We start from the raw sequence: 54367 nt of genomic DNA on the forward strand, positions 1-54367 counted from the left end.
GACGGTTGAGCCGGACTGGCAGCATCGCGGGGTCGGAGATGCCCTGCTATCGCGACTGATTACTGCCGCGCGCAACCGCGGCATCCGGGAACTGCATATGCTCTGTCTGGCCAGCAATCAGAGAATGCAGAGCCTAGCGCGCAAACACGAAGCGGAGCTCAGGACCATGCCGGGGCAGGTCGAGGCCACCCTCACCACACCCTGGCCGTCACCGCTTTCGCTGACCGAGGAGATTGCCGGAGAATGTGATGCCCTTGTCCGAGCGATCCTGCACTGGCCTGCGCAAAGTAAGGATTTTACTTCCAAACCAAAGGCTTGAATTCAAAACTTGAACGCGACCGCCACGTAGGGGCCGGTCAGGGTCAGGTCCACGACGTCGCTGCCGCGCTCGAAATCCACCTTCAGGTGGCGGTATCCGCCAGCCAGATCGACGCGGTCGGTCCAGGCCCAGTTCAGTTCGGCCAGTGCTTCCCACTGGAAATGCGAGCCGACATCGAAGCCGCCGATATTGGCCATCCCGGTCACGCGCAGCCGGTCGTTGATCCGCTGGCTGTAGCGCGCGCCGATCAGCGGGTCGGTCCAGTTGACATCGGCGGATGCGGTGCGGCCCGCCACCGTTGTCTCGATATCCAGATCCCAGTTCCGGACCGCCGCCAGCGCCTCGATGCGGGTGTTTCCGTAATCGTAAAATGCATAGGCTGCGCCCAGCGTCGCCATGGTGCCTTTCAAATCCCAACTGGCGAAATTGTCAAAGCCCGCCACCGCAACATCGTCTCCGAGATTGAGATAATTGAACTCACCGCCGATCGACCACCGCCCCTTGCGCGCCTCACCCGCGATCAGAAAGGCGCCGTCGAGGATATCAAAAATCGAGGTGCTGCCATTCACCGGCGGGTTCGGGCCGATATTCAGCGAGGTCTCTAAGTCCGGCCCCCAGATATAGGGCGTGACGCGATAATCCCAACGCTCGGCATGGGCGGCACTCCCCAGAGAAACCGCCGCCAGCACACCCGCAACGATCAGACTGCCTGGTTTCATCCTTTGGCCCCGCCACTTTCTCAACGCGCGTGACACGCGGTGTTTGTGTTGAGAGCAGGCTGGCACAGACATCACCCCCGGGCAATCGGGGCTTTTACTTATTCCTGCTGTCGGGGTCTTCCTGCCCCACCCCGCGAAAGATGAACTTGAAGGGCAGCGCCCAAAGCAGGCCGAGCCCGACATAGATCACCAACTCCAGCCAGAGCGGCGGGCGGTCCAGAAGGTTCAGAACCGTCACCACCGCAACGATATAGATCGGCAGACCCAGCAGCAGGATCACCAGCGCCCAGCGCCGCCTTGCCTTGTAGCTCAGCGCCATCAGTCGGCAAACGGGTCGGTCACCAGAATGGTGTCGTCCCGCTCCGGGCTGGTGGACAGAAGCGCCACCGGGCAGTCGATCAACTCCTCGACCCGGCGCACATATTTGATGGCGTTGGCGGGCAGATCGGCCCAGCTGCGCGCGCCCTCGGTGGATTCGCTCCAGCCCGGCATCTCTTCGTATATCGGGGTGCAGCGGGCCTGGGCGTCGGCGGCTGTAGGCAGGTAATCCACACGCTCGCCATCCAGCTCATAGCCAGTGCAGATCTTCAGAGTTTCGAACCCGTCCAGAACATCCAGCTTCGTCAGCGAAATGCCGTTGACGCCGCTGGTCGCGCAGGTCTGGCGCACCAGACAGGCATCAAACCAACCGCAGCGGCGTTTGCGCCCGGTGGTGGTGCCGAACTCATGGCCGCGCTCGCCCAGCCGTTGACCATCGCCATCATGCAACTCGCTTGGGAACGGGCCCTCACCTACCCGGGTGGTATAGGCCTTGACGATGCCGAGCACGAAATCGATCGAGCCGGGGCCGATGCCCACACCGGTCGCCGCCTGCCCCGCGATCACGTTGGAAGAGGTCACAAAAGGATAGGTGCCGAAATCGATATCCAACAGCGCGCCCTGCGCCCCTTCAAACAGGATTCGCTTACCGGCCTTGCGCTTTTCGTTCAGCACCTTCCAGACCGGTGCAGAGAAGGGCAGGATTTCGGCTGCGATCTCTTTGAGTTGAGCAATCAGCGAGTCGCGATCGACCGGATCGATCCCGAGGCCTTTGCGCAACGGATCATGGTGCTGGAGCGCCCGGTCAACCCGCGCCTCAAGCGTTGCAGCATCGGCCAGATCGGCCACCCGGACCGAACGGCGCCCCACCTTGTCCTCGTAGGCCGGGCCGATACCGCGACCGGTGGTGCCGATCTTGGTGCCCTTGCTGGCGGCTTCCTCGCGGGCGCGATCAAGCTCGCCGTGAATGGGCAGGATCAGCGGCGTGTTCTCGGCGATCATGAGGGTATCGGGCGTGATGTCGACACCCTGGGCGCGGATCGTGGCGATCTCTTTCATCAGATGCCAGGGGTCCAGCACCACGCCATTGCCGATCACACTCAGCTTGCCGCCGCGCACCACACCCGAGGGCAGCGCGTGCAGCTTGTAGACCGCACCGTCGATGACCAGCGTATGACCGGCATTGTGCCCGCCCTGAAACCGCGCGATCACGTCAGCGCGCTCGCTGAGCCAATCCACGATCTTGCCTTTACCTTCGTCACCCCATTGGGCGCCGACAACCACGACATTGGCCATTGCAGGTCCTTTACTGCGAAGAATGAAAACCCGCGCCGGTATAGCGTCGGGATCGTCCGGGCGAAACATCAAATTCGCCGCAGGGGGCGCGGCAGTATGCCGGGACAGGGTTTTCTGGCAATATGGGCCGTGGCGGAGGATCAAAGATGAAGAAATCAGAAACCGATTTCCAGAAATTCTATTTCGAAAAAGTAGCGACGGGCGAAGGCTGCTGCTGCGCCGAACGCATTATCGATGTGCATGAGTTCGATCGGCTGGCGGGTAGAACCAAACGCAAGCGGCCCGCTTTCCGCCTGCCCCGGCGCTCTGATTTTCGGCGGTTCCTGCAGAAGGCCGGGCTGACCTCGCGCCCCAAAACAGCCTGTGCGCCAAGCCCCCAATCGAGCGAGTCTCAATCCAGGCGCTAGGGTGAGCGTTTCAAATGGCTAAGACACCACGCCGCGATCAATCCGAAGGCCGGAAAAAGCACGGTGCGCCCGATATCCGAGAGACTGGCCTGCCACCGCCAAGTGCCAAGGGACCGCAGATCGTCGAACCGGTCCAAGACCTCCATCGCTATCGCTAGTAACAGGGCCCCGAGAAAGGCCCGCGCAAACTGTTGCAGACGCAAGCCATGTCTGGATGCAAAGACTGCGGTCAGCAAGAACATCAGACCTATCAACACGTGCAAAATGTCCCGATCCACAGGCAGGTATTCTGCAAGCCAAAGCTTGAAGGACTGGTAGGCGGATGACTCCGTTGACATCTGGCCCTCCTGCGCCTCTGTCCTAAGACAGGTCGAGTTTCAGGATAGACTGTTATTCGGACAGGTGCACCGGTTCGCCATGCGGCGTTTCCAGATAGGCGTTTTCCCACGCCCTGCGCATTTGTTCCTGCTCCAAATGCTCCGCTTCACCGCTTTCGGCCAACAAGGCTTCCAGCGTTTCGAGCCAGGCACTGAAGTAATCGGCACCGCCGTTCAATTCCCGCTCAAGCCCGTGTCGTTTCAGCGTCGCCGAGAATCGCGCCGCCCAGTCCGGCCAGTCGAAGCGGCCCGTTTCGTTCAGATGCACGGTCAGCGCAAAAAGCTGGGCATGCCAGGCTTCTTCGAAGACCGGTTCGGGCGCTGCGCTGGTCATACCGGCTCCAGATAGCTTTGCCACAGATCCAGAACCACCTCATCTCCGGGATGTTCCGGCGCGGCCCAGAGCTGATCGGCGTGGAACATGACCGCATAAAGCGGCTCCGGCGCTTCACCCAGACCATGCGCATTGCTGTCCGGCAACACGTGGCTACCGTGCAGGCGCAGGATGTAGCCCTGTGCGCCCTGCGCATAGGCGGGCAATCGTGTATGTCCGCCCTCGACCAGACGGTTTGCGGCAGGGTGCAGGGTGCGCACGGCCTGACCGGCTGCAAAGCGCGGTTCGATCGGGCTGGGCCGGTCCGCCGGACCGCCACTGGCCAGGACACCGGCAACCGCATCGGCGCGCAGGGCCTCGGCGGCCAGCGCATGCAGCTCTGACGCCTCAGCACCGCTGAGATCCGCCTCGCTCAACACCCCGGTTTTTACCAGCAGGTCAGCCAGCGCTGCCAGCCACTTCTCATAATAGGTGAACCGGGCGTAGTCCTTGGGCGAGAGGCATTCGCGCGCGTGACGCGAGACATCAATGTTCCATTTGCCCAGCGATCCGCAGGCCAATGTCACGGCCAGCGCCCGCGCATGCCAGTCTTCGGCAAAAATCGGAGCGCCCTCGGGGTCGGGCATCACCGGGCCGTCGCCAAAACGCCCGCCCATGTCATGCACGCGGGTCATGTCGATCCCTCTGGCGAGCGGGGCAGCCCGGTGCCGATCATGCTGTCGCGGGTGACCAGCGTGGCCAGTGCCTTTTCGGACAGACCCTCGCTGCCCTCGGGCCGCATGGGCAGCACCAGATAGCGAATTTCGGCGGTTGAATCCCAGACCCGCACCGATGTTTCTGGCGGCAATGTCACGCCAAACTCCCCCAGCACCTTGCGCGGTTCGCGCACGGCCCGGGCACGGTAGGCGTCGGATTTATACCAACCCGGCGGAATGCCGAGCAATGGCCACGGGTAACAACTGCACAAGGTGCAAACGACCATGTTGTGCTGGGACGGTGTGTTTTCGACCACCACAATATGTTCGCCTTGACGGCCATAAAACCCCAGGTCGGACACAACGCTGGTGGCATCCTCATGCAGCGCGGCCTTGAAATCTGGATCGCTCCAGGCGCGAGCAACCACCCGCGCGCCGTTCTTGGGACCGATGCGATTCTGGTAGGTGTCGATGATCTCGTCCAGCGCCGCCGGATCGATCAACCCCTTGCGGGTCAGGATCGTCTCAAGCGCCTTGACGCGCAGTGCGGGATCGGGCGGCAGAAGGGCGTGCGGGTGGTCGGAATGGTCATGCGGCATGGAAGGCAGAGTGCGACCCCCGACCCGCCCCTGTCCAGTGCCTTTCTAGTGATGGCGCCTATCAGCGTTTCTGATGGCATTCCTCCCTTGCCCCTGCCCGCAAACTTGCATACATACCGCGCGATACACGGCCCAAGCTGCTCAGGATTTCCGATGGAAAACGTCGTCCTCATCATTCACCTTCTTCTGGCCCTCGGGCTGATTGCCGTTGTGCTGATGCAACGGTCCGAAGGGGGTGGTCTGGGCATGGGCAGCGGCGGTGGCGGCGGCGCGATGACCGGCCGCGCCGCGGCAACGGCTCTGGGCAAGGTGACCTGGGTTCTGGCGATTGCCTTCATCATCACCTCGATCACTCTGACGATCATCGCGGCAAAGAACGCCTCGGGCAGTTCGGTCGTTGACCGGCTGGGCGTGACGGCCCCTGCCTCAAGCGACGAGGGCAGCAGTGATCTGCCCGCAGGCCAGGACCTGCTGCCGCCGGGCATCGGTGATAGTGGCCCGCTGACGCCAACTGCCGACTAATCCACAACACCTTGCCATCGAGGAAAGAACCGCAACAGCATCTTGCGGTTCCCTTGCGCAATGCGCGCGAATCCTTTATTAGTGAAGTCCCGTGATGCAGCGGTTTTTCAGCGGACCGCCGGGCATGCGAATCTTGAATTCTCACGGGGTAGACCAACACTCATGGCGCGTTTCATCTTCATCACGGGCGGGGTCGTTTCCTCGTTGGGCAAGGGTCTTGCATCGGCGGCCTTGGGCGCGCTGCTGCAGGCACGCGGCTTTTCGGTCCGGCTGCGCAAGCTTGACCCCTACCTGAATGTCGATCCCGGCACGATGTCGCCCTTTGAGCATGGGGAGGTCTTCGTGACCGATGACGGGGCCGAGACCGATCTGGACCTAGGCCATTATGAGCGTTTCACCGGGGTCGCTGCGCGCAAGACGGACTCGGTCAGTTCCGGCCGCATCTATTCAAACGTGTTGGAGAAAGAGCGGCGCGGCGATTATCTGGGCAAAACCATTCAGGTCATTCCCCACGTCACAAACGAGATCAAGGACTTCATCGCCATTGGTGAGGATGAGGTCGATTTCATGCTGTGCGAGATCGGCGGCACCGTGGGTGATATCGAAGGGCTGCCGTTTTTTGAGGCCATCCGCCAGTTCAGCCAGGACAAGCCACGCGGCCAGTGCATCTTCATGCATCTGACGCTGCTGCCCTATATCAAGGCCAGCGGCGAGTTGAAAACCAAACCCACCCAGCACTCGGTCAAGGAGTTGCGCTCCATCGGATTGGCGCCCGATATTCTGGTCTGCCGATCCGAAGGGCCGATCCCGGTCAAGGAACGCGAGAAGCTGGCGCTGTTCTGTAACGTGCGGCCCGACAGCGTGATCGCGGCGCAGGACCTCAGCACCATCTATGACGCACCACTCGCCTATCATGCCGAGGGGCTGGATCAGGCGGTTCTGGATGCGTTCCAGATCAGCCCGGCCCCGAAACCCGATCTGGCCAAGTGGGAGGATGTCAGCGACCGCATTCACCATGCCGAAGGTGAGGTGAAGGTGGCCATTGTCGGCAAATACACCCAGTTGGAGGATGCCTATAAGTCGATCGCTGAGGCGCTGACCCATGGCGGTATGGCCAACCGGGTCAAGGTGAAGGTCGAATGGGTCGATGCCGAGGTGTTCGATGGAGAGGACGCTGCCCCGCATCTGGAAGGCTTCCACGCCATCCTCGTGCCCGGCGGTTTTGGCGAGCGCGGTACCGAGGGCAAGATCAAAGCGGCGCAATATGCGCGCGAGAACAACGTGCCCTATCTGGGCATCTGCCTGGGCATGCAGATGGCGGTGATTGAGGCCGCGCGCAACGTTGCCGGAATCGCCAAGGCCGGGTCCGAAGAGTTCGACCACGAGGCGGGTCAAAAACGGTTCGAACCGGTGGTCTATCACCTCAAGGAATGGGTGCAGGGCAATCACAAGGTCGAGCGCAAGGTGGGCGACGACAAGGGCGGCACCATGCGTCTGGGGGCCTATGATGCGGCACTGACCGACGGGTCACTGGTGGCGTCGGTCTATGGCTCAACCGCCATCGAGGAGCGCCATCGCCACCGCTATGAGGTCGACATCAAGTATCGCGACAAGCTGGAAAAGGCGGGGCTGAAGTTTTCCGGCATGTCCCCCGATGGCCGCCTGCCCGAGATCGTCGAATGGTCAGAGCACCCGTGGTTTATCGGCGTGCAGTTCCACCCGGAGCTGAAATCGAAGCCTTTTGAGCCGCACCCGCTTTTTGCCGATTTCGTGCGCGCCGCCAAAGAAAGCTCGCGGCTGGTCTGAGGCGTCCGGGCCGCTCAGCCGCCCCAGGTGTCGCGCAGCACGCGCATCCAGTTCGACCAGCAAATCCGCTCGATCCGGTCGGCAGTGTAGCCATGGCGCTCCATGGCCGCGATCAACGTGGGCAGGTTTTCGGCCCCGTTCAGCCAGAGCGGCGGGGTGCAGCCGTCGAAATCGGACCCCAGCGCCACGCCCTCTTCGCCCAGCGCACCCAGCAGATGGTCAAGATGCGCCATCACCGCCGCCTCGGGGATATCCGGTTTGGGCTGTCCGTCGGAGCGCAGAAAGGTGCTTTCGAAGTTTAGACCGACCACGCCGCCACTCTGCGCGATCAACGCCAATTGCGTGTCAGTCAGGTTGCGGGCATGCGGGCTGACCGCGTGGGCATTGGAATGGGTCGCAACAAGCGGAGCGTTGCTGATCGCCGCCACGTCCCGCACACCCGCCATATTGAGGTGGCTGAGGTCGATCATCACCCGCATCTCGTTACATTTCTCAACCAGCGCATGACCCGCTGCACTCAGGCCCGGCCCGGTATCACCATCGGAGGGGTAGCGGAATGGCACGCCGTGACCGAATCGATTCGGCCTGCTCCAGACCGGACCCAGCGAGCGCAGGCCCAGATCATAGAGTACATCCAGCTCGCGCAAGCTGTCGCTGATCGGTTCAGCCCCTTCTAGATGCAGGATCGCGGCAATCTTGCCCTGCCGTCGCGCGGCCTCGATCTCGGTCACTGAACCACATACATTGAGCGCCCCAAAGCGCTGCAATTCAAGAAAAATATCTGCCTGCATACGAGCCACGCGCCAAGCTGCGTCCTGCGCGATCTCATCGGGGGGGGGCAGGTCATAATCCCCGTCAATGCTGGAGAAATCCATCGCGCCGGGTGAGGCGACCCACATGGCGAAGAACCCGCCTCCGAAGCCGCCCGCAGCGGCGCGTGCGGCATCCAGATGCCCGGACATGCCGGACAGGAAAGTCGCCGCCGCAGGAACGCCCCCTGCATCGAACAGGTCGGTCAGAACGTCATTATGGCCATCAAATATCAACATGATCGCACCCTGTTCGAATTCGCGCGCGGGAACAAGCGGCAGCCCGCGCAATAGGCAACATGTCGATGAATTCGCCCGAGGCGTAGTTCGCGCTTGGCGGCTCGCGTTTTCCGCGATAATTTTCGCCCATGTTGAAAAAGTTCTTCCAGGCGTTTCGCCCGAGCGCGCCCGCGCCCCTGCCTGATCCGGATGCAGAACTGGCACTGGGGGCGCTGCTGGTGCGGGTGGCGCAATCCGACCGGGATTATCAGGTTGAAGAGATCAGCCTGATCGATCGTATTCTGGCCCGGCTCTATCAGCATAACGCGATCGAGGCGGCCAAAGTGCGTGCCACCTGCGAAAAACTGCACGCCGCAGCGCCGGACACCGACACGTTCGGTAAGCTGATCCGCGAAACCACCGGTCTGCAGGAACGGCTCAACGCCATCGAGGCGCTGTGGGAGGTCGTGCTGGCCGATGGCGAGCAGAAGGAAGGCGAGCTCAAGATCGTGGAAGAGGCCCGCATCGCCATGGGGCTGAGCTATAATGACAGCCAGGCCGCGCGCCGCCGCGTGATGGATCGCGTTGCACAGGCCCTTGGCTGATCCGTCTGGCGCTTCTATATCTGTCTCATGTTCAAGGATTTCCTCTCCCGCCTGACCCAGGAGGCGCCCGATCCGCTGGCCGAACCTGACGCCCGTCTGGCCCTGACCGCACTGCTGGTCCGGATCGCCCGTTCCGACAATGACTATGCCGATGCCGAGATTCGCCGTATCGACAAGATCATCGAGGCGCGCTACGGGCTCAGCCCGTTCGAGGCAGCCCATCTGCGCGGTCAGGCGGAAACGCTGGAAGCCGAAGCGCCCGATACGGTGCGCTTTACTCGCGCCATCAAGGAGGCCGTCCCATACGATCACCGCAAAGCCGTGCTGGAAGCGGCCTGGTCGGTGGTCCTGGCCGACGGAGAACGCAGCGAGGAGGAAGATTCGCTGCTGCGGTTGATCGCCAGCCTTTTGGGCGTAAACGATGTCGACTCTGCGGTTGCCCGCCACAAAGCCGCGCGCAGCTAACGCACAAACCCCGCATCTTGGCCGCCTGTTGCTGCGCCCCAGGGCGGTGTAAAAAGCGGCAAATCCGTCTTTCCTCATGCCCAAATCGGCGCTTGTCGGCCCCGATTTTGCGTTTTGCACATTGCATTGCGTCAATTTTTCCGACCTATTACCGGACTAACACTTCACAACATCCGGACCAATCGTGTCAGACAGTACGCCCGTCATCCAGATCAGGAACCTGCATAAGAGTTTTGGACAGCTCGAAGTGCTCAAAGGGGTGGATGTCACAGCGCATCGTGGCGACGTTGTCTCGCTGATCGGATCGTCAGGATCGGGAAAATCCACGCTGCTGCGCTGCTGCAACCTGCTGGAACACAGCCAGGAAGGCGAAATCCTGTTCAAGGATGAGCCGGTGCGCTGGCAGGGGCAAGGGCATCATCGCCACCCTGCCGATCCCAAACAGGTGCTGCGCATTCGCACCAACCTGAGCATGGTGTTCCAGCAGTTCAACCTGTGGGCGCATATGACCATCCTGCAAAACGTGATGGAGGCTCCGGTGACCGTGCTGGGCCGCGACCGGCATGAGGTCGAGGAGAGCGCGCGCAAATACCTGCATAAGGTCGGCATCGGTGACAAATGTGATGTCTACCCAGCACAGCTATCGGGCGGTCAGCAGCAGCGCGCCGCCATCGCGCGCGGTCTGTGCATGGAGCCAGAAGCGCTGTTGTTTGACGAGCCGACCTCGGCGCTTGACCCCGAGCTTGAGCAGGAAGTGATCAAGGTCATCAAGGATCTGGCCACTGAAGGTCGCACGATGATCATCGTCACCCATGACATGAAAATGGCCGCTGATATTTCCAGTCACGTGGTGTTTCTGCATCAGGGGCGGATCGAAGAAGAGGGCAGCCCGGAAAAACTGTTCGGCGCGCCCAAATCCGAACGCTTGCGGGGCTTCCTTTCCGCCACGCAGGCTGCATAAATCAAAACACGACCTAATAAGGGGAGACAATTCATGAAGAAACTGATTCTGACCACGGCCGCACTGGCGCTGAGCGCTGGTATGGCGATGGCCGACACTGTGCGGATGGGCACCGAGGGCGCTTATCCTCCGTATAACTTCATCAACGACGCGGGCGAGGTTGACGGGTTCGAGCGTGAAGTGGGCGACGAGCTGTGCAAGCGCGCCGGGCTGACCTGCGAATGGGTCAAGAACGATTGGGATTCGATCATCCCGAACCTGGTCTCGGGCAACTACGACACCATCATCGCGGGCATGTCGATCACGCCCGAGCGGGATGAGGTCATCGACTTTACCCAAGACTACTTCCCGCCAGCGGCCTCGGCCTATGTTGCTGCAAGCTCGGATGCGGACATCATGGATGTGGTCTCTGCCCAGACCGCGACCCTGCAGGCCGGTTTTGTCGCCGATAGCGGCGCAACCCTGGTTGAATTCGCAACGCCGGAAGAAACCATCGCCGCTGTACGTAACGGCGAAGCCTCGGCGGTGTTTGCCGACAAGGACTTCCTGGTGCCGATCGTAGAGGAATCCAACGGCGAGTTGATGTTCGTCGGTGAAGATGTGGCTCTTGGCGCCGGGATCGGCGTCGGTGTGCGGGAATCAGATGCTGAACTGAAAGGCAAGCTCGACAACGCGATCACCTCGATGAAGGCGGATGGCTCGCTGACCGCGCTGATCAAGAAATGGTTCGGCGACGATGCCATTCATTATGGCGAGGACGGCTCTGTCGTCACCAACTAAGACATTGGTCCCCGGGTTCGGCGCCTTGCGTGCCGGACCCGTCCCGGAGTTTTCCGACAGGTCCACTCCGGTCTTTGAAAGCTGACACATGTTTTCCTACTGCGCCGATCCTGACGCTCTTGGCACGTTTCGCTGGTTTTCCTGCTATCTGACCAATGGCGTGCATATGTCCTTCTACCTGTCCTTCGTGAAGGTGCTGGCGCTGCTGGCGATCACGGCCCCGGTCGCGCTGAGCTTCGGCTTTGCCGGCGCGATGGCGGCGCGGTCACATGTCCCACCGGTCAGTTGGCTGGGCAAAGGCTATATCGCCATCGTGCGCGGCGTGCCCGATATCGCCTTTTTCCTGTTTTTTGTGATTGCGCTGGATCAGGGGTTTGAATGGATGCGCCATCAGATCCTGTGCCCCGACTGGACCGATCCGGTGCGCCAAGGCAATGACTTCCTTGTCTGCTCGAACGCGAAACTGCCCCTGGGCTCTGCCCCGGAATGGGTGCATCAGACTTATAGTTTCTTCCTGGCGGTTATTACGTTCTCGATCGTCTTCGGTGCCTTTGCCGCAAATGTGCTGTATGGTGGCATGCGCGCAGTGCCCCATGCCCAGCTTGAAACCGCCGAGGCGTATGGCATGTCGCGCCGCCAGACCTTCTGGCGGGTGCTGGTGCCGCAGATGTGGGTCTATGCCCTGCCCGGCCTCAGCAATCTGTGGCTGGTGCTGATCAAGGCCACGCCGCTGCTGTTCCTTCTGGGGATCGAAGACATCGTCTATTGGGCCCGCGAGTTGGGCGGCACCAAGACCTCGCGCTTCACCGACTATCCCCATCCTGACTGGCGCATGTGGTATTTCCTGTTCCTGCTGATCTTCTATCTGGGCTTCACCCGGGTGTCCGAGATCGTTCTGGAGAAACTGATGGTGCGGTTATCCCACGGCCAGGCGACCACCGGCGGTGAAGCGCTGCGCAAACAGGTGACGGCATGAAAAGCTGCATCCAGACCATTCAGGATTACGGGCTGCGCTCGATCGGCATTGGCGAGCGACGACTGCCGACCTCGGATTTCACCCTGTGCGAGCAGTTCACGCTGATCGGCTCGGGCATGATGTGGAACATCTATTTCGGGATCTTGGCGCTGATCACCGGTTTCATGCTGGCCACCGCGCTGGCAGTGGGAAAATCCTCGAAGAACCGCCTTATCCGCAAGCCTGCGGAATGGTTCATCTTCCTGTTCCGTGGCTCACCGCTCTTCATCCAGTTCTTCTTTGCCTATTTCCTGTTCCTGTCGCTGAAGAAGTCCTACCCGATGTTTGACGCCTTCACCTCGGCCTGGCTGGGGGCGCTGATCGTCTTGTTCCTGAACACCGCCGCCTATTCGGGAGAGATTTTTTACGGTGCGCTGCGCTCGATTCCCAAGGGCGATGTCGAGGCCGCCGATGCCTATGGCCTAACCGGCTGGGCGCGGTTCCGCCGGGTGATCTGGCCCACCATGCTGCGGCTGGCCTGGCCCGCCTATACGAATGAGGCGATCTTTCTGTTCCAGGCCACCACGCTGGTCTTCTTCTCGGCCTTCCCGGCCTGGCGGCAGGAGGGCGATGCGCTCTATTATGCCAGCTATTTCGCGGATAAGACCTTCAACCCGTTTATCCCCTACCCGATCCTGGCCTTCTACTTCATCCTGTTCACGCTGTTCATCGTCTGGGGGTTCGGGCGGATCAATGCGCGGCTGAACCGGCACCTGCCCCAGGCCCAGAAGAAAAAGCTGCGGCTGCGGATGAATCTGGCGCGCTGAAGGGCCTTCCATGGATTTGACAAACCTGCGCAATTTCCGCGTCGCGACCTGCGATCTTAACGGTCAGATGCGAGGCAAATGGGTGCCCGGCGCCTATGGAACCAAGTTGGAGAGTGGCGCGCTGCGGATGCCGCTCTCGGCGGCGAATGTCGATCTCTGGGGGGCAGATATTGCCGACAGTCCGCTGGTGTTCGAAACCGGTGATGCTGATGGCATCCTGCGCCCCACCGAGCGCGGCGCGGTGCCTGCGCCCTGGGCGCGTGGCGAGACCGGGCTGGTCCCGATGGTGTTGCATAATGAAGATGGCACTCCGTTTGACGGCGACCCGCGCCATGCGCTGGCGCGTGTGCTGGGCGGCTTTGAAGCACGCGGCTGGACGGTCATGGCCGCAACCGAGTTGGAATTCACCCTGGTTGACACCAGCGGTGACAGCTTGCGCCCACCGCTCAACCCGCTGACCGGCCAGCGGCTGGAAAGCCCTGCGGTATTATCTCTGGCCGAGATGGACGGGTTCGAGGGGTTCTTCAACGATCTCTACGACGCCTGCGTAGCGATGGATATTCCGGCGCAGGCGGGAATCTCGGAAAGCGGCATCGGCCAGTTCGAGGTCAACCTGACCCATCAGGACGCGATGCGCTGCGCCGACGATACCTGGCTGTTCAAGACGTTGGCGCGCGGGCTGGCACGCAAACATGGCTTTGCCGCCAGCTTTATGGCCAAACCTTATGCCGAGGATGCGGGCAACGGGATGCATGTGCATTTCTCGGTTCTGGATCGCGATGGGCGCAATATCTTTGATGATGGCAGCGCGGAGGGCACCGACACGCTGCGCCACGCGGTGGCGGGTTGTCTGGCCGCCGCTCCGGCCTCAAGCCTGATCTTCGCACCCCATGGCAATTCCTATGACCGGCTGGTGCCCGGCGCGCATGCGCCCACGGGTCTGTGCTGGGCGTATGAGAACCGCACCGCCGCCATCCGCATTCCCGGCGGTCCCCCTGCCGCGCGCCGGATCGAGCACCGCGTGGCCGGGGCTGATATCAACCCCTACCTGTTGCTCTCGGCCCTGCTGGGTGCGGCGCTGGCCGGGATCGAGGATCAGGCCCCGCCCCCTGTCCCCATCTCCGGCAACGCCTATGAGATTGACGGGTTGCCACAGCTTTGCACCTCGCTTGACGAGGCCGTGACCCGGTTTGAAAGCGACCCGCTTATCGCAGGGATCTTTGCGCCGGATCTGATCCGCAACCTGTGCCTGACCAAACGGCAGGAACTGGCGGGTTTTGCCACGTGCCCGCCCGAAACCCACTGGCGCAGCTACGTGGAATGCGTCTGATCCCTTGCCAGCAAATTGACGCTCCACTACCGTCGGGCCAATCTCAATCGGTGACTTATGAAAATCGGACTACTGCAGGCAGGGCATCTGGCGGATAGCATTGTCAAAACCCATGGCGACTATGACCGGCTCTACCCCGCTCTTCTGAAAAATCAGGGCTTTGACTTTGTCTCTTACCCCGTCGTTGACGGTGTCTTTCCCGATGGGCCCGGCGACGCGGATGGCTGGCTGATCTCCGGCTCGCGGCACGGCGCCTATGAGGATCACGACTGGATAGAGCCACTGGAAGCGCTGATCCGCGACATCCATGATAGTGGCGTGCCGCTTGTCGGCATCTGTTTCGGCCATCAGATCATCGCGCAGGCTATGGGCGGCACGGTCGAGAAATTCGACGGCGGCTGGGCGGTTGGCCCGACGGATTATACAGAGGGTGAGGACACGCTCACCCTGAACGCCTGGCATCAGGATCAGGTCACCAGACGCCCCGATACCGCCCACCTGACCGCCAGCAATGCCTTTTGCGAAAATGCCATGCTGACCTATGGCGACCACATCTGGACCATTCAGGCCCATCCCGAGTTCGAAAACGCGTTCATCCACGATCTGATGGCGGCGCGCGGGCGCGGCATCGTGCCCGACCCGATACTGGATGCCGCCGAGGCGCGGCTGAGCGACCCCATCGACAGTGACGCAATTGCGCAGCGCATCGGCGCCTTTTTCCGAGCGGCGAGGACTTCATGAGCGACTGGATCAACACCCTGCCCGACGCCGCGCGCGCCTATCTGGACGGGCGCAGGCTGGATGAGGTGGAATGCATCATCTCGGACCTGCCCGGCATTGCGCGCGGCAAAGCTGTGCCCGCCTCGAAATTCGTGCGCCAGGACTATTTCCACCTGCCCGACAGCATCTTCTACCAGACCATCACCGGTGACTGGGGTGAAGCGGCAGACGAGGACGGCTTCATCGAAAAAGACATGATCCTGAAGCCGGACATGTCCACCGCCACTGCCGCGCCCTGGACCGGCGACTGGACGTTGCAGGTGATCCACGATGCCTATGACCGTGACGGCAACGCGATCCCGTTCAGCCCGCGCAATGTACTGAAACGCGTGGTCGAATTGTACCACAAGAAGGGCTGGAAACCGGTCGTCGCGCCCGAGATGGAGTTCTTTCTGGTCGCGCGCAATCTCGACCCCGCGCATGAGATTAAGCCGATGATGGGCCGCTCGGGCCGCCCGGCCGCCGCCCGTCAGGCCTATTCGATGACGGCAGTGGACGAGTTCGGGCCGGTGATCGACGACATCTATGATTTCGCCGAGGCGCAGGGCTTTGAAATCGACGGCATCACCCAGGAAGGCGGCGCTGGTCAGCTAGAGATCAACCTGCGCCATGGCAATCCCGTCAAGTTGGCCGATGAGGTGTTCTATTTCAAACGGCTGATCCGCGAGGCTGCGCTGCGCCACGATTGCTTTGCGACCTTCATGGCCAAACCGATTGCGGACGAGCCCGGCTCGGCCATGCATATTCACCACTCGCTGATCGACATGGAGACCGGCAAGAACATCTTTTCCGGGCCTCAGGGCGGCGAGACGGATGCTTTCTATCACTTCATCGCGGGTCTACAGACGCACATGCCCGCCGCCTTGGCGGTTATGGCGCCGTATGTGAATTCCTACCGCCGATATGTCAGGGATCAGGCCGCGCCGATCAATCTGGAATGGGCGCGCGACAACCGCACCACCGGCATTCGCGTGCCACTGTCGGGGCCGGAAAGCCGCCGGGTGGAAAACCGCATAGCGGGGATGGATTGCAACCCTTATCTGGGCATCGCGGCTTCCTTGGCCTGTGGCTATCTGGGCCTGACCCAGCAAGATCGCCCCAGACGCCAGTTTTATGGTGATGCCTATGAGGGTGACGGTGATATCCCGCAGGTCATGGGGCAGGCCCTGGACCTGTTTGATCAGGCCGAGGCGCTGCACAAAGTGCTGGGCCCGGATTTCGCCCGGGTCTATGGCATCATAAAACGCTCGGAATACGAAGAGTTCCTGCAGGTTATTTCGCCCTGGGAGCGCGAGCATCTGCTGCTGAATGTCTGAACCTCCAGACCCTGTGTGACGGATTGGTGAAATTTTGCCACCCTAACGCGAAGCCTCTTGGCAGGTCTGCGCATTAGTTTTATGTTTTCGAAAAGTTAGATTAAGTAAGGCCAAATCTGATGCAGGCTCCCAACGTCCACGAAGCTGAACCCATCCCCGCAGCCGCCCGTGATGCGATCGACGCGCTTTTGCAATCGGGCGACCTGTTTCGCTATACCGCGCCGCAAGACGCGCCGGTCTCTCTGCTTGAGGCGGAATTTGCCCAATTGCTGGGATCGAAATATGCGCTGGCGGTCTCCTCATGTTCCGCCGCATTGTTCCTGTCGCTCAAGGCGCTGGACTTGCCCCGTGATGCATGCGTCCTGATCCCCGGCTTCACCTTTGCTGCCGTCCCCTCTTCCATCGTGCATGCCGATTGCATTCCGATGCTCTGCGAAGTTGGCGAGAACTATCGCATCGACATGGGTGATTTCGAGGCCAAGCTGGACAGCGCGCAGGCGGTCATCATCAGCCATATGCGGGGCCATACCTCGGACATGGATGCGATCATGGCGCTGTGTGAGGCGCGCGACATTCCGGTGATCGAGGACGCAGCCCATTCGCTGGGCACCACATGGCATCGCCGCAATATCGGCACCATCGGCAAGGTCGGCTGTTTCTCGTTCCAATCCTACAAGATGATCAATGCGGGCGAAGGAGGCATCCTGATCACCGATGATGCCGATCTGGTCGCCCGCGCCGTCATCATGTCAGGCGCCTATGAGCATAACTGGCAAAAGCACAAAGGCCCGCATGGCGAAAACACGCCCGATCTGGAACAGGCCTTTGCCCGCTGGCAGAACAAGCTGCCGCTTTATAACCTGCGCATGAGCAACCTCAGCGCCGTGGTGATCCGCCCGCAACTGCCCGAACTGGCGCGGCGGGTGCGCGACGGTCTGGCCAATCACGACTATGTTGCAGCGCAGCTCAACGCCTCGCCCCATATCGACGTGCCTGCACCGCTGGCACCCGAGCAACGCGCGCCGGATTCGATCCAGTTCAATCTGGTGGGGCTGGATGACGGCGAAACCCGCGCCTTTGCCGATGCTGCCGCCGCGCGCGGGGTCAAGGTGCAGGTATTCGGGTTGAGCGAGGACAATGCCCGCGCCTTCTGGAACTGGCAGTTCCTGCCTGAGCAAGTCGAGTTGCCGCAAACCCGCGCCATGCTGATGCGTGCCTGTGATGTGCGACTGCCGGTTAGGCTGACCCGCGACGAGCTTGACCTGATCGCAGGTATCCTGCTGGCCGCGATGGAGGATGCGACCGGCCCGGTGCGCGCCTACGGCACCTGATCGCGGGCACGTTGTAAGCCACGCTCGAACAGTCGACTGTTCAGAAACACACCGCGCGCGCCATCCGGCGTCGCGCTGCCTTGTGACAGGATGCCCACCACTTCCGGCCCATCCGCGCCCTCCACCAGCAAGGGCGCGCCGGAATCGCCCTGCATGATCGGGCAGTCCAGGATCGCAACCTCGCGCAACTGGCGCGGGGCCTGCGGTTCGCAGGGTCCGGCGCGGCTCAGCACATGGGGGCGCAGTCCAGAATATCCGGCCACGTTGAGCGCGGCAACAGCCCGCGCGGGATCAGCGATCGGCAGGCTGCCGAGCTGCTGCCCGATCGGGTCCTCAAGGATCAACACCGCCCAGTCTGCGATTGTCATCGGTGTAAAATCACGGCTCTGCACATCCTGGGCCGGGTCGGTCACATAATCCAGAACCTGCGACACCGCTTGAGCCTCGCCCCGCTGATACCCGGCGACAAAGCGGATGCTGTTGGGCGGTATCCAACGTTTGCGGGCGCCGTTGTATAGGCAATGCGCCGCTGTCAGCACCAGCCGGTCAGCGACCAGAACCCCGGTGCAATGCTGCCGGATATCGGTGCTGGCAAAATTCACCCGGCCGATGGCGCGCCATGGCGCGCTGGCCGCATCCAGCACGGGCCGTTCGCGGATCGGTGCGCAATCCCCTGCCAGATCCGGCCCCAACAGACACAGGTTCTGCGCACCGGCAAATCCGGTCGTGACGGCAAGCGCGCATGCCCCTGCAAGCAGGCGCATCACAGGCATGATCAACTCAGTTTCGAAAGCTTGTCCTGAAGCTCGGCCAGTTGCTTCTTGATCTCGTCCAGATCCTCGCCCGAGGCATCCTCGGGCTCTTCAGCATCATGGGCCGGTCCCGACCAATTGCCCGACAAGCCGCCGGTCATCGCCTTGAGGAACGCCTGCTGCTGCGCCTTGAGCGCGTCAAAGCCGGGAATCTGCGCCATCGGATTCATGGCGTTCATGTTCTGCATCACCTTGGACTGGCTTTCGCGCAGCATGTCAAAGGAGCTTTGCAGGAATTGCGGCATCATCCCGCCACCGGGCAACATGTAGCTGCGCACCAAGTCATTGAGCACATTCACCGGCAGCACATTCTCGCCCCTGCTTTCATGCTCGGCGATGATCTGAAGGAGGTATTGCCGGGTCAAGTCGTCGCCGGACTTGAGATCGACAATCTGAACTTCACGTCCATCGCGGATGAAGCCTGCGATGTCTTCCAGCGTGACATAGTCGCTGGTTTCAGTGTTGTAGAGTCTGCGGCTGGCATACCGCTTGATCAGCAACGGCTTTTCCTGTTCGGCCACCCATATCCCTCCCCGGTATTGATGCGATGCAGCAAAAGACTATGCGAGCGCAGCAGAAAAGGGAAGTGCCCGTCTGAATACAAAAAGGGCAGGCCTTGCGACCTGCCCAGAGAAATTGCACCTAAATGGGAGGAAAGGGCGCAATTTTTCGTTAGCGATTACTTCGCGCCTGCTTTCTTGGCAGCGGCGGTCACGTCGTTGGTCGCTTTTTTGACGGCGGCGGTTGCATCTTCGGTGATGTCTTTGCCAGCAGCCATCAGCAGCTCGACGGTGTCCATCTGTACTTTTTTTGCAACTTCAGCGAAGGCAGCCAGGTTTTCAGCAGCAACTTCGGCCGAGGAGGAGGCGAAGTCGGTTGCGGCTTTGGCGTAGTCGGCCGGCTCTGCCTTGGCTTTGGAATAGTCGCCCAGTTTGGCCAGGGTGTCTTTGGTCCACTTGCTGGAGATCTCTGCCGATTTTTCAGCAGCTTCCAGAGCAACGCCCGACAGCTTTTCGTTCAGGCTTGTGGTGGTTTTGAAGGCATCTTCGAACGCTGCGGTGTCGATCGGGAATGCGCCCATGGTGTCTTTGATGATGGTGGTGAAGTCTTGCGTCTTAGCCATTGTCTCAATCCTAATTGCCGAGTCCGGGCCCACCCCGTTTTCTTCGGCTTGAGACGAATATGGATGCCGCAGCGCAGCATTGCAAGAAATTTCTCGCTGCGCCGCAGAATATTTTTGATTTCCTATGTAAGTCAGACCTTTGCGGAGGCCCTCACATAAGTCCCGGGGGCCGGCGCCAAGGGCTTATGTGTCGAATCACCCGGAGTTCTGGCCGGAACCTGCTTGCCTGATCGCTTCTTCAGCCACGCCTCCCACAAAGGCCACCACGAGCCCTTGTTGTATGTCGCGCCTTTCATCCAGCCCTCATGATCGGGTTTCAGATCGGCATTGGTATGATGGCCGTATTTGTCCTTGCTGGGCGGGTTGACGATACCGGCGATATGACCCGACTCCGAAACCACGAACGTCTTGGACCGCGACCCCATCATCTGCACCCCGCGGTAGCAATCCTTCCAGGCGGCGATGTGATCTGTCTCACAGGTGACTGCCATCAGGGGCACCGTCACATCGCGCACATGCAGTGTGTGTCCCATCATCTCGATACCGGTTGTGGTGAACTCGTTGCGCTGACAGAGGCCGCGCAGATATTCGATCGCCATTCTTGAGGGAAGGTTCGCACCGTCCCCGTTCCAATAGAGCAGGTCAAAGGCCGGTGGGGTCTCGCCCATCATGTAGTTGCGGATGGCCGGCCCATAGATCAGATCGCGTGACCGCAGGTAGGAAAAGGTGCGCGCCATGATGAAGGATCGCAACACGCCCTGCTTGTTGACCTCTTCTTCGATGGCATCGATGAAATCATCTTGCAGAAATGGTGTGAATTCCCCCTGATCCGAGAAATCCGTCAGCGCGGTAAAGAAGGTTGCCGATTTGATCGAATTATCGCCGCGCTGTTTGAGCAATGACAGCGTCAGGCTGAGCGTCGTGCCCGCGATACAATAGCCAACCGCATTCACCTGCTTAACACCGCAGACCTCTTTGACGGTCTCGATCGCGGTCAGGAAACCATCCTGAATATAGTCTTCCATTCCAACATCGGCATGCGAGCGGTTCGGATTGACCCAACTGACCACAAACAACGTATAGCCCTGCTCGGTCACCCATTTGATCAGACTGTTCTGCGCCTTGAGATCGAGGATGTAGAATTTGTTGATCCAGGGCGGAAACAGGACGATGGGGGTTTCATGCACGGTCTCGGTGGCCGGAGCATATTGGATCAGTTCCATCATCCGGTTGCGATAGACCACCTCTCCTGGCGTCGTCGCGATGTTCCCGCCCAGCTCAAACGCCGACTCATCGGCCAGCCGCACGGTGAGCTCGCCACCATTGGCCTCCAGGTCGGAGACCAGGTTTTCCAGCCCGCGGATCAGCGACTCGCCCTCGGTCTCGACCGCCTTCTCCAGCGCGTCCGGGTTGGTGGGCAGGAAATTGGTCGGCGCCATCAGATCAATGATCTGCTGAGCGAAGTAGTTCAATCGACGGTTTTGGATGACGTCTGTATCCTCGACCGCAGAAACCGCCGCCTCAATCGTCTTGGCGGTGGTCAGATATTGTTGTTTGACCAACCGGAAATAGGGATTGGTTTTCCACATAGGATTGGAAAACCGGCGGTCGGCGGGCTCATCATCGTCATCCCTAGCCTCACCGGTCAACAACGCCTGCTGGGCTTCGGCAAAGTTCAGAACGGATTTGCCCCAGAACTCAATCTGATGTTCCAGGATCATCGAGGGATTATGCAACGCCTCGGACATATAGCTTGTTGCTGCCTTTGCGAAAACTTCTTGATTCGGCCCATCCAGTGCAGGATTATGTCCAGACTTATTGGACATTGCCTCGAGTAACCTTTTCGACAGGCTCTCTACCTTCTCCAGATTTTTCTTCAACTTATCAAAGCTTTCTTGCGAAATCTCTGAAGGCAGGTCTTCGCTTGTTGTCATTTTAAGGAATTCCTCATAGTCTCGCTGCTGTGCAGAATAATGTTCAGCTCGGGACAACGCAGATCAAAGCGCTGCCTCGTGCATAAGCCATAGCACAAGAGGGATAGATCATGCGATACATGATGACCTACGACCTGATGGAGACCATCAGGAATACCAACCAGTGGTTGGGTGCCACAGCCCGGTCGATGGCCTCCTATCCTGTGTTTGCGATGGCCCCGAACCCTTTGTTCAGCTGGGTGGCCGCCTGGGGCGAAGTGACCGAGCGCACCTATAAACGCATGATCGTGAAACCCGACTGGGGCATCCGGACTTTTACCTGCGAGGATGGCAAGGATCATCTGGTCGAGATCGAAACGGTTGTCGAACGCCCCTTTGGCGATCTTATCCACTTCAAGGTGAACGGTCGCAAAACGCAACCGCGCAAAGTGCTTCTGGTCGCGCCGATGTCCGGCCATTACGCAACGCTGTTGCGCTCGACCGTGAAGAGCCTGTTGGTGAATTGCGAAGTCTATATCACCGACTGGCATAACGCGCGCGACATCCCGGTTTCGGCGGGAAAGTTCGACATCGAGGATTACACGCTCTACCTGGTGGATTTCATGCGCGAGCTGGGGCCTGACACCCATGTTGTCGCCGTCTGCCAGCCCGCCCCGCTGACCCTGGCCGCAACCGCCTATCTGGCCGAGCAGGACCCCAAGGCGCAACCCTCGTCACTTACGCTGATCGGTGGTCCGGTAGACCCCGATGCCACCCCCACCGACGTGACCGATTTCGGTCGCCGCGTCACCATGGGCCAACTCGAAGAGACGATGATCCAGAGGGTTGGCTTCAAATACAAGGGCGTTGGCCGACTGGTCTATCCCGGCCTGTTGCAGCTTGCCTCGTTCATGTCGATGAACGGGGACCGTCACACCCAGGCCTTCGTCGATCAGATTCAGCGTGTCGTGCGCAACGAGGCCTCTGATCATGACGCCCATAACCGCTTTTATGATGAATATCTGGCGGTGATGGACATGCCTGCCGAATTCTACCTGTCGACGGTTGAGCGCATCTTCAAGAACCGCGAGATTGCACGCAATGAATTTGTCGTTGCAGGGCGCAAGGTGGATATGAGCAAGATCACCGACGTGGCGGTCAAAACGGTCGAAGGGGCGCAGGACGACATTTCCGCACCGGGCCAATGTATCGCCGCGCTTGATCTTTGCACCGGTCTACCCGCAAGCAAAAAGGCCAGCCATGTGGAACCCGGCGCCGGCCATTACGGCATTTTTGCAGGCCGCAGCTGGCGCGACAATATCCGCCCGCTGGTCATCGATTTCATGAATGCCAACAGCAAGGGCGGCCCGGCGCGCAAAGCGGCCAATACAAACGCCGCCTGATATCGCTTCGCTCCGGCCCCGCGCCCGGCCGTCAGGCCGGGTTGTGAGGGAGTGCCAGCCACTCGCGCAGCGCTTCAGTGGTTAAGGTCGGCGTCTCCAGCATCGGGAAGTGCCCGGCATCCTCCAGAATGCGCAGCGTGGCCGTCGGGATCAATTCGGACATGAACACGTGCCGTTTCACCGGGGTCAGGGTGTCCTGCGCGCCGCAGAGCACCAGCGTGGGCACCGATATCTTGCGCAGGGTCGCCTGCTGATCGGGACGGCGTTGCAGCGCGCGCATCTGACGTACAAACACCTCGGGCCCCTGACGGGCGCTCATGGCTTGGATGAACTCATATATCTCGGCGCGGATGGGTCCTTCCGCCAGTACCTCCGGTGGCAGCGCCTCGCGCATCACGACATCCAGACGTCCGCTGCGGGCGCCGACAATCAAGGGTTCGCGGGCGGCGGCGATCTGCGGCGTGTCGGCGAAACTGTCAGTCGAGATCAGGCAGAGCCGCGCAACCCGGTCGGGCGCGCGGCGATAAATCTCCATCGCGATGATCGCGCCCATACTGTGCCCGGCCAGCGCAAAGCGATGCGGCAATTGATCCAGCAGGTCCGAGGCGATCTGCTCGACGCGTTCGCCCATCGATGTGGGGGCGACGGTGACCGCGCGATCAGAGGACAGATCCAGAAACTGCGCGCTGAACACCCGTGCGTCACACATCAGACCGGTCAGAAACACCAGCGGTTCAGTCACGCTGCACATTCCCGTATTGGTCAGAAACTTCCACCCTGCCCTCTTTTCGTTGCTTGAGCGCAAGATGCGGATTTTCCCACCCATCGGCAAGCCCGTCTAAGGCAGGGTCAGCCCCCGAAAAGGCGGAAAATCGCCATAGCGGGCACGCCGCTCCGCTGGTGTTTCATCGGGTTGCGCACCGGGGCGCAGCAGGCAGCCGCGCGGGGCAATATAGCTGTCGATCCGGCGCTGCGGCTGCGGTCGCCAGACCAGGTTGAAGGCGCAGAGCTTGGGGAAGAACCAAATCTCGGAATAATCAAGATGATCATGCATCCACCAGGCCAGATCGCGCCAGTCGCGGCCCTTGGCGTAGTGGTCGGCAAACCACGGGATCACGATCGACGCCCCCGCCACACGGGCCTCACCCGTGGCGATATCCCAGATATGACATTCCAGCGGATTGTCATTGCGGGCGCAGTTCAGCTTGTTCTCGTTCCCGAACCGGTTCAGCCCCGGCGCGCGATAGCCGGATCGGATCGCGACGCGGCCAAAGGTTTCCTCCAGCGGGTCCAGCAGGGTCTCACAGAATGCGCGGCCCGTCTCGATGGCCAGGTCCGGGTTTTCGGGGATGTTCTGGATTTGGTGGAAATTACCGATCTCGGAATAGAGAAACTCGCGCATGTAGAAATGTTTCGACAGGCGCACGCGGCCCAGCGTCTCAAGGCTCCACATGCTGCGGGGCTGACGCATCAGCCGTAGCCGTTCCAGCGAAACTCGCCATTTGGACCCAGCGCAGAAAAGGGGTTATGGGCCACTTCCCAGACCGTTCCTTCGGGCGCGCGGAAATAGCCGTGATGGCCGCCCCAGAACACATCGCTGGCGGGCTTCAGGATCGCGGCCCCGGCGGCCTCGGCTGCGGTCAGTAACTCGGACACCTGCTCTTTTGCGGCACAATTGTAACTGAGCGTGGTGGCACCCTGCCCCAAGTCATCTGCACCACATCCAATATCCTCGGCCAGCTTGTCCAGCGGATAGAGCCCCAGCACCTGACCGATCAGATCAAAGGCGATCACGCCATCGGGCGTCTCGACCCGCTGCCAGCCCAGCGCTTCGTAGAATCGGGCCGAGCCCTCCATATCCTTGGTGCCGACCGTGATCAGGCTGACGCGCTGGTCCATCATTCCACTCCGTTTGCCTGCAGCCAAGTCAGGATCGCAGCAACCGCCGCGTCCGTCTGACCCGGCGACATGATATCGCCTGCAATGACATGGGCGTAGGGATCGTCCCCTTGGCCCATCGTCACCGTCTGGATCGTCGCTGGTCCGCTCCAGCGGTCCGCCACCTCTCGCGTTCGGTCTGGCCGCACGACACGATCCTCATCCGAAAACAAGAACAATACGGGAACATTAGCCTGCGAGATATCCAGAGTCACCACTTTTTTGACCAGCGCCGCCATCGACAGAACCGGCGGCCAGCCATAGGAGGTGGTCCAGTACTTTTTCTGACCTGCATTGCGCGGCTCGAAACTGCGCTCCTCTCCCATGAGCAAGGGCAGCCAATACCGGGCCGCCGGCAGCGTCAGGACCCATGCCATCGGGTCGTTGATCCCGAAATTGGGCGACACCAGCACCATCGCGGCGATGTCCTGATCAAGGTCGGGGTCAAGCGCCGCAGCCGCAGCAAGCGTCGCCCCGGTCGAGGTTGCGATCACCACCACCTTGTCGCCAGTCGCGCGCGCTGCCGCCAGCCCTTCGGCGGCATCCTGCATCCAGGCGGTGGCGTTGCCCTCCGCAAACGCCGCGCTGCCGCGGCCATGCCCGCGCAGGCGGGTATAGACCAGATTGGCACCCAGCGCCTCGGCCACACGATCCGGCACCGGGCGGATTTCTTCGGAGGTGGCAGAGAAGCCATGCAGGTAGAGCACTGAATAAGGCGTCCGCTGCTCTTTGAAGCTAGGCTGCCAGATCACCCGTTTTTCGGTGCCCTCGGTAATGTCATCGAAGCGGGATTCCACTGCTTCGAAATAGACCTGCACGCCTTCCCCGAATTTGCGCGGGTCAAAGCGGGCCTTGAGATCGACCTGCTCATACGGTCCGAAAACCCAGAGCAGCCCGCCAGCCACCAGCAAAACCAACAAAACGCGCCCCAGAAACCTTCCGAAGGCGCGCATCATCCCTCCTTCAGGACGTCAAGCACCGCCTGCTCGATCATCCCAAGGCACGGCCCGTCCGAGAACCGGTGATCGGAGTCCTTCACAAGCGTCAGCCGCATATCGTCACATGTCGCGTGATCCAGCAGGCGCAGTGCCGTTTCGGTCGAGACCGCTGTATCAGCTGTGCCCTGCAAGCATCTGACAGAAAACGGCAATTCCAAAGGCCCGCGCAGCACCAACCGCTCGCGGCCATCCTCGATCATCCGTTTGGTGATGATATAGGGCTCCATGTAATCCGAGGGCAGTTCCACCTGCCCGACCTCTTCAAGCGCCTGTTTCTGCGCGTCGGTGAACGAGGCCCAGTAGCCGTCTTCGGTGAAATCCGGCGCGGCGGCGATGGTGACCATCCCCGCGATCCGCTCCGGCATCGCTCGTGCCAGTAGCAAGGCCTGCCAGCCGCCCATCGAGGAGCCGACCACAATGATCGGCCCGTCCGTCAGCGCCTGCACCGCCGCGACGGTATCTTCATGCCAATCGCCGATGCAGCCCTCTTCGAATGTGCCAGAGCTTTCGCCATGCCCGGAATAGTCGAACCGCAGATAGGCGCGCCCCTGCGCCTGTGCCCATGCCTCAAGATGCACCGCCTTGGTGCCCTCCATGTCGGATTTCAGCCCGCCCAGAAACACGATGCAGGGCCCGCGCCCCTCGCTTCGGTGATAGGCGATCCGCCGCCCCCGCGCGGTGTCCAGATACTGCATCCCTGCCTCCTTGTTTGTGGCGATCATGCAAGCGCTGTCGCGCCACCGCAATTGCAGATTTTTACGTTACCATATTGTCACGTGACTAAAAAGTAACGTATAAGTGATTCCCATGGAAGCGATCTTCAAGGCCCTTGCCGACCCGGCCCGCCTGACCCTGATGGACAGCCTGCGCCAGAAGGACGGGCAAAGCCTGAGCGAGCTGGAAGCCCAGCTCGACATGAGTCGGTTCGGGGTGATGAAACATCTCAAGCTGCTCGAAGACGCCTCCCTCATCGTCACCCGCAAGAAGGGGCGGTTTAAATATCACTACCTGAACGCCCTGCCCCTGCAGGAGGCAATAGACCGGTGGATCGAGCCGTATCGCGCCAAACCTGCGGCGCGCGGCCTGCTTGATCTGAAAGCGAAACTCGAAGGAGCTGCCCCAATGAGTGAGGCCCCAAAACCCGATTTCATGATGGCCACGTTCATCCGTTGCACACAGGGTGCGCTGTGGTCGGCACTGACCGACCCGCAAGAGGTCATCCAGTACCATTTCATGGCCAAATCCGCCGAAGGCACGCTGAAAGTCGGTGGTTCGACAACCTACCGCATCGAAGGGGGCATGCCGATGCTGACCATCGACGTGACCGAGGCGCGGCCGAAAACCTATCTCGATATGCTTTTCAAACCCTGCTGGGAGGGGGACGGCATGCCCACGTCGCGCTGCGTCTATCTGATCGAACCACAGGGGGACCATTGCAAGCTCACGGTCGAGCATTACGACATCCCGCCGGGACAGGAGGGTGTTGCCGATGGCTGGTACCGGATGATCGCGGGGCTCAAGACCTGGCTAGAAACCGGCAAGGCGCATCGCTTTGCCATGGCGGCAACCGGCTGAGGCCCGCCCCCTCCGGCGCTTGCTACCGGTTCAGGTCGTCCCTATTGTGAGCGCAACAGAGACGGGGTTTACGCTGCTTACCTTCCTGCGCATTCTGCTGATCGCATTGATCATGATCGGCGTGGCCCTGTTCACGCTTTGGGGCAGCCTTGCCCTCTGGTTCCATGTACCCGGCCCCGAAATAGTCCGGGGCATTGTCGCCGGGGCATTCGGCCTGCTGGGATTGGCCACGCTCATCGCTCAGATCTGGCCGGGTCGGTTGAAAATGCTGGCCGGGTTTGCCACCGCGCTGATTGCGGTCAGCCTTTGGTGGCAGTCAATCACGCCTCCGCACGAGCGGGACTGGGCGCCTGACGACGCCGTGCAAGTGACCGGGACCATTGATGGCAACACATTGACCCTGGACGGCGTGCGCAATTTCGACTGGCGCACCGAGGATGACTTCACCCCGAACTGGGAACGCCGCAGCTATGATCTGAGCAAGCTGCAATCGGCGGATCTGGTGATGTCCCATTGGGACGGGCCATCGATCGCCCATATGATTGTCAGCTTCGGCTTTGAGGGGGGCGAGTATCTCGCTTGGTCCGCCGAGGTGCGCCACATCAAGGGCAGCGAGTTCTCACCCCTCAGAGACGCGTTCAAGAACCACACCCTAATTCTGCTCGCAGGTGATGAGCGCGATCTGATCGGCCTGCGCACCAATATCCGGGGCGAAGACGTCCAGCTCTACCGCATCAACGCCTCGCCCGCGAATGCGCGCGCCCTGCTGGTGGACTATGTCGAACATGCCAACGCGCTCGCCGCTGATCCAAAGTGGTATAACAGCCTGACAACCAATTGCACCACGGTGGTGATGTCGATGATCCGGCAGTTGTTTGATGCCGTGCCGATGGATTGGCGCATCCTGGTCAATGGCTACCTGCCCGAATACGCCTATGATCTTGGGGTTCTGGACAGGCGGCTCAGCTTCGACCAGTTGCAGGACCGCGCACACATCAGCGATACCGCCCGTGAGGCCGGGGTTACCCCGACTTACTCGACCGACATCCGGCAACACGTCCCCGACCCGCTGAAATAATCCGCTCTTCATTTCGGCGGCGGGGGCAGCATCCCATCCGCATACGCTTGACATGGGCCAAAAGCCCTGCCAAATCAGCGCGACACATAACCCGCAACCGGGCGTTCAGTGGGCGCCAAACCGACGAGGAGAGCCAGACCATGGCCCTGGATTCAAAATCCGTCTCTCTTACTTTCCCCGATGGCAATGCACGATCTTATGACGCAGGCGTCACGCCCGCGCAGGTCGCTGCCGATATCTCGACCTCACTGGCGAAAAAGGCCATCTCGGCCACGGTGAACGGCCAGCATTGGGACCTGCAATGGCCCATCGAGGCCGACGCGCAGATCGCCATTCACACCATGAAGGACGAGGAGCAGGCCAACGAACTGATCCGCCACGACCTCGCCCATATCATGGCCCGCGCCGTGCAGGAGATCTGGCCCGACACCAAGGTCACCATCGGCCCGGTCATCGAAAACGGCTGGTATTATGATTTTGACCGCGCAGAGCCCTTCACTCCCGAAGATCTGGGCGCGATCGAAAAGAAGATGAAAGAAATCATCAACAAGCGCGAGCCCGTTACGACCGAGGTCTGGGACCGTGCCAAGGCGGTGCAGCATTACACCGACAATGACGAACCCTATAAAGTGGAGCTGATCGACGCCATTCCGGGCGACGAGCCGCTGCGCATGTACTGGCACGGCGATTGGCAGGATCTGTGCCGCGGCCCGCATTTGCAGCATACCGGTCAGGTGCCGGGTGACTCCTTCAAGTTGATGTCCATCGCGGGCGCCTATTGGCGTGGCGACAGCAGCCGCGCAATGCTGCAGCGCATCTATGGCGTGGCCTTCACTGGCAAGGAAAAGCTCAAGGCGCATCTGCATATGCTGGAAGAGGCCGCCAAGCGCGACCACCGCAAGCTGGGCCGCGAGATGAACCTGTTCCACATGCAAGAAGAGGCCCCGGGCCAGATATTCTGGCATCCCAATGGCTGGACGATCTACACCACCTTGCAGGACTATATGCGCCGCAAACAGCGCACGGGCGGCTATAATGAGATCAACACGCCGCAGATCGTTGACCGCAAGCTGTGGGAGGCCTCGGGCCACTGGGACAAGTACCAGGAGCATATGTTCATCGTCGAGGTCGAGGAAGAACATGCCAAGGAAAAAGCGGTCAACGCGCTCAAGCCGATGAACTGCCCGTGCCATGTGCAGGTGTTCAATCAGGGCCTGAAATCCTACCGCGACCTGCCGCTGCGGCTGGCAGAGTTCGGCTCGTGCTCGCGCTATGAGCCCTCTGGCGCGCTGCATGGCATCATGCGGGTGCGCGGGTTCACGCAGGACGACGCCCATATCTTCTGCACCGAGGATCAGATTCAGGACGAATGCGCGAAGTTCATCAACTTTCTCGCTGATGTCTACAAGGACCTCGGCTTTGAGAAGTTCGAGATCAAGTTCGCCACCCGTCCGGAAAAGCGCGTCGGCAGCGACGAAAGCTGGGATCACGTCGAAGGCGCGTTGGAAGGCGCGATCAAGGCGACGGGTCGTGATTTCACGCTGGAACCGGGCGATGGGGCTTTTTACGGGCCCAAGCTGGATTTCTACCTGACCGACGCAATCGGACGGGTCTGGCAATGCGGCACATTCCAGGTTGACCCGAACCTGCCGGAACGGCTGGGCGCCACCTATGTCGCCGCTGATGGCTCCAAGCAACGTCCCTATATGCTGCATCGCGCCTGCCTCGGCTCGTTCGAACGCTTCATCGGCATCCTGATCGAGGAACATGCAGGCAAGTTGCCCTTCTGGTTGGCACCGCGTCAGGTGGTTGTGGCCTCGATCACCTCGGAGGCGGATGCCTATGTCAACGAGGTCGTGGCCGAGCTACGCGCCGCCGGGGTCCGGGCCGAGGCCGACATCCGCAACGAGAAGATCAACTACAAGGTTCGCGAGCATTCGGTTGGCAAGGTGCCGATCATCTTGGCCGTTGGTCATCGCGAGGTTGAGGAGCGCACCGTCAGCGTCCGCCGTCTGGGCGAGAAAAAGACCAGCGTGCAGCCGCTGGCGGATGTAACAATTGAGCTCAAACGCGCGGCAACCCCGCCCGATCAATTGTAACAATCGGCAAAATCACGCGTAGAAACCGGCCCCCGCGCGGGTCCGGTTTTTCATTTTTCGCCCGGATTTCCTTGATTTACACGGCATTAGGCGTACCCTTCCTATGACATTGTATGACGGGACCGTGAGGCACGGGGTCGTGAATTCAATGCTCACAGCCGAGTAGCTATGTTCTAGTCGTCACCCCAGACGAGTAAAATCACCGAAAGAGGATTTAACGAGATGTCGAACTCCGCAAAAACCCTTGCAGTTGCCGGTGCGGTCGCTGCCGCACTGACCGCCACGGTCACCACCACTGCCGCCCATGCACAAGCCAAGGAAAAGTGCTATGGCGTGTCGCTGGCCGGCCAGAATGACTGCGCCGCAGGCCCGGGCACAACATGCGCCGGCACGTCGACCGTCGATTATCAGGGCAACGCCTGGACGCTGGTCGATGCAGGCACCTGCGACAAGATCGAACTGCCCAAAACAGCGGATGGCAGCGCACGCACCGGCTCGCTTGAGCCGCTGGATCGCGACCTGCCGGCATAAGCTATACATCGAGTGTCGAGGGGCGGGCGTCATATCACCGCCCGCCCCTTTTTATTGATCGGCTCATTCATGGACAGGCGGAGGATGCCCCGATGCTGGACAATTCGCTCAGATCGAACCGCCTGCCCTCTGCCGCAGGGGTAGGCTACAAACCCCAGCATTTTGCGCAGATCCTGGAGGACGCCGCGCCGGTTGGCTGGCTGGAAATCCATGCCGAGAACTATATGGGCGATGGCGGGCGGCCCCTGGCACAGCTGCGCCACCTTTCCGAACAGTTTCCCATTTCCGTTCATGGCGTTGGCCTGTCGATCGGGGGCGAGATGCCGCTGGATGCCGATCATCTGGCCCGGCTGAAACATCTGGTCGGCTGGCTGAACCCGGCCAGCTTTTCCGAACATCTGGCCTGGTCCACCCATGACAGCCACTTCCTGAATGACCTGCTGCCGCTGCCCTATACCGATGCAACGCTCGCCCGCATCTGCGATCACATCGATCAAGTGCAGGAGGTTCTGGGCCGTTCCATGCTGCTGGAGAATCCCTCCAGCTATCTGGCCTTTGCCGAAAGCACCTGGTCCGAGCCCAATTTCCTGCGCGAGCTCGCCCGGCGGACCGGCTGCGGATTGCTGCTGGATGTGAACAATGTCTTTGTCTCAGCCACCAATCTGGATTTCTCACCGCAAGAATATATCGACGCCTACCCGCTGGAAAAGGTGGGCGAAATCCATCTGGGCGGCCATGACGAGGATGAGGATGACCACGGTCACCCGCTGCTGATCGACAGCCATGGCCGCGAGGTGGTCGACCCGGTCTGGGCGTTGCTGGACTATGTGCTGGAACGTTCCGGTCCAAAGCCCGTTCTGGTGGAATGGGACACCGATGTGCCCGACTGGCCCGTTCTGCAGGCCGAAGCCGCGCGCGCCCATGCGGCGCTGGAGCGTATCCCGGCATGAGCGTCAACCAATCCACCTTTCACACCGCGCTGCTGGACCCGGCGCAGCCGGTTCCGGACGGGCTGTTTGATGCCGAAACCCGTCCTGCAGGGCGGCGGTTCAGCGTCTATCGCAACAATGTCGCCGTGTCGCTGACCGAGGCGACGCACCAGGCGTTTCCCATCATCACCAAATTGCTGGGACCGAAGAACATGGACGGTCTGGCCGGTCTGTTCCTGCGCCGTCATCCGCCCTCTTCTCCGCTGATGATGTTCTATGGCGAGGAGTTTCCCCAGTTTCTGGCGAACATGGAGCAGCTCTCGCACCTGGGTTACCTGCCGGATGTGGCGCGGCTCGAACTGGCGCTGCGCCGCTCCTATCACGCCGCTGACAGCACCGGGATCGACCCGCAGGCGTTGGCCATCGAGCCGGAAACGCTGATGGCGGCGACCGTGGAATTTGCCCCAGCAATGGAAATGCTGCGCTCGCCCTGGCCGGTTCACGCGATCTGGCGCTTCAACACCGAGGCGGACGCGCCTGCACCACAACCGCAGGCGCAGGACATATTGATCACGCGCCCTGAGTTTGACCCAATCCCGCATCTGCTTCCCCCCGGCGGCGCGGACTGGATCGCGGCCCTGCAGGCAGGGCAAACCATCGGCACGGCCCATGAGACGGCGCTTGCCGCAAATCCCGATTTCGACCTCGGCGCCACTCTCGCCCTGCTTTTGCAGGGCGGCGCCATTACCACTCTGAATACGGAAAGGCTGGACAGATGACTGCCCTGATAACGCTTTATAATGATGTTTTCGACAGGTTGGATAAACCCTCGGAATTCGTGATCCCAACCCTTGCGCGTCTGGTCTTTATCGCCATCTTTATCTACTACTACTGGAACTCCGCCATGCTGAAGATCGACGGCTCGATCTTTTCGCCCTCAGCGGGCGCATTTGGTCAGATGTTCCCGCATGCGGCAGAGGCGGTTCTGTATGATGTGACCAAAATCACCTTCTTCCAGCGGATCGTGATCTTCTTCGGCACCGTTGCCGAGTTTGTTCTGCCCGCTCTGCTGCTTATCGGGCTTCTGACGCGGGTAGCAGCTTTGGGCATGATCGGCTTCACATGGGTTCAGACGCTTGTCGATGTCTATGGCCACAATGTTCCTTTTGGTGGGCTTTTTGACAATGCCATCACGCTGGCCGATCAGCGCGTGATGTGGACCTTCCTGTTCCTTGTCATCGTGATCAAGGGCCCCGGCCCGCTGTCGATCGACCGCTTACTGCGCCTGCGCTAGGACTCAGAAATGCGCCTTGGGTTCATCGGGTTTACCTGCCTTCACGGCCAACAGCCCGGCCACACCGGCAAACGCAATCGGGAACATCGTGAACGCGTTGAACCCAAAGGCGTGATACATTCCTGCTGCTGAGACCAGCAGCAGAATCCCGCCCCAAAGTGCTCGCGCCCGTGCCATGGCGCCACCGGCGATGGCCAGCAAGGGGGCGAAGATGGACATGGTCTGGATCAACTGCGTGTTGGTGACCTGATTGAACAGCCCGTCGACCTCACCGAAATGGCGAACCGCCTCGACATAGCCAAAGCTAAAAAAGCCGACGATCATCCCGATCACCCCGGCGATTATTCCCAATACCGATGCGGCACTGCGCATGAGTCACCTCCTGTTGCGGTTCTGAGCAGATAGGAACGCTCTCACGCCACGCCAAGGGCCGCGCGTGTCTCAGCGCTCCAGCCGAGAAACAGATCATCGCCCCGCGCGATCAGCGGACGCTTCATCAGGGTCGGGTAGGTCTTCAGCAGGTGCAGCGGCGGCTTTTCACGCTCGGAGGCATCCAGTTGCCGCCATGTGGTCGAGCGTGTATTGACCAGCGCCGCGCCAAAATCCGCCAATGCGCGGGTTAGTACTGCCTCTGAGATGCCGCTTTCACGAACATCCACAAATTCAGCATCCGGAAGCGATTTCAATGCTTTACGACAGGTATCGCAAGTTTTCAGACCGTAGAGTTTCATGCCATCTCCTTGTTGTTAAGAGCAAATATCCGGCATTTGGTCGCGATACATCCCCTTTTCCTTGATTTTTGAGGGCACCGTGCAATCTTGTAGCCGGTGCAACCCAAACGCGATGCCTTCGCCAGTGTCTGACATGGCTTGGCAAGCGGGTTTGCGGCTGTGCTGTCGACCTCCCCGCCAATTTAGGGGTCACGTGGAAGTTTAGAAGGAGACACGGGACATGCCGACCGGCACCGTGAAGTGGTTCAATTCAACCAAAGGCTACGGCTTTATCGCCCCTGATGACGGGGGCAAGGATGTGTTTGTTCATATCTCGGCGGTCGAGCGCTCGGGAATGACCGGCCTCGCCGACAATCAAAAGATCTCGTATGAGCTTATCGACGGCCGTGATGGACGTCAGATGGCCGGAGACCTCAAGGCCACATAAGGCTCTGCGGTGCCCCGGAATTAGACGGGGTACCGCCCACTTGCGACATGCGGGCAGGTCACCCACCGCGCAGGATTGCTTCGAATTCGCGCCATTCGCGCGCCGACAGGCCCGGGTTTTCCTGGCTGACTTCTTCGCCCCGCAGCATGCGCCATAGCCAGTGCAAGAGACCCGCCAACCCTCGCTATGAATGAGGGAGCATTGGAGAGAAGGTCATCAACCATGCAGTGACCCTGCATGTTTGATGTGAGCCCCAAACGGTCTCCGGCTGCGCTGCGCGCCAGTGGCCCCCATTGCGGCGAACACTTCTCACCCGGGTCGCTCAAAGCCCCCAATTGAACCCCGTAGCTTGTTCCGACACGTCCCACAGCTTGACCATGACCGGTTTGTCATAGGCATGGGGATTGAGCGTTCCCCTGCCAACCGGGCCAACGAATTGCGCGCGGCCTGTTGGACCGTAGAGCGCCCGCTGCTCCAGCCCTTCTTCGTTGGCGCACATCACTTCCGGCCAAGAGCCTTTCTCTGCTGATTGCACCATGGGCGACAACGACATGAGCCCAAACATTATCCGCGTCGCCAGGTTGCCGCTGGTCGTGATAAGCGATGTCCGTGACGAGCCGGGGTGGCAAACGTAAACCTCGACATCAGTTCTGCCTGCCGCAACCAGCCGATCCTGCAACTCATAGGCGAACATCATCTGCGCCAGCTTGCTTTGCGCGTAGGTGCGGTTCTGGTGATAATTCTTGTCCCAGTTCATATCGTCGAACTGGATGGTCTTGATGCCCATATTGTAACCAAGGCTGCTGACAACCACGATCCGGCCCTTCGACCTTTCGACCCGCTCAAACAGCAGCCCGCACAGCAGAAAGTGGCCATAGTGGTTGGTTCCCAACATACTCTCGTGACCGTCGACGGTGAGCTTTTGCGTCGGCACCTGCGCGATTGCAGCGTTGCAAATGAGAGCGTCGATGCGCTGAACGGTCTTCAATATCTCGGGCACGGCTTCACGCACGCTGGCGAGAGAGGCAAGGTCCATGCGGATAAAGCTCACCTCGGCCTCGCTGCCAAACTCGTTTTTCAGTTCCGCAACAGCGGCCTGAGACTTCTCAACCGAGCGGTTCAACATCACGACCTTTGCGCCTTTGTTCAGCAGCGTGCGCGCTGCCTGAAAGCCCGCGCCTGCGTTGGCACCGGTGATGAGGTAGGTTTTGCCCATCAGGTCACCGAGGCGATCTGGCATCCAACCCTGGGGTCCAAATGTTGTATCCGGCATTGTCTTGCTCCGTTTGACTCCTGCACAGAGGCCGCGCGATTTGTGTAACTCCGCTGGAAATGCAGATAATTCTCGTATGCGCTCAAAAACAGACGGATTAGTCGCAATTACTTGCCTGATTGTATCAAGATAGTTGCGAGAGCTGACCTGAGGCTTTTAGATCTCCCGCATGAGAAAAGACCAGATCAAGCAACTTATCGCAGGCCGAACCGATAGGGATGGCGTGACGGATACAGGCATCAAGGGCGTGCGCCTGTTCCGGGCCACGCAAGCAATTTCATGTGTTCCGGCCGTCTATGAACCCTGCGTCGTGGCCATCGTAAGCGGGACAAAGGAAGCGGTTCTGGATGGTCACAGATATCTCTACGATGACAGTCAGTACCTGTGCTGCCCGATGTCGATGCCTGTCAAAGCCGGGACACCCTCCGCCTCGCATACCTCCCCTCTCTACGGTGTGCTGATCTCGCTGGACCAGCGCGTGATGATGGAGTTGGCCATGGAGATGGAGGATGCCGGAGGCGCCCTGCCTAGCGTCAAAGGAGAGTTACGGACACAAAGGATCAGACTTGCGAGGTGGGATCACGGTTTCACCGATGCGCTGCTGCGACTGTTGCAGCTTGGAGCCAGCCAGACGGATACGGCGGTTCTGGGTGAGGCGCGGCTTCGGGAATTGTACTACGCGATCCTGAAGGGCGAAGCGGGCATCTTTGCCAGGCAGGCCTTCGGTGCTGGCAACGCCATCGCTCGTTCCATCGCACATATGTCTTCAAATCTGGCCGCACCGATCTCGATCGATGACATGGCAACCCGCGCAGGCATGAGCCGGGCTGTCTTTCATCGCAAGTTCAAGCAGGTCACGACGATGGCCCCGATCCAATTCGTCAAATCGATGCGCCTGAACAACGCCGCGATGAAGATTGCAGCAGGCATGACGATTAACGAAGCCGCGATGGAGGTAGGCTACGTTAGCCCGTCCCAGTTCAGCCGTGAGTTCAAAAACATGTATGGGCAGTCGCCAAGGCAGTGGGTCAAGGCTCAGAAAATTCCGATGGGAATATCTTGAGGTGGCGCTCGCGGTCGGAGAGCGGGCCGCGATCGAACCAATGCGAACAACGCTTCGTTGCACATCTCGGAAACTGCGGGCTTGGTCTTCGCCGAAATGGACTCTGCTCATCGTCTTTCTCCTCAGTTGAAGAACAGACCAAGTTCAAATCGGGTATTTTTCAGGGGAGCGAGTCAATAGCTACGCCTTAGATACTCGTGCAAATCGCATTTTGGGTCGACTGAGCGCAGTGACCTTTCATTGATCAAAGACCAGGAAGCCAGGTCCAAACTGGGAAAAAACGTGTCGGCATCTTGGACCTGGATTTCGACCTCGGAAATCATCAACCTATTCGCGAGCGGGATCATCTCTTGGTAAATCCGTGCGCCTCCGATGCCATAAATCCGATCATATCCCATATCGGAAGCAATCTGGACGGCTGAGGCCACGGAGGGTGCCACAAATTCGGCAGCATCAGACTGTGAAGAGACAACGATATTCAGGCGTTTTGGCAGCGGCTTTACCGGAAGGCTTTCCCATGTGTTACGTCCCATGATCAGCGCGCCGCCGAGCGTTTCCCGCTGGAATGACTTCAGGTCCTCGGGAAGGTGCCATGGGATCTCGCCATTCCGGCCGATTGCTCCGTTTCCGTCACGCGCCACGATCAACGTAATCATTGTCTAGACCGCCACTGGCGCGCGGATCGCAGGGTCGGGATCGTAGCCAAGGATCTCAAAATCCTCGTAGCGGAAATCAAAGATGGACGACACATCGCGCTTGATCCGGATCGTTGGCAGCGCCTTGGGCGTGCGCGTAAGCTGCAATTTCACCTGATCAATATGGTTGGAGTATATGTGGGCATCCCCGATGGTGTGCACAAAGTCACCCGCTTCATAGCCAGTGACATGCGCGAGCATCACAAGCAGCAGCGCATAAGAAGCAATGTTAAACGGAACACCAAGGAACATGTCGGCTGATCGCTGATAGAGCTGTAGATGCATGCGACCGTTCAAGACCCGAACTTGCCACATTGTATGGCAAGGAGGGAGCGCCATGCGTGGCACATCTCCGGGATTCCAGGCAGAGACAATCAGGCGGCGACTATCAGGCGTGGCCTTTATGGTCTCGACCAACTGCGCGATCTGATCAACGCCCTTCCCGAAATAGAGGGGCTCACCATCGCTCACCTGCCCCGTTGGCTGAAGAGTGGGAAAAGCGCGCCATTGATGGCCATATACGGGGCCAAGATCCCCGTTTTCGTCAGCCCACTCGTCCCAAATCGTGACACCGTTATCGTTCAGATATCGGATATTGGTGTCACCGGCCAAGAACCATAGAAGTTCATGAATGATCGATCGCAAATGCAGCTTCTTGGTTGTTACCAAAGGAAAACCGTCCGCGAGCCGATAGCGCGACTGCATGCCGAATAACGAGACTGTGCCGGTCCCCGTGCGGTCAGTCGATTCCTCACCAGTTTCCAGAATGGTGTTCAATGCATCGAGATACTGCTGCAACTTTGCCCTCGTCTTTCTTTCCACTGCTCGGGCATCAGCCCGAAGCTCATATCATAGTGCAATCACATCTACGCCTACGCGAACTTGCCCCCGGAACGAGAAGGCCGACGCGACACATCTATATCAGGCAGCACCTAAACCTCCCCGTTTGAGAAGCCCACCCAGCTCAACAACGGGGAACAGGACCCGGACAAACCCGTGATCAAGCACCGAATGCGCGGAGAAGAGCCGCGGGTCGGACCCTTCGGACACCGCGCGCCGAGTCGGAACAGTCTGTCCGTACCGTTCTTCGATTTCCCTGCGTTGTTCGGTCGACAGCGACATGATTACCCCCTCCCCGCGGGTACTCAGAATCCCTTGGCTACGACTATATCTGGACAAATGCAAAGGTTGAACCGCAATATCGGGGCCTTCATTAATATCACAATTCGCGCTTTGGTGTTTCAACGCGATTGACTTTCGCCTGCCCGTGAAAGATTTTCCGGCAAGCAAAGAAAAAATTTCGAGGTTGAGGCGATGAAGCGGTATTTGCTGACGGTAGCGGCGCTGTCTTTGGTGTCCGCATGCGGTTCGGGCGTGTTCACCGAGGACGGCACCGATGGCGGGGGGAGCGGCGAGAGCGGAGATACCGGCGCAACCGGTTTCATCGCGCCCGACGACATTGCCGGACAGCTTGATTCGGTCGTTTACAATCCCGGCGATCCCGCGACAGGCGAGCCCGCGACACTGGAGGTGACCGGCCTGCCCTTTGATGACGGTGATCTGTCTGCCGAGTATACCCGTGACGAATCTCTTGATGTTCCGGGTTTCCAAGCGTTCACCGGCCAAGCCAGAAGCGGAAGCCGACACTACACGGTGTTGGTAAGTGAGCAGGACGGCATTCTCGTTGCAACATCCGGTTCCGGCTTTAGAGGGACGTTTTTTGGTGGCGCGAACTTCGCTCGCCAAAACACGTTTTCAAGGCCCAGAGACTCCGACCTCTCAGGACCCAACCCAACTGTCGGAAATGTTGAATATAGAGGCGCCTATGCCGGCGTCATCAATGCGGCAACCAATGGCGGACCAGGTGTGAGCCGCATCGTTCGTACATCGGGCGATATTTCTGTGACAGCTGACTTCACTGACAATCAGGTCCAAGAAGGCACAATTACAAATCGGCGATTTGAAGACCCGGTTGTCATAGGAGACACTAGCGGTGGCATCATATCGCTGCCAGCGGGCACCGCTCTTGAAAACCTGAATTTCGAATCCACAACACTTGAGTCAAATGGCACATTCACCGGAAACGTACTGAACCTTGATCGCGACACTGTTGGTTCTTACGCTGGCGCCTTCGCCGGAGAGCGGGCACCTGCCGTAGGTGGCGTGATCCGCGCTGAAGGCCATATCGAAGCACTGGACAATGCCGAAGGGCCAACGATTTTTGAGGATGGCGTCTTTACGGCGACGCGCTAATCCAATCGCGCCTTGGTTCAAAAGCACCGATCATTGCATGCGCAAGCTGATATGTTTTCTGTTCTGCTTGATGCTTTTGCATTCTCATTCGTTACTGGCGCAGACCGAAAGCAGGGAATTGACGCTGGAGCAAGGATTTGCTCTGGCACTTCAGGCATTGCGCAGCGGGCAACCCGATGTAGCCCTGAAACTGTCAGACGCCTTGTTACAGGCCCGGCCACAAGACCCGGTTCTGCACTATTTGAAAGCCAACGCCCATGCCGATCTGGGGCAGGCGCGCGAAGGCCGCAAAGCGGCTGCCCGGTCCTATCGGCTAGCGGAGCGGTCCGAGGACAAGTTTCAGGCGGCTCAACTGGCCTCACGCATGGCGCTGGGGGCGCGGCAATATACGCTGTCGCAAATCTGGTTGCGCCGCACGGCGATCCACGCGCCGGATGACGAATCCGAACGCCTGATCGCACAGGATTATCGGGTGCTGCGGCAGGTGAACCCCTGGGCTTTCCGGCTGCGCGGGGAACTCAGCCCGTCGGACAATGTGAACGGCGGCGCCGACACGTCCCTGCAGATCATCGACGGGGTGCCGGTGCAGGGCCAGTTGAGTGGCGGCGCGCAAGCCCTGTCCGGGCTGATTGCCTCTGTCGACTTGGCACTGACCTACCGATTGCGCCAGACCCGGAACAGCCGCACTACGCTTGGCAGCCGTGTCTATGTACAGAGAGTCAAGCTGTCCTCTTCTGCCAAGGATCAGGCCCCCGAATTTGACGAGTCAGAACTGGATTCGACCTTTGCAGAACTGTCTTTCCGGCATCTCTTCGCGATTGGAAAATCCGAGAAGGGTGGCAGCGCGTCGGTCGGTTTCGCTACAGGCTCCTCCTATTGGGGCGGCGAACGGGCCTATAATTTCGCGCGGATCAGCGGCGACCGGACCTGGCGTCTGGCGAAGGGTGCACAGGTTCGATTTGGCGGGCTGGCCGAAACCCGGTTCGCCGAGCGGTTCGGGACCAATGATTCCAATATTCTGGGTCTGGGCGGCTATCTGACCAAACCGCTGAAAAACGGCGATAGGCTGTCGCTGGACCTGGCCTTTCGCAACACGAACGCACGCCTGGACAATGGCACCTTCTATTCTGCCTCGATGCGCATCGCCTATGGCATTGGCAAGCCGGTCGGTCCGGTGCTGATCGACACCGGGCTGGTGCTAGGATATTCCCACTATCCCCGGTTCCTGTCAGCCGGGTTTATTGAAGTACCGGGCGGGCGCACCGACAAGTCGATCTATGGCGATGTCAGCTTTTTCTTTCATCGCTATGATTATGCAGGATTTGCCCCGGTGCTGCGGCTGCGAACCGGTAAGCGGTCTTCGAATGACAGCCGTTACGACATCTCCGAGACCTCACTGTCACTGGGAATTGAATCAACCTTCTGACTTGCTCTGGTCCTTTGTCGCGTTAGCGCTAAGCTACAGCCAATCGCAAAGGAGTTTCCCGATGAGTCTGACCTACCTGCACACCATGGTTCGCGTGAAGGACCTGGAAAAATCGATGGCCTTCTACGAATTGCTCGGCCTCAAGGAGACGCGCCGCTACGAAAGCGAGCAGGGGCGGTTCTCGCTGATCTTCATGGCCCCTCCCGGTCAGGAGGAGGCACCGATTGAGCTGACTTATAACTGGGACGGCGACGACAAACTGCCCAGCGACAGCCGCCATTTCGGACATCTGGCTTATGGTGTCGACAACATCTATGAGGCCTGCCAGCACCTGATGGACAATGGCGTGACGATCAACCGGCCCCCGCGCGATGGCCGTATGGCGTTTGTGCGCTCGCCCGACAACATCTCGGTCGAACTGCTGCAAAAGGGCGATTCTCTGCCTGCGGCCGAGCCGTGGGAAAGCATGGAAAACACCGGCCATTGGTGATCCGCGCACTGGCGCTGATTGCGACCTGTCTGGCGGCCACCAGTGGCGCCGCCCAATGTCGGCAGGCGCTGGCGCTGGGGCTCGATGTCTCAGGCTCGGTCGACGCTCAGGAATACCGGATGCAATTGGACGGGCTGGCCAATGCGCTGGCCCATCCCGAGGTGATGGCGCTTTTGACTGCGCAACCGGCGGCACCTGTGCGGATTGCGATCTATGAATGGAGCGGTGAAAACGACCAGAGGCTGCTGCTGGAGTGGCGCGACATTCGCCATCGAACGGATCTGGACCAGATCACCGCAGACTGCGCGCCACCCAACGTGCGGAGGCAGACCCCGGCACCGCTGTCGGCGCGGCGATGCGGTTCGGAGCGGGCATGCTGGCGCAACAGGGCGAGTGCAGGAAACACACGCTGGATCTGTCCGGCGACGGCAAGCATAATCTCGGCCCGCATCCCCGCGACGTTCAGGCAAACCTGATCGCCCAGGGTCTGACCGTCAATGGGTTGCTGATCGGGACCGATCCGAGATTCGGGCAAAACCGAAGATATGGCCAGATCGGCGAGTTATCGGCCTATTACCGCGCATGGGTTATTTTGGGCCCCGGCGCCTTTGTGGAAGTCGCGCTGGGGTTCGAAGAGTATGAGCAGGCAATGGTGCGCAAGCTCAGACGCGAGTTGGAAGCACCGGCGATGTCCGCGATCCGTCCCGCACATCGCTTGGCGCTTCGTCGCCCTGCCCCTCAATAAATGTAGCGGATCTGGTCGGTCCAGTAGCGTTCAACCCGGCGCAGCGAACTTGTGATATCCTCGATCCCCTCCATGCCCAGCACTCCCTTGTGCTGCAATCCCACTGCATGGCGAGCAAAAAGATCGGCCACGATGTTGCGAATCTCGCGCCCGCGCTGGGTCAGGCGGACCCGAACCGAGCGGCGGTCGATCTCGCAGCGTTGATGGTGCATATAGCCCATTTCGACCAGTTTCTTGAGGTTGTAGCTGACATTGCTGCCCTGATAGTAGCCCCGGCTTTTCAATTCGCCCGCCGTGACCTCGTTATCCCCGATATTGAACAAGAGCAGCGCCTGCACTGCGTTGATCTCCAGCACACCGACCCGCTCGAACTCGTCCTTGATCACATCGAGCAGCAGCCGGTGCAGCCGTTCGACAAGCGCGAGCGCTTCAAGGTAGGTGGTCATGTACCCCTTGCCGTCCTCGCTGCTGATCTGTGTTTCGATACTCATCCGTTTCTCCGACTCGCTTGCTTTTGACAAGAGTGACCGGAAAAGCCGAACAATCAGTTAAGGGGTATTTTCGTCTATTTTTGGAAGGTTTGCGCGATTTCAGAGATCATCTGACCATAAGGCGCCGGTACGCTGGCCCGCCCCGTAACCCATTGATAGAGGTCCTGATCATTCTCGTGCAGAAGCTGGTCATAGAGATCCAGCGCCGCCGCATCAAGCTGCGCCAGATTGGCGTCGGCATAGGCGCTCAGGATCAGATCCATCTCTTTGATACCGCGCCGCATCGAGCGCATCTTCAGCCGCTTGAGGCGATGCGCGTGGGGCTCGCTCACGCGCGCAACTCCGCCAGACCGCGCAGTTTCTTTTCCAGCCGCGCGGCGCGTTCGGTCAGCCCGCGCATCTCGCCCCGGATTGCGCGCAGCTCGCCCACCAGAGAGGTCAGCTCGCCATCGGTCTCACCTTCTTCGACAGGCGCATCCATGCCCTCGCCCTCGCCGGTCAGCAGCCACATGATCGAGACATTCAGCAGCCCCGCCATCATCGACAGCTTGTTGGCACGCGGTTCGGCCAGATCATCCTCCCATGAGACGATCGTGGCCTTCTTGACACCGATGCGACGCGCGAGCTGGGTCTGGGTCATGCCTGCCGCTTCACGCGCGCCGGCAACGCGATCGCCGAAGGTCGCCGCTTCCGGGCCGTACCAGTCAATTGTTTCATTGTTCATCAGCGCATGTCCTTCATCGCTTGATCGCGGGCTGGGCGCACCCTATGACAGTCGCGCTCAGCATACAAACAGAGGTGGCCCATGAATTTCCTGTCTGCGACATTGTCACGCGTTAAGCCGTCTCCAACCATTGCAATGACGGCGAAAGCGGCGGAATTGAAGGCCGCGGGACGTGACGTTATTGGTCTGAGCGCGGGTGAGCCGGATTTCGATACCCCACAGAACATCAAGGACGCCGCCGTGGCCGCCATTGCCGCGGGCAAGACCAAATATACCGCCCCTGATGGTATCCCGGAGTTGAAACAGGCGGTCTGCGCCAAGCTCAAACGCGACAATGGGTTGGACTACACCCCTGCGCAGGTGTCGATCGGCACCGGAGGCAAACAGACGCTCTATAATGCGCTGATGGCGACCCTGAACGCGGGCGACGAGGTGATTATCCCCGCGCCCTATTGGGTCAGCTACCCCGACATGGTGCTTCTGGCGGGCGGCACGCCCGTGGTGGTGGAGACGACGCTGGCAAACAGCTTCAAACTGACGGCGGCGCAGCTTGAGGCGGCCATCACGCCGAATACGAAATGGTTCATCTTCAACTCTCCTTCGAACCCAACAGGGGCTGGCTATAGCTGGGACGAGTTGAAAGCGTTGACCGATGTGCTGATGCGCCATCCCCATGTCTGGATCATGACCGATGATATGTATGAACATCTGGCCTATGACGGGTTCGAATTCTGCACACCTGCGCAGGTCGAGCCAGGGCTTTATGAGCGCACGCTGACCTGTAACGGAGTGTCGAAAGCCTATGCCATGACCGGCTGGCGCATCGGCTACGCCGCCGGGCCGGTCGAGTTGATCGCAGCCATGCGTAAGATCCAGTCGCAGAGCACATCGAACCCCTGTTCGGTCAGCCAATGGGCCGCGGTCGAGGCGCTGAATGGCACGCAGGATTTCCTGGCCCCCAATAACGAGACATTCAAACGCCGCCGTGATCTGGTCATATCGATGCTGAGCCAGATCGACGGGGTCTCCTGCCCGGTGCCCGAAGGGGCGTTTTATGTCTACCCCTCCATCGCAGGGCTGATCGGCAAGACAACGCCCGCCGGAACCGTGATCGAAAATGACGAGGCTTTTGCCACGGCCCTGCTGGAAGAGGCGGATGTAGCGGTGGTGTTCGGCGCGGCCTTCGGTCTTTCGCCCAACTTTCGCGTCAGCTACGCTACGTCGGACGAGGCACTGACCGAGGCCTGCACGCGCATCCAGCGTTTCAGCGCCGCGCTCAACTAGATTAGGAGCAGGCATGTCCGCCGAACTGCCCGACTATTACTTCCGTGTCCGCGAAAACGGGGCCGTTGTGTTCCGCGTGGACACGGAAAACCGCCAGCGCCGGATCGAGATGGACCAGATCGCGGTGGTCAATATCCGCAACGGCGAGATCAAGCCGCACGGGCAGCGGGAACTATCCGAGCAGGACCTGCAGGAAATCCGAACCTGGATGGCCGCACGCGCCGACCTGCTGGCCAGCCGTGATATCGATGACATCCACCGCGCCGTCGACCACCTGAACCTGACCACGCAATGGGCCCAATCCAAAGCCAGCGCGGCCCAACTCGAAGAAGTAACCGACACCCTGCTGCTCGCCATGCACGACCTGCGCTCGGTCCTGGTACGCAAAAAGGCCGACCGTTTGATGGGCAAAGGGCGATCAGAGTGATCTGGGCCTTCTGAGATAGCAACCAAGCTACGGTTTTGGGAACCTTGGTCATCGACACTGGCGATGAGGTAAAACTGCCCCTGAGTCCGGCATTGCCCCACAAGAAGATACATTTCAGTAAGCGCTGCTTTGATCGAGTTCGCGGCTCAAATCCTCGGCCAGCCTGAAAAAACGCTTCCTGACATCTTCTGCATATGGGTTTGCGTTTTCTATCGCATCGAATACCTCGGGCGCATCGTTTTGGACCATGGCGATGGACTCGGTCAGCAAGTCGAAACTTCGCGTTGTGATCCGCGAGGGTAAAGGTCCCATGCTGGACAGCACTTTAGCGATCAGATGCGTCAAACCCTGCACCATCGCAGCATCCCGGTCGTGTTCATCGGGTGAGGTCACGATAACGCGCAGACACAGAGCTTTGCGCAAGAAGCTCGCAAGACGCAAATGACGTTGGCCCCGGATTGGACAAATCGCGATTTTGAGACCTCGAATGCCGTCGCGCGCGCTTTGCGGGCCAAACAGCGGATGAGTGGCGATTATCTCGACATTATCCGGGAGCACCCTGTTCATCATTTGCGCGGTTAGTACCTTCACCGAACCTACATCGACAACGAGCGTTCCGGGCCGACAGGCATTTGCAATCGAAGTCAGCACGTTCTCAAAGCTGGAAACAGGTGAAGCGATCACAACGACATCGCATCGCGCGGCACCTTCAATGGATGTCAATTTCACTCCATACTTCGATGCGATCGGATCAAGATCAGGCGACGGATCATATGCAAAGAGCTTGAAGTAGGGTCTTAGATGCTCTGCAATCAGACGCCCAAATGCGCCGAAACCGATGATCCCAACGGTTTCCGGTTTGGTTGCCCGGGTCTGCGTGTTCATGGGTATGACCTCCGATTTGCCGCCCGGCGCGAGGTCCTGTGTTGTGAAGACCGCTGTCAGGCAGCGGATAATTCACGATAAAAACTCCGCAGCTATGCTAGCAACGGATAATAGTCTGTTACGATGAAGACATGTTTTTTCATGAACAACGGCCTAGCGCTCAAGGCGGTCTCAAGTCAACCACCTGAAGCACGACGAAGCATTCAATTGCGAGGTGATCTTGGCGGACATAATCCCCAACTCGATGTCCGCCCGAAACCTCACGCCAACGCCCCGACCCTGTTGATCGTCCGGCCCCAGAATCGCGCCATCAGCAGCACTGCCGCACAGGCGAGGCCGAGGACGAGCCCGCTCCAGACGCCAACGCCGCCCCAGCCCATCTGAAAGCCCAGAATGTAGGAAGCGGGGATGCCGACCAACCAGTAACTGAGCGCCGCGATCACCATCGGGCCGGTGGTGTCCTGGACCCCACGCAACACGCCCAGCGCGATCACCTGAGCGCCATCCACGGTCTGGAACAGTGCCGCCACGGCCAGCAGCCCGGTGCCGATCAGCAGGATCTGCCCACGCTGTGGATCGTCGGATTCCATGAATAGCGAAATCAACTGCTCGGGAAAGACCAGGAACAGCATCACCGCCACAGCAGAAATCATAAGCGACATGATCGTGACGACCAGGGCTCCACGCGCCAGATGGGCACGGTCCTTGCGGCCATAGGCGTTGCCCGCCCGGATTGTCGCCGCATTGCTCAGCCCCAGATGCACCATGAAGGTGGCCGAGGCCAGTTGCAGCGCGATGCCATGTGCGGCCAGCGGTATCGCCCCCAGCCAGCCCATCATCACGGCGGAAGAGGCAAACATCGTCACCTCGCTCAGCATGGTCAGGCCGATGGGCACACCCAGCCGGAAGACCCGCGCGAACATCTCCCAGTCAGGCCGCCAGAAGCGGCGGAACAGCTCATGCTCGGGCAGGACCCGCACCGCATAGACCACCACGGCCAGTAGCGAGACCATCTGCGTGACAACCGAGGCGATGGCGGCGCCGGTCACGCCAAGCTCGGGCGCGCCCCAATTGCCGAAGATCAGCGCGTAATTGGTCAGGCCATTGGTGATGGCTGCAGCAATCGTGATCCAGAACACGATCTGCGTGCGTTCCAGCGCCGCCAGATAAGACTTCAACACCATCACCAGCAGTGCAGGCAGCAGGCCCCAGCCCGCAACCCGCAGATAGGTCGCGGCGGTCTCGGCCACCGCGGGCTCCTGCCCCATCAGCAGAAGGATCGGATAGGACCACCACAAGAGCGGCGAGGCGATCGCAAAGAACAGCAGCGACAGCCACAGCCCCATCCGCGTGACGCGGCGGATGCTGGTCTCGTCTTCTTCGGCGGCGGCGGTGGCGACCATCGGCATCACGGCCATGGCAAAACCCGCGCCCAGCAGAAACAGCACGAAGAAATAGCTACCGCCCAGCGTGACCGCAGCCAGCGCCTGAACCCCGTACCAGCCCAGCATGACAGTATCGGTCAGGCCGATGGCAAATTGCGCCAGATGCCCGCCGATCAGCGGCAGCCCAAGCAGGGCAATCGCGCGTACATGGCCGCCATATGTCATTGTGGGACTCATCCGACAGCCATATGGCGGGCCTTTGCCACTTGCAAGAGACAGGATGACACCCGCACAGTCGGATCAGCATTTGATCGCTGAGACCGGAGGCCCCGATGTCAGACCCATTCGACACGCTCATTCCCGACGCCCGCCGTTTTCTGTCGGAACTGGCCGACAACAATACGCGCGACTGGTTTCTGGAGCATAAGCCAAGCTACGAGGAATAGATGAAAGCGCCTGCGCTGGCGCTCCTCGATATCGTCGCCGCAGATCTTGGTCCGGGGACCGAGACCAAGCTTTTCCGCCCGCACCGCGATGTGCGCTTTTCCAAGGACAAGACGCCTTATCACACCCATCTGCATATGCTCTGGTCGCTGCCCACAGACAGCAAGCCGTGCCCGGCGCTGTTTTTCGGGATCGGGCTGGGTTATGTCAGCGTCGGGGCCGGTGTCATGGGGTTCGACAAGACGGCCCTGCCCGTCTGGCGGGCCGCTGTGGATGGCGATCACGGAGCGAATCTGCAGGCGGAACTGGACCGCCTCACAGCCCTTGGCATGCGGATCGGCGACCCGGAACTCAAGCGCGTGCCCGCCCCATACGACAAGGACCACATTCAGGGCACGTTGCTGCGTCGCAAATCCCTGAGCGTCTGGCATGATCTGGAAGAGGCAGAATCTGCCTCTCCGCTCACCGCCATCCGCGCCACTCACCAAAAGCTCAGGCCTTTGCTGGACAGATTCGAGGCGATCTTCTGAGCCTCAGCTTCCCTTGCGCGCCTCGGGATGCAGCGCTGTGCCAAGGATGTGTTCCGACTGATGGATGACATGGTTTGCATGCCCCACGATCAGCGGGTCCAGCGCGTCGACCAGATCATAATCCTTACCCGGATACTCGAGCGTCGACAGGAAATGGCGCATGCAGTTCAACCGCGCGCGCTTCTTGTCGTTTGACTTGATGATGGTCCAGGGGGCATCAGCGGTGTCAGTGTAGAAGAACATCGCCTCTTTCGCCTCGGTGTAGTCGTCCCATTTGCCCAGGCTCGCCTTGTCGATGGGCGACAGCTTCCACTGTTTCAACGGGTCGGTCTCGCGGCTTTTGAAGCGGTTCTTCTGCTCGGGGCGGGTCACCGAGAACCAGTATTTGTAGAACCGTATCCCCGAGCGGACCAGCATCCGCTCCAGATCGGGGGCCTGGCGCATGAATTCGAGATATTCATTGGGTCCACAGAACCCCATCACCCGCTCAACGCCGGCACGGTTATACCAGGAGCGGTCGAAGAACACCATTTCGCCCGAAGTCGGTAGCTCACGCACATAGCGCTGGAAGTACCACTGGCCGCTCTCCTCTTCGGTGGGTTTGTTCAGGGCGACGACACGGGCTGCGCGCGGGTTCAGGTGCTCCATGAACCGCTTGATCGTACCACCCTTGCCTGCCGCATCGCGGCCCTCGAAGATCAGCGCGAATTTCTGACCGGTCTCTTGTGCCCAGTGCTGCACCTTCAGCAGCTCGGCCTGCAACTTGGCCTTTTCAGCCTCATACTGGCGGCGGGGCAGTTTCTTGCTGTAGGGGTATTTGCCGCTTTCAAAAGCTTCCCTCACCTCCTCGGGGCTTGGCGCAGTGGATGCCTTCTCGGGCGCTTTGATTGCCGCACCTTTTGCGACTGCAGCAATACCGGCGGCGGCCCCGTTATTGACTGGCGTTGGTGTTTCTGTCCGGTTTGCTTGAGCCACTTAAATCCCTCCTGTCACGCTATTGCGGCAGAATAACGAAACTGCAGTGGGGCCGCCTTGATCAGTGTCAAAAAACTGTCACATGACCAGCAATGGCCCGACAGAACGCGCCGATAGGACCCAAGGCGGGTTTCCTTTCGGGTCTGATGCCTGTTTGACTGAGCGCAAAAGCGGAGCATGCGATGGACAGTCAGACGGTTACCCTCAACGGTCAGCAGTTCTTTCTGCGGCGATGGGGCGACCCGACCCTGCCGCCGCTGCTGATGCTGCACGGGTCTCCCGAATATGGCGGCGCTTGGTCCGATCTGACCCCGCACCTGGCAGACCGTTTTTTCTGCATCGCCCCCGATCAGCGCGGATATGGTCAAAGCTGGGCGCCCCCCGGCATCCAGCATTATACGACTTCGGCGCTGGTATCGGACATGGAGGCGCTGATCGAGCAGATCGGCGGCCCGGTTATTGTGCTGGGTCACGACTGGGGCGCGTCGGTGGCCTATGGGCTGGCCATGTTCCGGCCCGAGCTCGTATCGCAGCTGATCATTGCGAATGGCGTGCATCCCGTCCCGTTCCAGCGGGCGCTGGCCGCAGGCGGCGCGCAATGTGCCGCGTCACAGTATATTGACGTGCTGCGCAAGCCCGAGGCAACGGAGGCATTTTCCGAAAACAACTTCGCCAAGCTTGAGAGGTTCGTTCAGCATGGCATGGGTCATGCCTGGATGACCGAGGACCGGCTTGCCGCTTACCGCACCGAATGGGCCCGGCCGGGACGGCTGGACGGGATGCTCAACTGGTACCGCGCCTCGCCCCTGAAACTTGCCCAGCCCGGCCAGCCCCTGCCCGATCCGCCTGCCCTACCGCTGGACCGGTTGCATGTGCGCTGCCCGCATCTGCTGATCTGGGGCTGCAATGACACGGCACTGCTGCCCGAGGCAACCGAGGGACTGAAAGAGTTTGCGACCGATCTGACCCGCATCGATATCCCCGGCACCGATCATTGGTTGCACCATCAAAACCCGAGAGCCGTGGCAGAGGCCATCCGCGGCTGGCTCTGATCCGAGGACCTTCCCATGATCAAACTGCACCACCTGAACCAATCACGTTCGCAACGTGTGCTCTGGCTGCTCGAAGAGCTGGACCTGCCTTATGAGGTGATCCGCTACCAGCGTGACAAGACCACCCACCTCGCGCCACCGGAGCTGCGAGCCATCCACCCGTTGGGAAAATCTCCGGTGGTCGAAATCGAGGGACAGAAAATCACCGAATCCGGCGCGATTGTCGAAATCATCTGTGCCCGATATGGCCCGCATATGATGCCAGAGCAGGGAACCGAGGCGTATATCCGGCATCTGGAATTGATGCATTTCGCTGAAGGCTCAATGATGACGCCGCTCCTTCTGAACCTCTATGTGGGTCTTCTGGGCGAGGCTGGCGCGCCGCTGCATCCCCGGATCGAGCAGGAATTGACCAACCATTTCAGCTATATGGAAAGCCTGCTGCGCCCCTCGGGCCATTTCGTGCTGGATGAACTGTCCGCCGTGGACATCATGCTGAGCTTTCCCGCCGGTGCTCTCGCCCGCTTGGATCAGGAAAAAGAGTTTCCCAACGTTGCCTCTTTTTCCAAAGCCATGCGCGCGCGTCCCGCCTATCAGCGCGCATTAATAGCGGGCGGCGAAGGCTGAACGTTTCTAGCGATGCCCCCAATCGTCGGGATCGTCGGAGTTTCCGGGCGACAGCCCCAGATCATCCCCAACGGTCGAACAGCCCAGACCCAGAACCGTCCGGTTGGCATAAGAAAAATAAGCGGTGACCTGGTTGATTTCCAATATCTGACCGTCATCAAACCCCGCCTCTCGCAGCGCGGTGACATCCGCCTCGACCATCTCCGCCGGGCTGAGCGTCAATTTCCGCGCATACGCCATCGCGGCGATCTGTGCAGGCTCCAGCGGGGCTTCATCGGGCGCGCGCGCCTCGATGGCGGCGCGAATGGCATCCCCGCTGCCCGCATCCCCGAGTAGGCGTTGCAAGCCAAGAAAATGATGCTCCACACAATAGGCGCAGCCATTGAGCGCGCTGACCCAGACCCCCAACACCTCAAGAAACCATTTCGGCAGGCTGTTACCCGAATGGTGCAGCACATTCTTGTAGAGGCCCATATGCCCTTCCATCGAATGCGGGCGCAGGGAATGGGCCATCATGATGTTGTCCACATTGTTGCCCGGCCCGGTCACCCGCTCGTATAGCCGCCTGAGTTTGCCGGTGGCTTCGTCAAACGGGATGGTTCTGATCCAGCTCATATGAGTTTCTCCGTTGGTGGACATCATAGGTCTACAAGGTTGTTCTTTTCACGCACAGCCTCGGGTCTGTATACAATACCGATACTGCGACCGGCAGCTCGCAATCGTGACTGAAACAGCACCGGATCAATCGGCCCGCAGCTTGAAAACGGTTTGTTAGAAAAACTTAACGCGATCGCAAATTCGCTCTTCAACCGCAGTCTCCATCTCTTGGCCATGCCGGATCGCAGCGGATGACGCGCGTGATGCCCAACACTTCTCGCGGCAGTTCGAGCAAAGCAACCGGCCCAATAACCAAAAGAAGGGAGCCAGAAATTATGTCAAATTTGAGAACCAAAGTCGTGATCGCGGACAACTCGGATGAGTTTCTCTTCAAGGTCTGGACGGATCAGGAATATGCCGAAACCTTGATGCGCAACCCAAAGGCCGCCATTGAACAGATGGGCGGTTTTGTTCCCGGTGATGTCGACCTCAGGGTCGTTCGTGACACCGATCAGATCGCCCATGTGCATATCCCCGCTGCACCGACTGAAAGAGAGATCAGCGAAGTCGATCTGATGGGCGCGCAGGGAGGAACAACCCTGGTTTGCCTGTCGGCGGTAGGCGGCGCGATGGTGAGCGTTTTCTCGGCACAAATCTATCAAGAGACTACAAAACTCTAACACCGGCTGCGCCGCTTTGAAGACCGTCGGAAGCGGGCTGCGTCATCAGGTCTTGCTGAATGCGCTCTGCGCCCGCCCCGGCCTGAATGTCAAATAGTCAAGGAGAGAGAAATGGAACATAAAAGCATGACTGCAGGCAAAAACCTCATTCACGAAATCTGGAGCGATGAGGCATTCGCTCAGGAACTGCTGGCAGATCCCAAGTCCGCGTTGAAGCCTCATGGTTTCGTCACCGACGACGACGTGGAGATCAAAGTTGTTCGTGATTCAGAAAAACTGAGACATGTCTGCATTCCGGCAGCTCCGTCAGAGGGAGAGATTGGCGAAGAGGACCTCCTTAGAGCACAAGGTGGTACGACCCCCGTCTGCGCCTCGTTTGTCGCGAGCTTCATAGTCTCTGCGGTTGGCACGATCACGATCGTTGAAACGCTTTGAAAATCGGTCTGCTGTTCGTCCCCGGGGTGCAAGGCAAAACGTCTGGTCCTTGCCTGTGTTGATGGAAGCTATCTATGAGCGAATGTCGATGCCGACTTTGCCCGTCTGACGGTTCCGACTTGGCATCGGATGAAACCTTCCAGAGCAGGAAGCAAGCGCCGCTTATCCACAACACCTCGCGTCCCCCTTCCCCCGGACCACATCACCTGCCATAATATGGAAAACTCAAGAACAAGAGCAGGTGACATGCCCGAAGATCTTTTGACGCCAAGCGCCTCCACCACTTATGACGCCTCCTCCATCGAGGTGCTCGAAGGGCTGGAACCCGTGCGCAAGCGACCGGGCATGTATATCGGCGGCACGGATGAGCGCGCGCTGCACCATATGGTGGCTGAAATCCTCGACAACTCGATGGATGAGGCCGTCGCGGGCCATGCCAACCGGATCGAGGTGGAACTGCATGCCGATTATGCCCTCACCGTGCGTGACAACGGACGCGGCATTCCGATCGACCCGCACCCAAAATTCCCTGACAAATCAGCACTTGAGGTGATCCTCTGCACCCTGCACGCGGGCGGAAAGTTTTCGGGCAAGGCGTACCAGACCTCGGGCGGTCTGCATGGCGTGGGGGCCTCGGTGGTCAATGCGCTCAGCGATTCCATGGTCGTGCAGGTGGCGCGCGACAAGCAGCTCTTTGAACAGCGCTTCTCGCGCGGCACGCCCCTTGGCCCGGTGGAAAAGGTTGGCGCGGCCCCCAATCGGCGCGGCACCACCGTGACCTTCCATGCTGATGCCGAGATTTTCGGCCATCACAAATTCAAACCCGCCCGCCTGTTCAAATCCATCCGCTCCAAGGCCTACCTGTTCTCGGGCGTCGAGATTCGCTGGAAATCGGCCATCGACGATGGCGAGACCCCGACCGAAGCCACGTTCCACTTCCCCGGCGGGCTCAGCGATTACCTCAAGGAATCGATGAACGGCTCCTCCACCTATGCCGAGCAGCCTTTCGCGGGCACCGTGGACTTTCAGGATAAGTTCAACACCCCCGGCAAGGTCGAATGGGCGATCAACTGGACGCCCTCGCGCGACGGGTTCATCCAGTCCTATTGTAACACTGTTCCCACGCCCGAGGGGGGCACCCATGTGGCAGGCTTCTGGGCCGCGATCCTCAAGGGGATCAAGGCCTATGGCGAGTTGGTCAACAATAAGAAGGCCACCCAAATCACCCGCGACGACCTGATCACCGGCGGCTGCGCGCTGGTCTC

General features: G+C 60.0%; 64 protein-coding genes and 2 pseudogenes (2 of these 66 cut by a window edge). 36 read left to right on the top strand and 30 right to left on the bottom strand.

What is annotated here, in order from left to right:
• Window positions 1-319, top strand: the 3' portion of a protein-coding gene (locus Q5Y75_RS06240) for a GNAT family N-acetyltransferase (protein WP_306195372.1). Its footprint begins 257 nt before the window's first position; only the last 319 of its 576 coding nucleotides appear in the window; the start codon falls outside the window, past its left edge; the stop codon is at window positions 317-319.
• A 2-nt stretch (window positions 320-321) separates the two neighbouring features.
• Here the strand turns inward: Q5Y75_RS06240 and Q5Y75_RS06245 are convergent, their stop codons facing one another.
• The 3 genes from Q5Y75_RS06245 to Q5Y75_RS06255 form a co-directional block, all read right to left on the bottom strand.
• Window positions 322-1038 carry a porin family protein gene (locus Q5Y75_RS06245; protein ID WP_306195374.1) on the bottom strand — a complete coding sequence of 239 codons (717 nt, stop codon included), beginning with the start codon at window positions 1036-1038 and terminating at the stop codon, window positions 322-324.
• Window positions 1039-1132: 94 nt separating this feature from the next.
• Entirely contained in the window at window positions 1133-1357 is a 225-nt protein-coding gene (locus Q5Y75_RS06250) for a DUF2842 domain-containing protein (RefSeq protein WP_306195376.1), read from the bottom strand.
• A complete protein-coding gene (locus Q5Y75_RS06255; protein ID WP_306195378.1) occupies window positions 1357-2652 on the bottom strand; it encodes an adenylosuccinate synthase in 1296 nt (431 codons plus the stop codon). The genes Q5Y75_RS06250 and Q5Y75_RS06255 overlap by 1 nt, the downstream gene beginning before the upstream one ends.
• 146 nt (window positions 2653-2798) lie before the next feature.
• On the opposite strand from Q5Y75_RS06255, the gene Q5Y75_RS06260 reads away from it, so the two are divergent.
• Window positions 2799-3059 carry a hypothetical protein gene (locus Q5Y75_RS06260; protein WP_306195380.1) on the top strand — a complete coding sequence of 87 codons (261 nt, stop codon included), beginning with the start codon at window positions 2799-2801 and terminating at the stop codon, window positions 3057-3059.
• Here Q5Y75_RS06260 and Q5Y75_RS06265 read toward each other — a convergent pair.
• Genes Q5Y75_RS06265 through nthA form a run of 4 tightly spaced genes read right to left on the bottom strand, consistent with a single transcriptional unit; the run spans window position 3056 to window position 5064 of the window.
• Window positions 3056-3397, bottom strand: a complete 342-nt coding sequence (locus Q5Y75_RS06265; protein ID WP_306195383.1) for a hypothetical protein — start codon at window positions 3395-3397, stop codon at window positions 3056-3058. The two genes, Q5Y75_RS06260 and Q5Y75_RS06265, sit on opposite strands and share 4 nt — an antisense overlap.
• A gap of 52 nt (window positions 3398-3449) precedes the next feature.
• Window positions 3450-3770, bottom strand: a complete 321-nt coding sequence (locus tag Q5Y75_RS06270; protein ID WP_306195384.1) for a nitrile hydratase accessory protein — start codon at window positions 3768-3770, stop codon at window positions 3450-3452.
• Window positions 3767-4444, bottom strand: a complete 678-nt coding sequence (gene nthB, locus Q5Y75_RS06275; protein WP_306195387.1) for a nitrile hydratase subunit beta — start codon at window positions 4442-4444, stop codon at window positions 3767-3769. The genes Q5Y75_RS06270 and nthB overlap by 4 nt, the downstream gene beginning before the upstream one ends.
• The gene (nthA, locus tag Q5Y75_RS06280) at window positions 4441-5064 is read right to left on the bottom strand and encodes a nitrile hydratase subunit alpha (protein WP_306195389.1); all 624 of its coding nucleotides are present in this window, start codon (window positions 5062-5064) and stop codon (window positions 4441-4443) included. The genes nthB and nthA overlap by 4 nt, the downstream gene beginning before the upstream one ends.
• Window positions 5065-5217: 153 nt before the next feature.
• Between nthA and secG the strand changes: the two genes are divergently transcribed.
• Together secG and pyrG are read left to right on the top strand one after the other, a co-directional pair.
• The gene (secG, locus tag Q5Y75_RS06285) at window positions 5218-5586 is read left to right on the top strand and encodes a preprotein translocase subunit SecG (protein WP_306195390.1); all 369 of its coding nucleotides are present in this window, start codon (window positions 5218-5220) and stop codon (window positions 5584-5586) included.
• Window positions 5587-5748: 162 nt separating this feature from the next.
• On the top strand, window positions 5749-7392 hold the full coding sequence (pyrG, locus tag Q5Y75_RS06290) for a CTP synthase (RefSeq protein ID WP_306195392.1): 1644 nt from the start codon (window positions 5749-5751) through the stop codon (window positions 7390-7392).
• A 14-nt stretch (window positions 7393-7406) separates the two neighbouring features.
• Here pyrG and Q5Y75_RS06295 read toward each other — a convergent pair whose 3' ends face one another.
• Window positions 7407-8441 carry a dipeptidase gene (locus Q5Y75_RS06295; RefSeq protein WP_306195394.1) on the bottom strand — a complete coding sequence of 345 codons (1035 nt, stop codon included), beginning with the start codon at window positions 8439-8441 and terminating at the stop codon, window positions 7407-7409.
• A 128-nt stretch (window positions 8442-8569) separates the two neighbouring features.
• Between Q5Y75_RS06295 and Q5Y75_RS06300 the strand changes: the two genes are divergently transcribed.
• From Q5Y75_RS06300 to Q5Y75_RS06345, 10 genes are all read left to right on the top strand, one after another.
• Window positions 8570-9025, top strand: a complete 456-nt coding sequence (locus Q5Y75_RS06300; RefSeq protein ID WP_306195396.1) for a tellurite resistance TerB family protein — start codon at window positions 8570-8572, stop codon at window positions 9023-9025.
• 27 nt (window positions 9026-9052) lie between these two features.
• Window positions 9053-9490: a tellurite resistance TerB family protein gene (locus Q5Y75_RS06305; protein WP_306195398.1), complete on the top strand. Its 438-nt coding sequence runs from the start codon at window positions 9053-9055 to the stop codon at window positions 9488-9490.
• A 184-nt stretch (window positions 9491-9674) separates the two neighbouring features.
• Window positions 9675-10451 (top strand): ABC transporter ATP-binding protein, encoded by a 777-nt coding sequence (locus Q5Y75_RS06310; RefSeq protein ID WP_306195400.1) that lies wholly within the window; start codon window positions 9675-9677, stop codon window positions 10449-10451.
• 33 nt (window positions 10452-10484) lie between these two features.
• The gene (locus tag Q5Y75_RS06315) at window positions 10485-11231 is read left to right on the top strand and encodes a transporter substrate-binding domain-containing protein (protein ID WP_306195402.1); all 747 of its coding nucleotides are present in this window, start codon (window positions 10485-10487) and stop codon (window positions 11229-11231) included.
• Window positions 11232-11319: 88 nt separating this feature from the next.
• Window positions 11320-12207, top strand: coding sequence for an ABC transporter permease (locus Q5Y75_RS06320; RefSeq protein ID WP_306195405.1), 888 nt, complete (start codon window positions 11320-11322; stop codon window positions 12205-12207).
• Window positions 12204-13013, top strand: a complete 810-nt coding sequence (locus Q5Y75_RS06325; protein WP_306195407.1) for an ABC transporter permease — start codon at window positions 12204-12206, stop codon at window positions 13011-13013. The genes Q5Y75_RS06320 and Q5Y75_RS06325 overlap by 4 nt, the downstream gene beginning before the upstream one ends.
• A gap of 10 nt (window positions 13014-13023) precedes the next feature.
• Window positions 13024-14343, top strand: a complete 1320-nt coding sequence (locus Q5Y75_RS06330) for a glutamine synthetase family protein (RefSeq protein ID WP_306195409.1) — start codon at window positions 13024-13026, stop codon at window positions 14341-14343.
• Window positions 14344-14400: 57 nt separating this feature from the next.
• Window positions 14401-15084, top strand: coding sequence for a type 1 glutamine amidotransferase (locus Q5Y75_RS06335; RefSeq protein WP_306195411.1), 684 nt, complete (start codon window positions 14401-14403; stop codon window positions 15082-15084).
• On the top strand, window positions 15081-16439 hold the full coding sequence (locus tag Q5Y75_RS06340; protein WP_306195413.1) for a glutamine synthetase family protein: 1359 nt from the start codon (window positions 15081-15083) through the stop codon (window positions 16437-16439). Before Q5Y75_RS06335 ends, Q5Y75_RS06340 begins: the two co-directional genes overlap by 4 nt.
• A 116-nt stretch (window positions 16440-16555) precedes the next feature.
• A complete protein-coding gene (locus tag Q5Y75_RS06345; protein WP_306195712.1) occupies window positions 16556-17770 on the top strand; it encodes a DegT/DnrJ/EryC1/StrS family aminotransferase in 1215 nt (404 codons plus the stop codon).
• Here the strand turns inward: Q5Y75_RS06345 and Q5Y75_RS06350 are convergent.
• From Q5Y75_RS06350 to phaC, 4 genes are all read right to left on the bottom strand, one after another.
• Window positions 17758-18543 (bottom strand): trypsin-like serine peptidase, encoded by a 786-nt coding sequence (locus tag Q5Y75_RS06350; RefSeq protein WP_306195416.1) that lies wholly within the window; start codon window positions 18541-18543, stop codon window positions 17758-17760. The two genes, Q5Y75_RS06345 and Q5Y75_RS06350, sit on opposite strands and share 13 nt — an antisense overlap.
• A 2-nt stretch (window positions 18544-18545) precedes the next feature.
• On the bottom strand, window positions 18546-19103 hold the full coding sequence (gene phaR / locus Q5Y75_RS06355; RefSeq protein WP_306195418.1) for a polyhydroxyalkanoate synthesis repressor PhaR: 558 nt from the start codon (window positions 19101-19103) through the stop codon (window positions 18546-18548).
• A gap of 158 nt (window positions 19104-19261) precedes the next feature.
• Window positions 19262-19705, bottom strand: a complete 444-nt coding sequence (locus Q5Y75_RS06360) for a phasin family protein (RefSeq protein ID WP_306195420.1) — start codon at window positions 19703-19705, stop codon at window positions 19262-19264.
• Window positions 19706-19836: 131 nt separating this feature from the next.
• Entirely contained in the window at window positions 19837-21639 is a 1803-nt protein-coding gene (gene phaC, locus Q5Y75_RS06365; protein ID WP_306195422.1) for a class I poly(R)-hydroxyalkanoic acid synthase, read from the bottom strand.
• 110 nt (window positions 21640-21749) lie between these two features.
• On the opposite strand from phaC, the gene phaZ reads away from it, so the two are divergent.
• Window positions 21750-23021, top strand: coding sequence for a polyhydroxyalkanoate depolymerase (gene phaZ / locus Q5Y75_RS06370; protein WP_306195424.1), 1272 nt, complete (start codon window positions 21750-21752; stop codon window positions 23019-23021).
• A gap of 31 nt (window positions 23022-23052) precedes the next feature.
• Here phaZ and Q5Y75_RS06375 read toward each other — a convergent pair whose 3' ends face one another.
• From Q5Y75_RS06375 to Q5Y75_RS06395, 5 genes are all read right to left on the bottom strand, one after another.
• On the bottom strand, window positions 23053-23763 hold the full coding sequence (locus tag Q5Y75_RS06375; RefSeq protein WP_306195426.1) for an alpha/beta fold hydrolase: 711 nt from the start codon (window positions 23761-23763) through the stop codon (window positions 23053-23055).
• 96 nt (window positions 23764-23859) lie between these two features.
• The gene (locus Q5Y75_RS06380) at window positions 23860-24474 is read right to left on the bottom strand and encodes a hypothetical protein (RefSeq protein ID WP_306195714.1); all 615 of its coding nucleotides are present in this window, start codon (window positions 24472-24474) and stop codon (window positions 23860-23862) included.
• Window positions 24475-24491: 17 nt separating this feature from the next.
• Window positions 24492-24920, bottom strand: coding sequence for a VOC family protein (locus tag Q5Y75_RS06385; RefSeq protein ID WP_306195428.1), 429 nt, complete (start codon window positions 24918-24920; stop codon window positions 24492-24494).
• Complete coding sequence (locus Q5Y75_RS06390) at window positions 24920-25912, bottom strand: alpha/beta hydrolase (RefSeq protein ID WP_306195430.1); 993 nt, start codon at window positions 25910-25912, stop codon at window positions 24920-24922. Before Q5Y75_RS06390 ends, Q5Y75_RS06385 begins: the two co-directional genes overlap by 1 nt.
• Complete coding sequence (locus Q5Y75_RS06395; protein WP_306195432.1) at window positions 25912-26652, bottom strand: alpha/beta hydrolase; 741 nt, start codon at window positions 26650-26652, stop codon at window positions 25912-25914. The genes Q5Y75_RS06390 and Q5Y75_RS06395 overlap by 1 nt, the downstream gene beginning before the upstream one ends.
• A gap of 112 nt (window positions 26653-26764) precedes the next feature.
• Here Q5Y75_RS06395 and Q5Y75_RS06400 point away from each other — a divergent pair, with 112 nt between their 5' ends.
• The 7 genes from Q5Y75_RS06400 (at window position 26765) to Q5Y75_RS06430 (ending at window position 33463) form a co-directional block, all read left to right on the top strand.
• Entirely contained in the window at window positions 26765-27532 is a 768-nt protein-coding gene (locus Q5Y75_RS06400) for an ArsR/SmtB family transcription factor (RefSeq protein ID WP_306195434.1), read from the top strand.
• Between the two features lie 46 nt (window positions 27533-27578).
• Entirely contained in the window at window positions 27579-28610 is a 1032-nt protein-coding gene (locus tag Q5Y75_RS06405; protein ID WP_306195436.1) for an Lnb N-terminal periplasmic domain-containing protein, read from the top strand.
• A gap of 140 nt (window positions 28611-28750) precedes the next feature.
• Window positions 28751-30709, top strand: coding sequence for a threonine--tRNA ligase (gene thrS, locus Q5Y75_RS06410; protein ID WP_306195438.1), 1959 nt, complete (start codon window positions 28751-28753; stop codon window positions 30707-30709).
• 222 nt (window positions 30710-30931) lie between these two features.
• Window positions 30932-31240 carry a BufA1 family periplasmic bufferin-type metallophore gene (locus Q5Y75_RS06415; protein WP_306195440.1) on the top strand — a complete coding sequence of 103 codons (309 nt, stop codon included), beginning with the start codon at window positions 30932-30934 and terminating at the stop codon, window positions 31238-31240.
• Between the two features lie 92 nt (window positions 31241-31332).
• A complete protein-coding gene (gene bufB / locus Q5Y75_RS06420; protein ID WP_306195442.1) occupies window positions 31333-32190 on the top strand; it encodes an MNIO family bufferin maturase in 858 nt (285 codons plus the stop codon).
• Window positions 32187-32948 carry an HvfC/BufC N-terminal domain-containing protein gene (locus tag Q5Y75_RS06425; RefSeq protein WP_306195444.1) on the top strand — a complete coding sequence of 254 codons (762 nt, stop codon included), beginning with the start codon at window positions 32187-32189 and terminating at the stop codon, window positions 32946-32948. Before bufB ends, Q5Y75_RS06425 begins: the two co-directional genes overlap by 4 nt.
• Window positions 32945-33463 (top strand): DoxX family protein, encoded by a 519-nt coding sequence (locus Q5Y75_RS06430; RefSeq protein ID WP_306195446.1) that lies wholly within the window; start codon window positions 32945-32947, stop codon window positions 33461-33463. The genes Q5Y75_RS06425 and Q5Y75_RS06430 overlap by 4 nt, the downstream gene beginning before the upstream one ends.
• 3 nt (window positions 33464-33466) lie before the next feature.
• Here Q5Y75_RS06430 and Q5Y75_RS06435 read toward each other — a convergent pair whose 3' ends face one another.
• Both Q5Y75_RS06435 and Q5Y75_RS06440 read right to left on the bottom strand, forming a co-directional pair.
• A complete protein-coding gene (locus tag Q5Y75_RS06435; protein ID WP_306195448.1) occupies window positions 33467-33835 on the bottom strand; it encodes a hypothetical protein in 369 nt (122 codons plus the stop codon).
• A 41-nt stretch (window positions 33836-33876) separates the two neighbouring features.
• The gene (locus Q5Y75_RS06440; protein WP_306195450.1) at window positions 33877-34194 is read right to left on the bottom strand and encodes an arsenate reductase family protein; all 318 of its coding nucleotides are present in this window, start codon (window positions 34192-34194) and stop codon (window positions 33877-33879) included.
• Between the two features lie 220 nt (window positions 34195-34414).
• On the opposite strand from Q5Y75_RS06440, the gene Q5Y75_RS06445 reads away from it, so the two are divergent.
• Window positions 34415-34621, top strand: coding sequence for a cold-shock protein (locus tag Q5Y75_RS06445; RefSeq protein WP_306195452.1), 207 nt, complete (start codon window positions 34415-34417; stop codon window positions 34619-34621).
• A 322-nt stretch (window positions 34622-34943) separates the two neighbouring features.
• Here the strand turns inward: Q5Y75_RS06445 and Q5Y75_RS06450 are convergent, their stop codons facing one another.
• Window positions 34944-35894 (bottom strand): SDR family oxidoreductase, encoded by a 951-nt coding sequence (locus Q5Y75_RS06450; protein ID WP_306195454.1) that lies wholly within the window; start codon window positions 35892-35894, stop codon window positions 34944-34946.
• A gap of 169 nt (window positions 35895-36063) precedes the next feature.
• On the opposite strand from Q5Y75_RS06450, the gene Q5Y75_RS06455 reads away from it, so the two are divergent.
• Window positions 36064-36957 (top strand): AraC family transcriptional regulator, encoded by an 894-nt coding sequence (locus tag Q5Y75_RS06455; protein WP_306195456.1) that lies wholly within the window; start codon window positions 36064-36066, stop codon window positions 36955-36957.
• 173 nt (window positions 36958-37130) lie between these two features.
• On the opposite strand, the gene Q5Y75_RS06460 is transcribed toward Q5Y75_RS06455, so the two are convergent.
• The 3 genes from Q5Y75_RS06460 to Q5Y75_RS06470 all read right to left on the bottom strand — a co-directional run bounded on the left by Q5Y75_RS06460 (window position 37131) and on the right by Q5Y75_RS06470 (window position 38774).
• Window positions 37131-37613 carry a dihydrofolate reductase gene (locus Q5Y75_RS06460; protein WP_306195458.1) on the bottom strand — a complete coding sequence of 161 codons (483 nt, stop codon included), beginning with the start codon at window positions 37611-37613 and terminating at the stop codon, window positions 37131-37133.
• 3 nt (window positions 37614-37616) lie between these two features.
• Window positions 37617-38450, bottom strand: coding sequence for a thymidylate synthase (locus tag Q5Y75_RS06465; RefSeq protein ID WP_306195460.1), 834 nt, complete (start codon window positions 38448-38450; stop codon window positions 37617-37619).
• 123 nt (window positions 38451-38573) lie between these two features.
• Window positions 38574-38774, bottom strand: coding sequence for a hypothetical protein (locus Q5Y75_RS06470; protein WP_306195462.1), 201 nt, complete (start codon window positions 38772-38774; stop codon window positions 38574-38576).
• 252 nt (window positions 38775-39026) lie between these two features.
• On the opposite strand from Q5Y75_RS06470, the gene Q5Y75_RS06475 reads away from it, so the two are divergent.
• The 4 genes and pseudogenes from Q5Y75_RS06475 to Q5Y75_RS06490 all read left to right on the top strand — a co-directional run bounded on the left by Q5Y75_RS06475 (window position 39027) and on the right by Q5Y75_RS06490 (window position 42566).
• Window positions 39027-39905 carry a HupA family protein gene (locus Q5Y75_RS06475; protein ID WP_306195464.1) on the top strand — a complete coding sequence of 293 codons (879 nt, stop codon included), beginning with the start codon at window positions 39027-39029 and terminating at the stop codon, window positions 39903-39905.
• A gap of 70 nt (window positions 39906-39975) precedes the next feature.
• Complete coding sequence (locus Q5Y75_RS06480; RefSeq protein ID WP_306195466.1) at window positions 39976-41331, top strand: hypothetical protein; 1356 nt, start codon at window positions 39976-39978, stop codon at window positions 41329-41331.
• A gap of 61 nt (window positions 41332-41392) precedes the next feature.
• Complete coding sequence (locus tag Q5Y75_RS06485) at window positions 41393-41821, top strand: VOC family protein (protein ID WP_306195468.1); 429 nt, start codon at window positions 41393-41395, stop codon at window positions 41819-41821.
• Window positions 41818-42566 (top strand): annotated as a pseudogene (locus Q5Y75_RS06490) (DUF1194 domain-containing protein). The gene Q5Y75_RS06485 and the pseudogene Q5Y75_RS06490 overlap by 4 nt, the downstream one beginning before the upstream one ends.
• Here the strand turns inward: Q5Y75_RS06490 and Q5Y75_RS06495 are convergent.
• From Q5Y75_RS06495 to Q5Y75_RS06505, 3 genes are all read right to left on the bottom strand, one after another.
• Entirely contained in the window at window positions 42560-43057 is a 498-nt protein-coding gene (locus Q5Y75_RS06495) for a MarR family winged helix-turn-helix transcriptional regulator (RefSeq protein WP_306195470.1), read from the bottom strand. The pseudogene Q5Y75_RS06490 and the gene Q5Y75_RS06495 overlap by 7 nt on opposite strands.
• Before the next feature lie 74 nt (window positions 43058-43131).
• Complete coding sequence (locus Q5Y75_RS06500; protein ID WP_371933227.1) at window positions 43132-43389, bottom strand: succinate dehydrogenase assembly factor 2; 258 nt, start codon at window positions 43387-43389, stop codon at window positions 43132-43134.
• A complete protein-coding gene (locus tag Q5Y75_RS06505) occupies window positions 43386-43781 on the bottom strand; it encodes a helix-turn-helix domain-containing protein (protein ID WP_306195472.1) in 396 nt (131 codons plus the stop codon). Before Q5Y75_RS06505 ends, Q5Y75_RS06500 begins: the two co-directional genes overlap by 4 nt.
• Window positions 43782-43862: 81 nt before the next feature.
• On the opposite strand from Q5Y75_RS06505, the gene Q5Y75_RS06510 reads away from it, so the two are divergent.
• Together Q5Y75_RS06510 and Q5Y75_RS06515 are read left to right on the top strand one after the other, a co-directional pair.
• Entirely contained in the window at window positions 43863-45065 is a 1203-nt protein-coding gene (locus Q5Y75_RS06510) for a pyridoxal phosphate-dependent aminotransferase (protein WP_306195474.1), read from the top strand.
• Between the two features lie 13 nt (window positions 45066-45078).
• Window positions 45079-45492 (top strand): hypothetical protein, encoded by a 414-nt coding sequence (locus tag Q5Y75_RS06515; protein WP_306195476.1) that lies wholly within the window; start codon window positions 45079-45081, stop codon window positions 45490-45492.
• 114 nt (window positions 45493-45606) lie between these two features.
• Here the strand turns inward: Q5Y75_RS06515 and Q5Y75_RS06520 are convergent, their stop codons facing one another.
• Window positions 45607-46377 carry a prephenate dehydrogenase/arogenate dehydrogenase family protein gene (locus Q5Y75_RS06520; protein WP_306195479.1) on the bottom strand — a complete coding sequence of 257 codons (771 nt, stop codon included), beginning with the start codon at window positions 46375-46377 and terminating at the stop codon, window positions 45607-45609.
• A 260-nt stretch (window positions 46378-46637) separates the two neighbouring features.
• Window positions 46638-47987, bottom strand: a complete 1350-nt coding sequence (locus Q5Y75_RS06525) for an MATE family efflux transporter (protein ID WP_306195481.1) — start codon at window positions 47985-47987, stop codon at window positions 46638-46640.
• Between the two features lie 107 nt (window positions 47988-48094).
• Between Q5Y75_RS06525 and Q5Y75_RS06530 the strand changes: the two are divergent.
• Window positions 48095-48736, top strand: a pseudogene (locus Q5Y75_RS06530) (TIGR02453 family protein).
• Window positions 48737-48739: 3 nt separating this feature from the next.
• On the opposite strand, the gene ppk2 reads toward Q5Y75_RS06530, so the two are convergent.
• The gene (gene ppk2, locus Q5Y75_RS06535) at window positions 48740-49624 is read right to left on the bottom strand and encodes a polyphosphate kinase 2 (RefSeq protein ID WP_371933233.1); all 885 of its coding nucleotides are present in this window, start codon (window positions 49622-49624) and stop codon (window positions 48740-48742) included.
• 269 nt (window positions 49625-49893) lie between these two features.
• Between ppk2 and Q5Y75_RS06540 the strand changes: the two genes are divergently transcribed.
• Window positions 49894-50763 (top strand): alpha/beta fold hydrolase, encoded by an 870-nt coding sequence (locus Q5Y75_RS06540; protein WP_306195483.1) that lies wholly within the window; start codon window positions 49894-49896, stop codon window positions 50761-50763.
• Window positions 50764-50778: 15 nt separating this feature from the next.
• Window positions 50779-51390 (top strand): glutathione S-transferase family protein, encoded by a 612-nt coding sequence (locus tag Q5Y75_RS06545; RefSeq protein ID WP_306195485.1) that lies wholly within the window; start codon window positions 50779-50781, stop codon window positions 51388-51390.
• A 6-nt stretch (window positions 51391-51396) separates the two neighbouring features.
• On the opposite strand, the gene Q5Y75_RS06550 is transcribed toward Q5Y75_RS06545, so the two are convergent.
• The gene (locus tag Q5Y75_RS06550) at window positions 51397-52005 is read right to left on the bottom strand and encodes a peroxidase-related enzyme (RefSeq protein ID WP_306195487.1); all 609 of its coding nucleotides are present in this window, start codon (window positions 52003-52005) and stop codon (window positions 51397-51399) included.
• Window positions 52006-52238: 233 nt separating this feature from the next.
• Here Q5Y75_RS06550 and Q5Y75_RS06555 point away from each other — a divergent pair, with 233 nt between their 5' ends.
• From Q5Y75_RS06555 to parE, 3 genes are all read left to right on the top strand, one after another.
• On the top strand, window positions 52239-52667 hold the full coding sequence (locus tag Q5Y75_RS06555) for a hypothetical protein (RefSeq protein WP_306195489.1): 429 nt from the start codon (window positions 52239-52241) through the stop codon (window positions 52665-52667).
• A gap of 111 nt (window positions 52668-52778) precedes the next feature.
• Window positions 52779-53102 (top strand): hypothetical protein, encoded by a 324-nt coding sequence (locus tag Q5Y75_RS06560; protein ID WP_306195491.1) that lies wholly within the window; start codon window positions 52779-52781, stop codon window positions 53100-53102.
• Window positions 53103-53348: 246 nt separating this feature from the next.
• Window positions 53349-54367: the 5' portion of a DNA topoisomerase IV subunit B gene (gene parE, locus Q5Y75_RS06565; RefSeq protein WP_306195494.1), read on the top strand. 940 nt of this gene lie beyond the right edge of the window; the window shows 1019 of its 1959 coding nt (coding positions 1-1019); the start codon lies at window positions 53349-53351; its stop codon lies beyond the right edge, outside the window.

The organism is Ruegeria discodermiae (genome assembly GCF_030758345.1).
Classification (GTDB): domain Bacteria; phylum Pseudomonadota; class Alphaproteobacteria; order Rhodobacterales; family Rhodobacteraceae; genus Ruegeria_C.

Coding starts and splice junctions, on each gene's coding strand:
- Q5Y75_RS06350 (WP_306195416.1), bottom strand. CDS start 18,543: ATGCCTGTGATGCGCCTGCTTGCAGGGGCATGCGCGCTTGCCGTCACG.
- Q5Y75_RS06550 (WP_306195487.1), bottom strand. CDS start 52,005: ATGAGCTGGATCAGAACCATCCCGTTTGACGAAGCCACCGGCAAACTC.
- Q5Y75_RS06470 (WP_306195462.1), bottom strand. CDS start 38,774: ATGTCGCTGTCGACCGAACAACGCAGGGAAATCGAAGAACGGTACGGA.
- phaC (WP_306195422.1), bottom strand. CDS start 21,639: ATGACAACAAGCGAAGACCTGCCTTCAGAGATTTCGCAAGAAAGCTTT.
- Q5Y75_RS06295 (WP_306195394.1), bottom strand. CDS start 8,441: ATGTTGATATTTGATGGCCATAATGACGTTCTGACCGACCTGTTCGAT.
- Q5Y75_RS06260 (WP_306195380.1), top strand. CDS start 2,799: ATGAAGAAATCAGAAACCGATTTCCAGAAATTCTATTTCGAAAAAGTA.
- Q5Y75_RS06415 (WP_306195440.1), top strand. CDS start 30,932: ATGTCGAACTCCGCAAAAACCCTTGCAGTTGCCGGTGCGGTCGCTGCC.
- nthA (WP_306195389.1), bottom strand. CDS start 5,064: ATGCCGCATGACCATTCCGACCACCCGCACGCCCTTCTGCCGCCCGAT.
- Q5Y75_RS06360 (WP_306195420.1), bottom strand. CDS start 19,705: ATGGCTAAGACGCAAGACTTCACCACCATCATCAAAGACACCATGGGC.
- Q5Y75_RS06485 (WP_306195468.1), top strand. CDS start 41,393: ATGAGTCTGACCTACCTGCACACCATGGTTCGCGTGAAGGACCTGGAA.
- Q5Y75_RS06525 (WP_306195481.1), bottom strand. CDS start 47,987: ATGACATATGGCGGCCATGTACGCGCGATTGCCCTGCTTGGGCTGCCG.
- Q5Y75_RS06395 (WP_306195432.1), bottom strand. CDS start 26,652: ATGCAGTATCTGGACACCGCGCGGGGGCGGCGGATCGCCTATCACCGA.
- Q5Y75_RS06430 (WP_306195446.1), top strand. CDS start 32,945: ATGACTGCCCTGATAACGCTTTATAATGATGTTTTCGACAGGTTGGAT.
- nthB (WP_306195387.1), bottom strand. CDS start 4,444: ATGACCCGCGTGCATGACATGGGCGGGCGTTTTGGCGACGGCCCGGTG.
- pyrG (WP_306195392.1), top strand. CDS start 5,749: ATGGCGCGTTTCATCTTCATCACGGGCGGGGTCGTTTCCTCGTTGGGC.
- Q5Y75_RS06255 (WP_306195378.1), bottom strand. CDS start 2,652: ATGGCCAATGTCGTGGTTGTCGGCGCCCAATGGGGTGACGAAGGTAAA.
- Q5Y75_RS06265 (WP_306195383.1), bottom strand. CDS start 3,397: ATGTCAACGGAGTCATCCGCCTACCAGTCCTTCAAGCTTTGGCTTGCA.
- bufB (WP_306195442.1), top strand. CDS start 31,333: ATGCTGGACAATTCGCTCAGATCGAACCGCCTGCCCTCTGCCGCAGGG.
- Q5Y75_RS06540 (WP_306195483.1), top strand. CDS start 49,894: ATGGACAGTCAGACGGTTACCCTCAACGGTCAGCAGTTCTTTCTGCGG.
- secG (WP_306195390.1), top strand. CDS start 5,218: ATGGAAAACGTCGTCCTCATCATTCACCTTCTTCTGGCCCTCGGGCTG.
- Q5Y75_RS06435 (WP_306195448.1), bottom strand. CDS start 33,835: ATGCGCAGTGCCGCATCGGTATTGGGAATAATCGCCGGGGTGATCGGG.
- Q5Y75_RS06495 (WP_306195470.1), bottom strand. CDS start 43,057: ATGAGTATCGAAACACAGATCAGCAGCGAGGACGGCAAGGGGTACATG.
- Q5Y75_RS06380 (WP_306195714.1), bottom strand. CDS start 24,474: ATGTGGAGCCTTGAGACGCTGGGCCGCGTGCGCCTGTCGAAACATTTC.
- Q5Y75_RS06245 (WP_306195374.1), bottom strand. CDS start 1,038: ATGAAACCAGGCAGTCTGATCGTTGCGGGTGTGCTGGCGGCGGTTTCT.
- Q5Y75_RS06390 (WP_306195430.1), bottom strand. CDS start 25,912: ATGCGCGCCTTCGGAAGGTTTCTGGGGCGCGTTTTGTTGGTTTTGCTG.
- Q5Y75_RS06425 (WP_306195444.1), top strand. CDS start 32,187: ATGAGCGTCAACCAATCCACCTTTCACACCGCGCTGCTGGACCCGGCG.
- Q5Y75_RS06480 (WP_306195466.1), top strand. CDS start 39,976: ATGCTTTTGCATTCTCATTCGTTACTGGCGCAGACCGAAAGCAGGGAA.
- Q5Y75_RS06335 (WP_306195411.1), top strand. CDS start 14,401: ATGAAAATCGGACTACTGCAGGCAGGGCATCTGGCGGATAGCATTGTC.
- Q5Y75_RS06385 (WP_306195428.1), bottom strand. CDS start 24,920: ATGGACCAGCGCGTCAGCCTGATCACGGTCGGCACCAAGGATATGGAG.
- Q5Y75_RS06445 (WP_306195452.1), top strand. CDS start 34,415: ATGCCGACCGGCACCGTGAAGTGGTTCAATTCAACCAAAGGCTACGGC.
- Q5Y75_RS06505 (WP_306195472.1), bottom strand. CDS start 43,781: ATGAACAATGAAACAATTGACTGGTACGGCCCGGAAGCGGCGACCTTC.
- Q5Y75_RS06450 (WP_306195454.1), bottom strand. CDS start 35,894: ATGCCGGATACAACATTTGGACCCCAGGGTTGGATGCCAGATCGCCTC.
- Q5Y75_RS06330 (WP_306195409.1), top strand. CDS start 13,024: ATGGATTTGACAAACCTGCGCAATTTCCGCGTCGCGACCTGCGATCTT.
- Q5Y75_RS06510 (WP_306195474.1), top strand. CDS start 43,863: ATGAATTTCCTGTCTGCGACATTGTCACGCGTTAAGCCGTCTCCAACC.
- Q5Y75_RS06460 (WP_306195458.1), bottom strand. CDS start 37,613: ATGATTACGTTGATCGTGGCGCGTGACGGAAACGGAGCAATCGGCCGG.
- Q5Y75_RS06250 (WP_306195376.1), bottom strand. CDS start 1,357: ATGGCGCTGAGCTACAAGGCAAGGCGGCGCTGGGCGCTGGTGATCCTG.
- Q5Y75_RS06455 (WP_306195456.1), top strand. CDS start 36,064: ATGAGAAAAGACCAGATCAAGCAACTTATCGCAGGCCGAACCGATAGG.
- Q5Y75_RS06440 (WP_306195450.1), bottom strand. CDS start 34,194: ATGAAACTCTACGGTCTGAAAACTTGCGATACCTGTCGTAAAGCATTG.
- Q5Y75_RS06315 (WP_306195402.1), top strand. CDS start 10,485: ATGAAGAAACTGATTCTGACCACGGCCGCACTGGCGCTGAGCGCTGGT.
- Q5Y75_RS06320 (WP_306195405.1), top strand. CDS start 11,320: ATGTTTTCCTACTGCGCCGATCCTGACGCTCTTGGCACGTTTCGCTGG.
- Q5Y75_RS06300 (WP_306195396.1), top strand. CDS start 8,570: ATGTTGAAAAAGTTCTTCCAGGCGTTTCGCCCGAGCGCGCCCGCGCCC.
- phaZ (WP_306195424.1), top strand. CDS start 21,750: ATGCGATACATGATGACCTACGACCTGATGGAGACCATCAGGAATACC.
- Q5Y75_RS06340 (WP_306195413.1), top strand. CDS start 15,081: ATGAGCGACTGGATCAACACCCTGCCCGACGCCGCGCGCGCCTATCTG.
- Q5Y75_RS06515 (WP_306195476.1), top strand. CDS start 45,079: ATGTCCGCCGAACTGCCCGACTATTACTTCCGTGTCCGCGAAAACGGG.
- Q5Y75_RS06545 (WP_306195485.1), top strand. CDS start 50,779: ATGATCAAACTGCACCACCTGAACCAATCACGTTCGCAACGTGTGCTC.
- Q5Y75_RS06305 (WP_306195398.1), top strand. CDS start 9,053: ATGTTCAAGGATTTCCTCTCCCGCCTGACCCAGGAGGCGCCCGATCCG.
- Q5Y75_RS06555 (WP_306195489.1), top strand. CDS start 52,239: ATGACGCGCGTGATGCCCAACACTTCTCGCGGCAGTTCGAGCAAAGCA.
- thrS (WP_306195438.1), top strand. CDS start 28,751: ATGGCCCTGGATTCAAAATCCGTCTCTCTTACTTTCCCCGATGGCAAT.
- Q5Y75_RS06270 (WP_306195384.1), bottom strand. CDS start 3,770: ATGACCAGCGCAGCGCCCGAACCGGTCTTCGAAGAAGCCTGGCATGCC.
- Q5Y75_RS06325 (WP_306195407.1), top strand. CDS start 12,204: ATGAAAAGCTGCATCCAGACCATTCAGGATTACGGGCTGCGCTCGATC.
- Q5Y75_RS06560 (WP_306195491.1), top strand. CDS start 52,779: ATGGAACATAAAAGCATGACTGCAGGCAAAAACCTCATTCACGAAATC.
- Q5Y75_RS06520 (WP_306195479.1), bottom strand. CDS start 46,377: ATGAACACGCAGACCCGGGCAACCAAACCGGAAACCGTTGGGATCATC.
- Q5Y75_RS06400 (WP_306195434.1), top strand. CDS start 26,765: ATGGAAGCGATCTTCAAGGCCCTTGCCGACCCGGCCCGCCTGACCCTG.